The 57671-nt window shown below is 71.1% G+C and carries 42 protein-coding genes and 4 pseudogenes (2 of these 46 cut by a window edge); 22 read left to right on the top strand and 24 right to left on the bottom strand.

The window, feature by feature from the left end:
- A protein-coding gene (locus ACN28F_RS30440) for a M23 family metallopeptidase (RefSeq protein WP_353850449.1) crosses the window boundary here: on the bottom strand, window positions 1-418 show its 5' portion. 218 nt of this gene lie to the left of the window's left edge; the window shows 418 of its 636 coding nt (coding positions 1-418); its start codon is at window positions 416-418; its stop codon lies off the left edge, out of view.
- Between the two features lie 149 nt (window positions 419-567).
- Between ACN28F_RS30440 and ACN28F_RS30445 the strand changes: the two genes are divergently transcribed.
- Entirely contained in the window at window positions 568-783 is a 216-nt protein-coding gene (locus ACN28F_RS30445; protein WP_289205877.1) for a hypothetical protein, read from the top strand.
- 54 nt (window positions 784-837) lie between these two features.
- Here the strand turns inward: ACN28F_RS30445 and ACN28F_RS30450 are convergent, their stop codons facing one another.
- Window positions 838-3291, bottom strand: a complete 2454-nt coding sequence (locus tag ACN28F_RS30450; protein ID WP_289205878.1) for a M14 family metallopeptidase — start codon at window positions 3289-3291, stop codon at window positions 838-840.
- Window positions 3292-3488: 197 nt separating this feature from the next.
- Complete coding sequence (locus ACN28F_RS30455; protein ID WP_289205879.1) at window positions 3489-4625, bottom strand: hypothetical protein; 1137 nt, start codon at window positions 4623-4625, stop codon at window positions 3489-3491.
- A gap of 193 nt (window positions 4626-4818) precedes the next feature.
- Here ACN28F_RS30455 and ACN28F_RS30460 point away from each other — a divergent pair, with 193 nt between their 5' ends.
- Window positions 4819-7035, top strand: coding sequence for a glycoside hydrolase domain-containing protein (locus ACN28F_RS30460; protein ID WP_289210950.1), 2217 nt, complete (start codon window positions 4819-4821; stop codon window positions 7033-7035).
- Entirely contained in the window at window positions 7032-8306 is a 1275-nt protein-coding gene (locus ACN28F_RS30465) for a glycosyltransferase (protein ID WP_289205880.1), read from the top strand. Before ACN28F_RS30460 ends, ACN28F_RS30465 begins: the two co-directional genes overlap by 4 nt.
- Before the next feature lie 74 nt (window positions 8307-8380).
- Here the strand turns inward: ACN28F_RS30465 and ACN28F_RS30470 are convergent, their stop codons facing one another.
- The 8 genes and pseudogenes from ACN28F_RS30470 to ACN28F_RS30505 form a co-directional block, all read right to left on the bottom strand.
- The gene (locus tag ACN28F_RS30470; RefSeq protein ID WP_289205881.1) at window positions 8381-8635 is read right to left on the bottom strand and encodes a superoxide dismutase; all 255 of its coding nucleotides are present in this window, start codon (window positions 8633-8635) and stop codon (window positions 8381-8383) included.
- A 12-nt stretch (window positions 8636-8647) separates the two neighbouring features.
- Window positions 8648-9262: a superoxide dismutase gene (locus ACN28F_RS30475; protein WP_289205882.1), complete on the bottom strand. Its 615-nt coding sequence runs from the start codon at window positions 9260-9262 to the stop codon at window positions 8648-8650.
- 133 nt (window positions 9263-9395) lie between these two features.
- Window positions 9396-13406: a ThuA domain-containing protein gene (locus ACN28F_RS30480; RefSeq protein WP_421360938.1), complete on the bottom strand. Its 4011-nt coding sequence runs from the start codon at window positions 13404-13406 to the stop codon at window positions 9396-9398.
- A 49-nt stretch (window positions 13407-13455) separates the two neighbouring features.
- The gene (locus tag ACN28F_RS30485) at window positions 13456-14751 is read right to left on the bottom strand and encodes a multicopper oxidase domain-containing protein (protein WP_421360940.1); all 1296 of its coding nucleotides are present in this window, start codon (window positions 14749-14751) and stop codon (window positions 13456-13458) included.
- A pseudogene (locus tag ACN28F_RS30490) lies at window positions 14748-16214 on the bottom strand (OmpL47-type beta-barrel domain-containing protein); the annotation flags it as partial. The pseudogene ACN28F_RS30490 and the gene ACN28F_RS30485, both read right to left, overlap by 4 nt.
- A gap of 1011 nt (window positions 16215-17225) precedes the next feature.
- Entirely contained in the window at window positions 17226-19343 is a 2118-nt protein-coding gene (locus ACN28F_RS30495) for an iron ABC transporter permease (RefSeq protein ID WP_289205886.1), read from the bottom strand.
- A gap of 5 nt (window positions 19344-19348) precedes the next feature.
- Entirely contained in the window at window positions 19349-20380 is a 1032-nt protein-coding gene (locus ACN28F_RS30500) for an iron-siderophore ABC transporter substrate-binding protein (protein ID WP_289205887.1), read from the bottom strand.
- A gap of 26 nt (window positions 20381-20406) precedes the next feature.
- Entirely contained in the window at window positions 20407-21225 is an 819-nt protein-coding gene (locus tag ACN28F_RS30505; RefSeq protein ID WP_289205888.1) for an ABC transporter ATP-binding protein, read from the bottom strand.
- Between the two features lie 223 nt (window positions 21226-21448).
- On the opposite strand from ACN28F_RS30505, the gene wecB reads away from it, so the two are divergent.
- The 3 genes from wecB (at window position 21449) to ACN28F_RS30520 (ending at window position 24492) form a co-directional block, all read left to right on the top strand.
- A complete protein-coding gene (wecB, locus tag ACN28F_RS30510) occupies window positions 21449-22573 on the top strand; it encodes a non-hydrolyzing UDP-N-acetylglucosamine 2-epimerase (RefSeq protein WP_289205889.1) in 1125 nt (374 codons plus the stop codon).
- Window positions 22574-22632: 59 nt separating this feature from the next.
- Window positions 22633-23826 (top strand): glycosyltransferase family 4 protein, encoded by a 1194-nt coding sequence (locus tag ACN28F_RS30515; protein WP_289205890.1) that lies wholly within the window; start codon window positions 22633-22635, stop codon window positions 23824-23826.
- A 126-nt stretch (window positions 23827-23952) separates the two neighbouring features.
- The gene (locus ACN28F_RS30520; RefSeq protein WP_289205891.1) at window positions 23953-24492 is read left to right on the top strand and encodes an acyltransferase; all 540 of its coding nucleotides are present in this window, start codon (window positions 23953-23955) and stop codon (window positions 24490-24492) included.
- 32 nt (window positions 24493-24524) lie between these two features.
- Here ACN28F_RS30520 and ACN28F_RS30525 read toward each other — a convergent pair whose 3' ends face one another.
- Window positions 24525-26549 (bottom strand): hypothetical protein, encoded by a 2025-nt coding sequence (locus tag ACN28F_RS30525; protein ID WP_421360943.1) that lies wholly within the window; start codon window positions 26547-26549, stop codon window positions 24525-24527.
- A gap of 303 nt (window positions 26550-26852) precedes the next feature.
- Here ACN28F_RS30525 and ACN28F_RS30530 point away from each other — a divergent pair, with 303 nt between their 5' ends.
- From ACN28F_RS30530 to ACN28F_RS30545, 4 genes are read left to right on the top strand one after another with little or no spacing between them, the layout of a single operon-like run.
- Window positions 26853-27809: an NAD-dependent epimerase/dehydratase family protein gene (locus ACN28F_RS30530; RefSeq protein ID WP_289205893.1), complete on the top strand. Its 957-nt coding sequence runs from the start codon at window positions 26853-26855 to the stop codon at window positions 27807-27809.
- A complete protein-coding gene (locus ACN28F_RS30535; RefSeq protein WP_289205894.1) occupies window positions 27806-29275 on the top strand; it encodes a lipopolysaccharide biosynthesis protein in 1470 nt (489 codons plus the stop codon). The genes ACN28F_RS30530 and ACN28F_RS30535 overlap by 4 nt, the downstream gene beginning before the upstream one ends.
- On the top strand, window positions 29256-30497 hold the full coding sequence (locus ACN28F_RS30540; RefSeq protein WP_421360946.1) for a glycosyltransferase: 1242 nt from the start codon (window positions 29256-29258) through the stop codon (window positions 30495-30497). The genes ACN28F_RS30535 and ACN28F_RS30540 overlap by 20 nt, the downstream gene beginning before the upstream one ends.
- A gap of 5 nt (window positions 30498-30502) precedes the next feature.
- Window positions 30503-31771: a glycosyltransferase gene (locus ACN28F_RS30545; RefSeq protein WP_289205896.1), complete on the top strand. Its 1269-nt coding sequence runs from the start codon at window positions 30503-30505 to the stop codon at window positions 31769-31771.
- 85 nt (window positions 31772-31856) lie between these two features.
- Here the strand turns inward: ACN28F_RS30545 and ACN28F_RS30550 are convergent, their stop codons facing one another.
- The 3 genes from ACN28F_RS30550 to ACN28F_RS30560 are packed head-to-tail and all read right to left on the bottom strand — an operon-like array spanning window position 31857 to window position 35444.
- On the bottom strand, window positions 31857-33353 hold the full coding sequence (locus tag ACN28F_RS30550; protein ID WP_421360948.1) for an O-antigen ligase family protein: 1497 nt from the start codon (window positions 33351-33353) through the stop codon (window positions 31857-31859).
- A gap of 58 nt (window positions 33354-33411) precedes the next feature.
- Window positions 33412-34404 carry a dTDP-4-dehydrorhamnose reductase family protein gene (locus ACN28F_RS30555; protein WP_421360949.1) on the bottom strand — a complete coding sequence of 331 codons (993 nt, stop codon included), beginning with the start codon at window positions 34402-34404 and terminating at the stop codon, window positions 33412-33414.
- Window positions 34401-35444, bottom strand: coding sequence for a polysaccharide biosynthesis protein (locus ACN28F_RS30560; RefSeq protein ID WP_289205899.1), 1044 nt, complete (start codon window positions 35442-35444; stop codon window positions 34401-34403). The genes ACN28F_RS30555 and ACN28F_RS30560 overlap by 4 nt, the downstream gene beginning before the upstream one ends.
- A gap of 251 nt (window positions 35445-35695) precedes the next feature.
- On the opposite strand from ACN28F_RS30560, the gene ACN28F_RS30565 reads away from it, so the two are divergent.
- The 4 genes and pseudogenes from ACN28F_RS30565 to ACN28F_RS30580 form a co-directional block, all read left to right on the top strand.
- Entirely contained in the window at window positions 35696-36973 is a 1278-nt protein-coding gene (locus ACN28F_RS30565; RefSeq protein WP_289205900.1) for a glycosyltransferase family 4 protein, read from the top strand.
- Entirely contained in the window at window positions 36948-37532 is a 585-nt protein-coding gene (locus tag ACN28F_RS30570; RefSeq protein WP_289205901.1) for a sugar O-acetyltransferase, read from the top strand. The genes ACN28F_RS30565 and ACN28F_RS30570 overlap by 26 nt, the downstream gene beginning before the upstream one ends.
- Window positions 37533-37641: 109 nt before the next feature.
- A pseudogene (locus tag ACN28F_RS30575) lies at window positions 37642-38343 on the top strand (helix-turn-helix transcriptional regulator); the annotation flags it as partial.
- 80 nt (window positions 38344-38423) lie between these two features.
- Window positions 38424-38606: pseudogene (locus ACN28F_RS30580) on the top strand (YwiC-like family protein); the annotation flags it as partial.
- Window positions 38607-38632: 26 nt separating this feature from the next.
- On the opposite strand, the gene tnpA reads toward ACN28F_RS30580, so the two are convergent.
- The gene (gene tnpA, locus ACN28F_RS30585; RefSeq protein WP_289205902.1) at window positions 38633-39103 is read right to left on the bottom strand and encodes an IS200/IS605 family transposase; all 471 of its coding nucleotides are present in this window, start codon (window positions 39101-39103) and stop codon (window positions 38633-38635) included.
- Between tnpA and ACN28F_RS30590 the strand changes: the two genes are divergently transcribed.
- Together ACN28F_RS30590 and ACN28F_RS30595 are read left to right on the top strand one after the other, a co-directional pair.
- A complete protein-coding gene (locus tag ACN28F_RS30590) occupies window positions 39015-40382 on the top strand; it encodes an RNA-guided endonuclease InsQ/TnpB family protein (protein ID WP_421360953.1) in 1368 nt (455 codons plus the stop codon). The genes tnpA and ACN28F_RS30590 overlap by 89 nt on opposite strands.
- Window positions 40379-40956: pseudogene (locus tag ACN28F_RS30595) on the top strand (YwiC-like family protein); the annotation flags it as partial. The gene ACN28F_RS30590 and the pseudogene ACN28F_RS30595, both read left to right, overlap by 4 nt.
- A 157-nt stretch (window positions 40957-41113) precedes the next feature.
- Here the strand turns inward: ACN28F_RS30595 and ACN28F_RS30600 are convergent.
- Window positions 41114-42328, bottom strand: a complete 1215-nt coding sequence (locus ACN28F_RS30600) for a globin domain-containing protein (protein ID WP_289205904.1) — start codon at window positions 42326-42328, stop codon at window positions 41114-41116.
- Window positions 42329-42600: 272 nt separating this feature from the next.
- On the opposite strand from ACN28F_RS30600, the gene ACN28F_RS30605 reads away from it, so the two are divergent.
- Window positions 42601-42990 carry a YciI family protein gene (locus ACN28F_RS30605; protein ID WP_289205905.1) on the top strand — a complete coding sequence of 130 codons (390 nt, stop codon included), beginning with the start codon at window positions 42601-42603 and terminating at the stop codon, window positions 42988-42990.
- A 14-nt stretch (window positions 42991-43004) separates the two neighbouring features.
- Entirely contained in the window at window positions 43005-44234 is a 1230-nt protein-coding gene (locus tag ACN28F_RS30610; protein ID WP_289210952.1) for an RNA polymerase sigma factor, read from the top strand.
- Window positions 44235-44265: 31 nt separating this feature from the next.
- Here the strand turns inward: ACN28F_RS30610 and ACN28F_RS30615 are convergent, their stop codons facing one another.
- On the bottom strand, window positions 44266-45510 hold the full coding sequence (locus ACN28F_RS30615; protein ID WP_289205906.1) for a cytochrome P450 family protein: 1245 nt from the start codon (window positions 45508-45510) through the stop codon (window positions 44266-44268).
- A 274-nt stretch (window positions 45511-45784) separates the two neighbouring features.
- Between ACN28F_RS30615 and ACN28F_RS30620 the strand changes: the two genes are divergently transcribed.
- A complete protein-coding gene (locus ACN28F_RS30620) occupies window positions 45785-46933 on the top strand; it encodes an epoxide hydrolase family protein (RefSeq protein ID WP_421360956.1) in 1149 nt (382 codons plus the stop codon).
- 6 nt (window positions 46934-46939) lie between these two features.
- On the opposite strand, the gene ACN28F_RS30625 is transcribed toward ACN28F_RS30620, so the two are convergent.
- Window positions 46940-48271 carry an FAD-dependent oxidoreductase gene (locus ACN28F_RS30625; RefSeq protein WP_421360958.1) on the bottom strand — a complete coding sequence of 444 codons (1332 nt, stop codon included), beginning with the start codon at window positions 48269-48271 and terminating at the stop codon, window positions 46940-46942.
- Window positions 48272-48474: 203 nt separating this feature from the next.
- Here ACN28F_RS30625 and ACN28F_RS30630 point away from each other — a divergent pair, with 203 nt between their 5' ends.
- Window positions 48475-49635 carry an epoxide hydrolase family protein gene (locus ACN28F_RS30630; RefSeq protein ID WP_421360960.1) on the top strand — a complete coding sequence of 387 codons (1161 nt, stop codon included), beginning with the start codon at window positions 48475-48477 and terminating at the stop codon, window positions 49633-49635.
- Between the two features lie 76 nt (window positions 49636-49711).
- Here the strand turns inward: ACN28F_RS30630 and ACN28F_RS30635 are convergent, their stop codons facing one another.
- Together ACN28F_RS30635 and ACN28F_RS30640 are read right to left on the bottom strand one after the other, a co-directional pair.
- Window positions 49712-50896: an acyl-CoA dehydrogenase family protein gene (locus ACN28F_RS30635; RefSeq protein ID WP_289205910.1), complete on the bottom strand. Its 1185-nt coding sequence runs from the start codon at window positions 50894-50896 to the stop codon at window positions 49712-49714.
- A gap of 170 nt (window positions 50897-51066) precedes the next feature.
- Window positions 51067-51372: a hypothetical protein gene (locus tag ACN28F_RS30640; protein WP_289205911.1), complete on the bottom strand. Its 306-nt coding sequence runs from the start codon at window positions 51370-51372 to the stop codon at window positions 51067-51069.
- A 221-nt stretch (window positions 51373-51593) separates the two neighbouring features.
- Between ACN28F_RS30640 and ACN28F_RS30645 the strand changes: the two genes are divergently transcribed.
- On the top strand, window positions 51594-52451 hold the full coding sequence (locus ACN28F_RS30645; RefSeq protein ID WP_289205912.1) for an NAD-dependent epimerase/dehydratase family protein: 858 nt from the start codon (window positions 51594-51596) through the stop codon (window positions 52449-52451).
- 44 nt (window positions 52452-52495) lie between these two features.
- Window positions 52496-53755 carry a glycosyltransferase gene (locus ACN28F_RS30650; protein WP_421360962.1) on the top strand — a complete coding sequence of 420 codons (1260 nt, stop codon included), beginning with the start codon at window positions 52496-52498 and terminating at the stop codon, window positions 53753-53755.
- Between the two features lie 61 nt (window positions 53756-53816).
- Here the strand turns inward: ACN28F_RS30650 and ACN28F_RS30655 are convergent, their stop codons facing one another.
- The 3 genes in view from ACN28F_RS30655 to ACN28F_RS30665 are tightly spaced (each overlapping or abutting the next) and all read right to left on the bottom strand, a layout consistent with a single transcriptional unit that may run on beyond the window.
- Complete coding sequence (locus ACN28F_RS30655) at window positions 53817-55667, bottom strand: ABC transporter ATP-binding protein (protein ID WP_289205914.1); 1851 nt, start codon at window positions 55665-55667, stop codon at window positions 53817-53819.
- Window positions 55664-57556, bottom strand: a complete 1893-nt coding sequence (locus tag ACN28F_RS30660) for an ABC transporter ATP-binding protein (protein WP_289205915.1) — start codon at window positions 57554-57556, stop codon at window positions 55664-55666. Before ACN28F_RS30660 ends, ACN28F_RS30655 begins: the two co-directional genes overlap by 4 nt.
- Window positions 57553-57671, bottom strand: partial view of a glycosyltransferase gene (locus ACN28F_RS30665; RefSeq protein ID WP_289205916.1) — the final stretch only. 778 nt of this gene lie beyond the right edge of the window; the window shows 119 of its 897 coding nt (coding positions 779-897); its start codon lies beyond the right edge, outside the window; its stop codon occupies window positions 57553-57555. The genes ACN28F_RS30660 and ACN28F_RS30665 overlap by 4 nt, the downstream gene beginning before the upstream one ends.

Below are 57671 nucleotides of genomic sequence, written 5' to 3' on the forward strand. Positions count from 1 at the left end.
GCAGGTACTGGGTCTCCCAGCGGCCACCGTGATCGATCTTCACCCAGTAGCCGCCGCCCCGACCCCGGGGACCCTGCGGGTTCTGCTCGGTCCGTCCACCCAGCGAACCGTTGATCCCGGCGACGGTCACGGTGCCGGCGTACGAAGCGAGCACCGGCCGGCCCCACGACTGCCCGTCGGTCGGGTACAGATCGACGTCGTAGTCGTCGTGGCCGGGGTAGGTGCCGAGCTGCCAGGTCTCCCCGCAGGTGACGGGCAGCTGGAACAACGGTCGGGGACCCGGCTCACGCAGCAGCGGTACGACGAACGTCACGGCGGCGCCGACCGCCGCGATCGCGACGACCGCCAGCGCGAACCGCAGGGTGTGGCGGCGCCGCCTGGTGCGGGCGGGGCGGTGGTACGAGGGGCCGGTACTCACCCTTCCCAGCATGGCAGACCGTTACCGCCGCACCGGGTCGGCGCTGCCCGCCCCACGGGATCCACAGCTGATCGACAGCTGACGCACAGCTGGCGGGTGGACGGGGCGACGTACCGTGGAAGCCTCGCGACGGCCTGGAGGAGCCCACGGTGAGTAGCTTCGTCAAACGTTTCCTGCTGCCGATGGTCCTGTCGAAGCTGAGCCGGTACACCCGGGGGCGTGGCCACAATCGGGCGGTCACCGGCCTGCTGCGCGAGGTCGAGCGCCGGCTCGGCCGCCGCCACGGCCACGGCGGCCCGTACGGGCACTACGGTCACGGCCACCACGGCTACCACGGTCACTACCGGCGCAAGCGGCGGTGGTGACCGGCGCCGGTCAGCCGGCGACGGTGCCATTCGGGCACCGTCGCCGACCGACGATCAGGTATCGGAGATGATGGCGAATCCCCGGTTCCAGTTCTTCGCGTCGGTGTCCGGGCGGTAGTTGTTCTCGATGTTGCCGGCGGCGTCCACCGAGAACCAGAAGACCTTCGTCCCGTACGGCACGGTGATCGTCTCAGCGCCTTCCCGGATGCCGGCCGAGGCGTAGAGGGTGGACTCGTACGTCGGTTTGCTGCCGTCGAGGGTGTAGAACACCGCCGCGGGCTCGCTGACCTCGAACCGGATGTCGACCGTGCCGTCGGTGGCACCCGGCGCGGTGACCAGAGTGCTGGTCGGGCGTTTACGGTCCTTGTCGTAGTCGCGGGCGACCCGCATCAACTCGGTCAGCCCGTTGGCGTACTCCATGGTCTGCTGGTGCGCCTCGTCCCAGGCCGGCTGGAACGACGTGCCCACCTCGAAGTTCCAGGCGTAGATTCCGTACCTGTACCAGAGCATGTCGCCCGAGTTGCCGGCCGCCGAGTAGAGCACGTCGGAGATCGGACCGGTCCGGGCCGGCGTGACCGCAAGGTTGCGGTGCCGCTTGATGGCGGTCAGGATCCGCGCCGACGCGCCCCAGAAGAAGGACTCCTCGGCCAGGGTCGGCCGGGGCGCGGAGACCCGACCCGGCGTGGCGTACGAGCCCGGTGACCACATGAAGTAGTTGCCGGACGAGTGCAGGTTCATCGAGAACTTCATGTTCGGCCGGCTGGCCAGCCAGTCCAGGTTCCGGTTCTCCGGCTCCGACAACTCGCTCGGCCCGGCGAACACGTCGCTGGTGCAACTGTTCGACGCCCCCGAGTAGCCGTCGAACAGGCTGTACTCGGTGTAGTTGCGGTTGTTGTCCACACCCCAGGAATTGCGGGCCAGGGCGTCGGTGGCACCACCGGCCGTGCAGTGGTTGGTCATGTTGCGCCGCTGCGAGGCGAAATCGTAGAACGAGTAGTGCCCGCCGTCGGGGTTGATCGACGGCGCGATCCAGATGTCCAGCGTCCGCAGCAACTGCTGGGTGTTCTCGTCGGTACGGTGGTTGCGCAGCAGCCGCTCGGCGGTCTCGATGGCGACCAGCGGCGGCACCCATTCCCGGGCGTGCTCCTGGGCGTAGGCGAGCACCCCGGTGCGGGAACCGTCCCGGTACTTGCCGATCCGCAGCGCGTACACCGGATGCGGGTCGCGGGAGACGCTCGCCGGCGCCGACAGGTTGTCCGACAGCGGTGTCACCGCGACCGGCGCGACCACCCCGTCGCCGACGCTGCCGCGATAGGTGTACGCCGTGACCAGGTCGCCGGCCGTGGTGGTGATCGCGGCGGCGACCTGCGCCGCCGTGCTGACGACCGCGCCGGCACCGTCGGTGGCCAGCGTGACCTGGATGGCCGAACCGGTCACCGCGACGGCGAGCCCCGCCCCGGCGGTGCCCGGGTCGACCAGCTCGACGGTGATGTCGTTGCCGCCCTCGTGACCCCAGGCGTGCGAGTCGACGGCGATCCGGTTCGCGGTGCTGGTGCCGATCACCACCTGTGCCTTGCGGCGGTACCCGTTGGTCCGGTACGGCAGCTCGACGACCTCGGCGAGGTGGGGAAACTCCTGGGCCAACCGGGAGATCCGGTCGTACAGCTCGGTGGGGGTCAGGTAACTGGTGACGAAGTCCTTCTGGTAGCCGGGTCCCTCCGGGGACTCCCCGGGGATCGGCAGCCACTCCTTGACCTGGGCGACGGCGACGTCGCCGGTCGGGCTGACGATCTGAATCCGGTCCGGCCGGGCGGCGACCGTGGCGGCCCCACGGTGGTAGAGGTAGACCCCGGCATCGACGAACCGGGAGATCGTCTGGGTGCCGCCGGAGCCGAGCTCGGTGCCCGGCCCGCTGTCACGGCTGACCGTCAGGCTGCTGCCGGAGGTCTGCCCGTCGGCCCACTTGGCCTCCACCGACAGCACCTGGCTGGTGCCGGAGGTGTAGTAGTCGGCGCGGATGATCCTGACGTCGGCGACGTCGGCGTCCTGCTGGACTTCGGCGGTGAACGCCTGGTTGTCCGCCCGGTGCCCGGAGATCGTCGTCGCCCGTTCGGCGATGCGGGCCTCGGTGTCGTCGGCGTCGTGCAGGGTGGCGCCGATGTGGTAGCCGAGTTCGCGCAGCCCAGCGAGCTCGGTGGGGGTCACCACGGCGTGCACGACGATGCCCGCCGGGGTCTGCGAGACGTGGTGGTCCAGGTCGACCCCGGTGGCGACCAGCTGGTCCAACTCGTCGCGGTCGGCGACCACGACTTCCACGACGTCGGCCTGCTCACCGGCGAACCGTTCGAGGACGGGCGGGTTGCCGTCGGCACCGGTCTCGGCCGTGGACGGTTGGGCGGCGGCGGTGGGCACGGCGGTAGCCGGTCCGGCAAGAAGGAGGGCGGCGGCAGCGGCGGCGGTGACCGCGGCTGACCGCCGCCGCCACTGCGGCGGGTGCGATGGATACATGGGCAACCTTTCACTGACGGCGATGCCACTGACCGGGGTGGGATCCAGGGGCGGTACCGGAACATCGGGAATGGGATGGCCCGACGGTCCGGCCTCGACGTGACAGGGCGGGAAAGATCGACAAGTACGGTTGGCCCATCCTGGACGGCGGGCCCGTACCGTGTCAACGGCGTCCTGTGGGCCCCGCCGGTCGCTGGTCAGCTGGGTCCGGTGCCGCCGGCTATCGCCGCGCGTAGCTGCGTACCCGCCTGGTCGGCGGCCTGTCGGAGCCGATCCGTGGCGTCCTCGGGAAGTCCACGCTGCACGGCTGTCCAATCGATCCAGGCCGCCGCGACGGTCGGCAGCAGCTCGCCGACGGCCGGGTCGGCGCCGGCCCGTTCCGCGAACGCGGGCAGACCCAGGACCGCGACGACCTGCCGTGGACCCAACCGCAACGGGTCGCAGGCGGCCTGCTCCACGAACTCGTCGACGAGCAGGTCGACCGCGCGGGTCGTCGCGTCACCCGTCGGTAGTGCGGCCGCCTGCGGCGAGGCCAGGAAGGACCGCTTCTGCAGTTCGATCTCCACGGTGGTGGGGAAGGGCTCCTTGGCGGCCGGGGCAGCGCTGAGCCGCCGGGCCCGGGCCAGGGTCAGCGCCCGCATCTTCCGGTACGCCACCGGCAGTGGGCTCAGTTCGTACTCCGGCCGCTCGGACAATTCGTCGGTGGTGTCGATCGCGTCCTCGAACAGCCGACGCGCCACCGCCGGATCGAGCGGCTCACTGACCAGGCCGTCGGGAGTGCCGTGCGCCTCCTCGACGATCCTGCGCAGCGGGTCGATCCGCAGACTGAGGGTGAGTTCGCGAAACCGCCCGCCGCCGATCGCCCGGTCGATCACCGCCATGATGCCGTGCTCGTCGTCGCCGTCGTAGGAGAAGCCACAGACCACCACGGCGACCTCGCCGTAGTGGTCGTGTGCCCACCAGCAGCCGTCCACCCGGACCCGGCCGATGGTCGACACCCAGGGCGGGTCCGGCAGGCCGCGCGCGACCAGCCGGTCGGCGTGCAGCCGGGCGAGGTCACGTTGGGTGTCGACCGTACTCATCGCGGCGAAGCCGCGCAGCGCCGCGAGCGCGGTCGGGGTCGCCCGTCGCGCCAGTTCCTGGATGATCCTCGCGTCGTCCTGCGCCGCGTCGGACAGCCGCGGGCCGAATCCCTCGGCGTTCTCGTGGGCGAGCAGCTGGGTCATGCCCTGCTCCACCGACCACGGTGAGTCCTCGGACATCAGTGAGAAGTTCCATTCGAGGAAATCCGCCCCGGACGTGGCACGGTGCAGCTGGCGCTCACTGTCATCCATGGCCGCGATTGTCGCAGTCGATATCGGCCGTTGCGACCATGCGCCGGCTGGCGCGCCGCAGCGGTCCGAGTGCTCACGCCGCCCCGTGCCGGGTCGAGCAGCGACGCCGGCCAGCCGGAATTCATCTCGCGGAAACCCGTCGGGGCCGGCGCGTTGGTAGCGTCCGGTCATTCTCGACGACATCGACCCGTTCATCGGTACCGGAGCGACCGACCTGCCCCGGTCGTACGGTCCGGCCGCCACGTGGTGGTGGCCGAAGCCGCAGGTGGGCAACACCCATCCGGGCGCGACCTCGCCGTTGGGCATGGTGTCGGCCTGTGCCTACTCCGGTGCCTACCCGACCGGGTACGGCCGGTACTCGAAGAACACCGAGGGCGTGCCCGAGGAGATGTTCGACCGGCTGCAGGCGTCCGGGTTCACCCACTTCCAGCAGTCCGGCACCGGGGCGATCCGCAAGTACTACAACTACGTCCGGGTGACTCCGATGATCGAGCCGCTGGACGGGCTCGGTCAGGCCTGGGCGCTGCACGACGAGACCGCCGAGGCCGGCTACTACGCCGCGACGTTGGACACCGGGGTGCGCTGCGAGATCACCGTCGGGGCGAAGGTCGCCGTGCACCGGTACACGTTCCCCGCGCACCGCAGCGCCCGGGTGGTGGTCGACCTGTCCTGCGGCGGTCTGGGCATCGAGCTGGGCCGCACGGTGCCGCTGCGAGCCCAGGTCGAGGCCATGGGCCACGGCCGGGCCCAGGCGACCGTGGTGATGGAGGGCGTGCCGCTGTCGGTCTACCTGGAGGTGGACAGCCCCGGCTGGCGGCAGATGCTCTGGTACGACCGGCGGCTCATCGACGGCGGCACCCGGCTGGACTTCGACAGCATCCGACACACCACGCTGCGGCCGTTCGGGATGCTGATGATGGGACCGGCCGCCGCCGGGCAGACCGTCGAGGTGCGGCTCGGCTTCTCGCTGCGCGGCTGTGAGCAGGCCCGGCGCAACCTGGAGCAGGAATGCTGGCCGGCGCAGCCGGGTTTCGACCAGGTCCGGGTGGCGACCCGGACCCGGTGGGCCGAGCACCTGGACCGCGTCCAGGTCGACGGCGGTACGCCGGCCCGCCGCACCGTTCTGGCCACCGCCGTCTACCACTCCCTGATCAAACCCTGCTTCGCCGACGACGAGAGCCCGTTCTGGCCGACCTCGGGGCCGTACGCCTTCGACATCTGCACGATGTGGGACATCTACAAGACGCAGCTGCCGCTGCTCGCCGCGATCGTGCCGCAGCGGGCCACCGACCTGCTGGAGTCGCTCATCCGGGTGTGCGAGGAGGAGGGCAACTTCCCGATCGGCTACCGGATGGCCCGTGGCGCCGACCGGTTCTTCCGCCAGGCGAGTGCGCTGGCGCACACCGCCCTGGCCGACGCTCACGCCCTCGGTTCGCCCGGGCTGGACTGGAACTGGGCACTGGTGCACATGGTCGACGACCTGCGCCGGCTCTACGGCGAGGACTTCTTCGAGCACGGCCTCGTGCATCCGATCACCCACACTCTCGATCTCGCCTACGCCCACCACTGCACCGCCAAGGTCGCCCGGGCGCTCAACGACCGGCGGCTCGCCGACGACCTGGAACGGCGCAGCCGGCAGTGGGTGAACGCGTTCGACCCGGCCACCGGGCTGCTGCGGGACTCGGAGTTCTACGAAGGCGGCAAGTGGAACTACTCGTTCCGGCTGCTGCACGACATGGCCGCGCGGATCGCGCTCGCCGGCGGTGACGACGCGTTCGTCGCCAAGCTCGACCGCTTCTTCGGCTTCGGCGCGGACCCGGTGACCCAGCCCGGCCGGCGACCGTCGCCGGCGGAGATGGCCGCCGGGTACGCGCTGAACCGGTTCGAAGGGCTCAACAACGAACCGGACATGGAAGCGCCCTGGGCGTACCACTACGCGGGCCGGCCCGATCGGACCGCGCGGGTCGTCCAGGCGGCGCTGACCTGGCAGTTCGGCACCGGACCAGGAGGGCTGCCCGGCAACGACGACTCCGGGGCGCTCAGCTCCTGGTACGTGTGGGCCTCGCTGGGGCTGTTCCCGGTCGCCGGACAGAGTCTGTTCCTGGTCAACACGCCCGCGTTCGCCCGGGCCGCGCTGCGGGTCGGCGACGCGGAGTTCGTGGTCGAGACCAGCGGGCACCGGGAGACCCCGATCGGGTCCGACGGCCTGGACCACGACCCGGCACCGCAGTACGTCCAGTCGGCCACCCTCAACGGCGAGCCGCTGCACACCACCTTCCTCACCGCCGCCGACGTGCACCGGGGTGGCCGGCTGCACCTGCGGCTCGGCCCGCAACCGTCGCGCTGGGGATGCGAGAGCCGCCCACCGTCGCTGTCCACGTTCCACCCCGCCGTAGAGGATGCCCGTTGACCAGACCCTCCCGCCGCCTCGTCATCGTGGTCCGGGCCGACCCGGTGATCTGCGGCCATTCCGGCGAGGCACGTAACCTCGCCGAGGTCGCGCTGACCCGTGGCTTCACCGACGTCCGACTGTTGACCTGGCCGATCGCGACGCTGCAGGCGGCCGGGTTGCCGCTCAAGCCGCTGGACCGGCTGCTGCCGTACAGCCCGGGGATCACGGTGGAACGGCCGGAGCCGGTCGGGGACTACCGGGTGCCCGACGGCAGGCACCTCGCCGGGCTCACCGGCCGCCTGGTCGAACTGCTCGCCGACGGCGTGCCCACCACCTGTCTGTCGATGTACCTCGTGCCGCACACGACCGTGGTCAACGACGCGGTGACGGCCGCACGGGCCGCCGGGTTCACCACGGACGTGCGTACCGTCGCGAAAGCGGTCGGCTCCGACGTCACCAACGTGATCGCGTCCTGTCTGCGCGAGGGCCGGTTCGGTGCCGCCACCGTGCTGTTCACGACCTTCCTGGCCAGCGACGAGCTGGTCGCCGTGTCGGAGTACACCCGGGACGAGATCGTGGCGTCGGCGGAGCAGGTCGACGCGCACTGCGGCACCAACTTCGCCGATCAGTGCCGTGAGCGGGTGACGGTGAGCTACCCGCCGATCGACACCTCGGCGTACCTCGACCTTGACCCGGCGGCGGTGGACGAAGCGCTCGCCCGGCGTGGGCTGCGGCGGGGCGGCTACCTGCTCTTCCTGTCCCGGGTGGCACGGGCCAAAGGGATCTACGACCTGGTCATCGCGTACGGCCAGATGCGCTGCCGGGACGAGGTCGAGCTGGTCGTGGCCGGCACCGGCCCAGCGCTGGAGCACGTCCAGGCAATGTCCAAGGAGGACGACAGGATCACGTTCCTCACCGACGTGGACGACGACGAGAAGCCGCTGTTGATGGCCGGCTGTGCGGCGTACGTCCTGCCGACCAAGCCGGAGCCCGACTTCGTCGAGACCTTCGGCATCGCCCTGGCGGAGAAGGCGCTCGCCGGTGGCGGGCCGATCGTGACCACCCTGACCGGTGGCACCGGCGAGGCGGTCGGTGACACCGCCGTCATCGTCGAGGCCGGTGACATCGCCGCGTTGGCCGAGACGGTGGACCGGGTCGTGCTGGAGATGTCCGCCGCCGAGAAGCTCGACCGCGAAGTGCGGGCCAGGGCGTACGCCATGTCGTTCGATCGGGGTGTGGTCTTCGACGGACTGTTCCCCGCGCCGGAGCCCGCCGTCATGGCCGACTGATCAACGGCCCGGCTGCCCGCCCCGGGTCCGCAACTGCGACCCGGGGCGGTGGTCCGCCGTTACGGTTGCCGTGGTCAACCTCGCGTCGGTGGCTGGTCGGCACCGTTGGCCAGGTGCAGGGAGAGCTCCTGCACGAGATCGTCCATGCTCTGCCCGGTCTGGGCTCGGACCAGACCGAGCGCCAGGTCGGCCAGCAGGTAGAAGCCGAGGGTCTTGGCCTGTTCGGTCGGGAACGCCGCCAGCAGCTGCTCGGCACCGTCGGTGTCGCCGCGACGGTGCGCGGCGATGACGCCGGCGGCCCGTTGCACCACTTCGGCACTACTGGGCACGGGGTCCACGCGTCAGATCGCGGGCTTGGTGGCGCGGGCGGCGTCGAACCGGGCGGCGACGTCGGCCCAGTTCACCAGGCTCCAGAGCCGGTCGACGTAGTCCGGGCGGACGTTGCGGTACTGCAGGTAGTAGGCGTGCTCCCAGGCGTCGAAGACCAGGATCGGCGTGCTGCCCTGCCCGACGTTGCCGTGGTGGTCGTAGACCTGCTCGATGATGAGCCGCTGGCCGAGCGGCTCCCAGGCGAGGACACCCCAGCCGGAGCCCTGCACGCCCTTGGTGGCTGCCGACAGTTGTCCGGCGAACGCCTCGAACGAGCCGAGGTGCTCGTCGATCGCGGCGGCCAACTCGCCGTCGGGGCGGTCTCCGCCGTCGGGGGAGAGGTTGTTCCAGAAGATCGAGTGCAGGACGTGGCCGGAGAGGTTGAACGCGAACGTCTTCTCCAGGCCGACCAGGGTGGTGTAGTCGCCCTTCTCCCGCGCCTCGGCGAGCTGGTCGAGCGCGTCGTTGCTGCCCTTGACGTACGCGGCGTGGTGCTTGCTGTGGTGCAGTTCCAGGATCTCGCCGGACATGGCCGGTTCGAGCGCGCCGTAGTCGTAGGGCATGTCGGGCAGGGTGTAAACGGCCATCGGGCAGCTTCCTCCGGTCTTGGTGCACATGATCTGTTGTTGCCACTCTGTGGCAATACTGCCAGACGATTGTGCCGCCCGGAACGGAGTGCGCGCCGGGCACGGACGCTGAGCCCGTGCCCGGCGCCGCCGGTCAGAGCGTCCGCAGCCGCACGTTGCGGAACTCCATCACGTCGTTGCCACCGTGGTTCTGCAGCCCGACGAAGCCGCTGACGAACTGGCGCAGGTCCGTCGGCGGGTCACCGGCGCGCGACGACTGCTTGCCGGGTACGTTGTCGAACTCGCTGATCGTCACCCCGTTGCGGATGATCGTGTAGCGCTGGCCGACGACCCTGATCTCGTAGTCGTTCCATTCGTCCTTCGGCGTCGGTCGTGCCTGCTCCAGGTTGTTGGGCTGGAAGTTGTAGACCGAGCCGGTCTTCTGCGTCTCCCCGGCGGTCCCGTCGTAGAGCTGGATCTCGTGACCGCAGTAGATCGCCACCCAGGCCTGCGAGCTGCGGGCCGAGCCGACGGTGCCGCAGCTGCCCGCCGGCCGGTCGTCGACCGGCACCGTCGGGTCGGGGAACCGGACGAACACCCCGCTGTTGGCCCGGACGTCCCCGGGTGAGACGTCCTTGAACTGCAGCCGCAGCGAGTAGTCGGCGAACTCCTCGGCCCCGTACCAGAGCATCCCCAGCCCACCCGAGGTGCTGATCCCACCGTCGGGCAGCAGCCGGAACGTGCCCCCGGGCGCCTGCCGCCAGTCGGCCAACGAGTGTCCGGTGCCGTCGAACAGCGGCCGGTATCCGGCCGTCCGCCCGATCAGCGATGCTTCTCCGGCCGCCCGCAGCGTCGCCATTTCGGCGGCGTCGAGCACCTCGTCGTCGTCCAGCTGCGCCAGCACCTCGTCGAGGTGGCTGATGAACGAGCCCTGGTTCGGCCACTGCCGTTCGTCGTCGATGAGGTCGTTGACCGTGCATCCGGCCGCAGCGTCGCGGTTCGGTACGCCGGTGTCGGTGTCGAGCAGCCACACCGTCTGGCGGGCGTCCGGGGCGTCGCAGCCGGTGTCGACCACGACGGTGTGCGTGGCGACCTCACCGTCGGCGTAGGTGACCTTCACCGTCGCCTCGAATCTGCCGTGACCGCGGTAGGTGTGCGTCGGGTGCGGCTGGTTCGAGACCCGGTTGCCCTCGCCGAAGGTCCACTCCCAGGCGACGCCACCCGCCCGGTGGCTGGAGAAGGCCACCGTCCGCGGGTTGCTCGGGTCCGGGACCCGGGCCGAGGCGTACTCCGGACCGGGGGTCGGCGCGCCGCCCTCGTAGACGATCCGGATCAGCTTCTGGTTGCTGTGCAGGGTGAAGAAGCCGCCGCCGTAGTCCAGCAGGTACAGCGCACCGTCCGGGCCGAACTTGGCGTCCATCCAGTGCTGCAACTGGGTGCCGCCGTTCCCACCGGGAATGATCCTCCGTAGATCCTCCGCGTAGGCGGGGGCACCCTGGTCGGGCACCACCGCCGGGTCCACGGTGACCGCCACTCGGTTGTCCGCGTTGGACTGATCGCCGATGAACCACTTGCCGTCCCAGTGCGCCGGCCAGGCCACCCCGCTGTCGGTGTCGACCTGTGACCGGTGGTACGTCGGCCCGTTCATCACCGCCTGGCCGCCACCGCGCAGGTACGGCCGGGTGAAGGTCTCCTCGCCGGGCACGTACGTCGGTAGTCCGCTGCCGTCGGTGCGGGTCGGGAAGACCGGCCCGCCGCCCTGCGGCGAGTACCAGATCATGCTGTCACGCACCGGCGGCAGCTCCACCAGGCCGGTGTTGCGCGGCGAGGTGTTGCGCGGGTTGGCGCAGTCGTACCAGCCGGTCAGCACCGACGCGTCGGTGCTGCTGCGGTCCCGGTACGGCTGGCGGTTGCCCATGCAGTACGGCCAGCCCTGGTTACCGGCCGACGTGATGATCGTGGCGTGCTCGTACTTCGCCGGCCCCAGCTCGGGGTCCGGGTTGGTGGCGTCCGGGCCGACCCAGGCGGCGGTCAGCCAGTCGTTGACCGGGTCCCAGGCGATCCGCGACGGGTTGCGGACTCCCATCACGTAGATCTCCGTTCGGGTCTTACCGCCCCCTTCCTCCTCGCCGGTGAACAGGTTGCCCTCCGGGATGCTGTACGTGCCGTCCGGTTCCGGCCGGATCCGCAGGATCTTGCCGTCGAGGCTGTTCGTGTTGCCGGCGGTCCGGCGGGCGTCCTGGAACGAGATCCCGGCGTACTCCTGGGTCCAGTTGTTGCCGGAGTAGCCGCTGGATCCGCCGGAGGAGTTGGCGTCGCCGGTGCTGACGTACAGGTTGCCCGCGTCGTCGAAGGTCATCCCGCCGCCCGCGTGGCAGCAGCTGTGGATCTGGGTCTCCCAGTCCAGCAGGTCGACGCGGGTGGCCTGGTCGATGCTGGCGGTGTCGTGGTCGTAGGTGAACCGGGAGATGGTCCGCCGGCCGACCCGTTTGTCGCGGTCGATCGTGGCGTGCGGCATCCAGTACACGTAGAACCAGCCGTTGTCGGTGAACGCCGGATCCAGGGTCATCCCCAGCAGACCCTCCTCGCTCTTGACCAGTTCGCTGCCGCTGCCCCGGTTGCCCATCACCTCCAACGTGGTGAGCAGCGTGACCTGTTTGGTCCGAGGGTTCCACTGGTGGATGGTGCCGCAGCCCTTGCCGACGTTCGGGTTCGACCAGTCCGGGACGGCGCCGGTGGCGCAGGCGGCGCGGCCGAGATAGAACACGGTGCCGTCCGGGGCGATGGTCAGCCCGTGCGGCTCGCCGATCTGGTCCATCTGACCCTGCTGGTTGGCGCCGGTGAGCCGTTCCACCCGGTAGTTGGCGGCGATCGTCGCCTGGCAGTCGCCCCGGACCGTACCGGCGGTCCAGCTGATCGCGCCGAGGATGTGGTCGCGGAACAGCTCGTCCTGCGCCCAGCTGGCCTCCGTACGGCCCATGCCGGTGTAGAAGGACCGACCGCCGTCGTAGTCGTGACACCAGGCGACCGGGTGGAACGGCCCGTTGCCGCTGAGCCCCGCGTCGTAGCTGGCCTCGTCGACCTGGGCGACGACGTGCACCCGGCCGACCGGGTTCGGGTCCCAGCTGATCCACTGGTCGTCGCGGGTCCAGTTCATTGGCAGGTCGTGGGTCGCCGGATGGTTGCGGTCGGTGACGTCGACCTCTGCCTGCTGGACCTGGGTCTCCGGCGCCGCACCGGCGTCGGCGCCGATCAGCCAGAGCTCGGCGAGCTGGGTCAGCGGCTCGCCGCTGTTCGCGGTGATGTTCAGCCGGTAGTGCCGGTAGGGGTCGGTGTTGTCGAACGCGAACTGCCGGGTGAGGAACCGCTGTGGGAAGCTCTGCCCGGTCCGGCGGTCCAGATCGGTCCAGTTCTCGCCGTCGTTGGATCCCTGCAGAGTCCAGTCCCGTGGGTCCCGGCCGGGGAAGTCGTTGGCCGAGGTGAGCGCGTACCGGTTGACCACGGTCGGCTCGGCCAGCTCACCGGCGAGCCAGCCGGTCGGGGAGCGGGTCAGCCACTTGGTGCCGGTGGCGCGGTCGAAGGCGTGGCTGGCGGTCTCGTTCGGCGGGTTGTTGCCGCTGGCACTCGCCTCGGTAACCGTCTCCGCCGGTGGCAGGGTCGGGGCCGGTCGGGTGCCGAGCAGGCCGGTGAACCACTCCGACCCGGACTGGGCGTACGCGGCGTCGTGGACGCCGACGAACCCGCCACCACCTTTGACGTACGCCTGCAGGGCCGCCTCCTGCGCGCTGTCGAGGGTGACGCCGTGCGCGGACAGGAACACGACGCTGCGGTAGCGGGCCAGGTTGTCCGCGTTGAACACCGCCGGATCGTCGGCGGAGTGCACGTAGAACCCGTGCTCGTTGCCGAGCCGGCGGATGACGTTGGTGGCGCGGCGCACCGGATCGTCCTGCTCGGCCTCGGGGCCGTGGAAGACCAGTACGTTGACCACGCGGTTACCCCAGGTCGGCGGCGCGGTGTAGGCCTGAGCGGCGGAGACCGGGGCGGTCAGCAGGCCGGCCAGCAGGGTCACGGTCGCGGCCAGCGCGGTGCGGCGCCGGCGGGTGGTGCCCGGTCGGGCAGGTCGGTGGCGCAGTCGGGGGAAGGTGAAATGGCGTCGGTGGGCCATTCCTGCTCCTTACGGCGGCCCGGCGGGGTGTGCCGGGGTGGGGGAGGGGTCAGCGGTGCGCGGCGTGCGCCGCCGCGGCGTCGGCCGGCACACCGGTGTCGGCGGTCTGCTCGTCGGTCGAGGCGGGGTGCAGGACCTGGCGGTGGTGGTGGCCGCCGGGCGGCATCTGTCCGTTCTCGTCGAGCACGTGCAGCGTGGTCGCCATGCCCAGATCGGAGTGGAACTGCATGTGGCAGTGCAGCATCCAGTGGCCCGGTCCGACCGAGTCACCTGCGACGATGGTGACGCCGAACGAGTCGCCCGGCCCGAGGGTCTTGTTGTCGATCACCGGGATCGAGTCGACGATGGCCTTGTTGTCGCCGGCCACCACGCCGGTACGGGTGTCGGCCCAGGAATGGCCGTGGACGTGCCAGGTGTGCATGTCGTCGCCGAGGCCGATGACGATGAACTCGACCCGTTCGCCGACCCGGGCGACGAAGCAGGCCGGGCCGGGCACCGGGTCGTCCAGGTCGCAGTCGTCGGCAGCCGCGCCGCGCCGCAGGTTGATCGACTGCCGGTCACCGAAGGCGGTGACGTAGGTGCGGTCCGGTCGGGGGTCGCCCTGGCGGCGGACCACCAGGCCGCCGAAGAGCCCCGAGCTGAGGCCCTGGGTGCCGTGCGGTCCACCGACGACGTGGTCGTGGTACCACCAGTAGCCGGCGGTGCCGGGAGATCCCGTCCGTGAGCTGCGCGGTTTCGCGTACCAGGTGTAGGTCCGGGACTCGCCCGGTGCCACGTACGAGCCACTGTGCACGGTGCCATCGGAGTCCTGGGTGTACTTGACCCCGTGCACGTGCAGCGACACGCCCAGCGGATGCGCCGGGTTGGTCCGTAGCTGGGCCAGGGTCTCGGCGGTCACCTGGTTGTGCAGCGTGATCGCGAGACACTCTCCCTCGATCATCTCCATCGTCGGCCCCGGGTAGGAGGCCGTCTGCGGGGTCAGGCCGTAACCCAGCCGGATCTGGTTGGTGACCGGGTCGCGGGGCAGCTCCACCGCGTACAGCTGCAGTTCGCGGTCGGGCGCGACGCAGCCGTCAGGTGCCGCGCCGCCCGCCGGCGCGGCCACGTCCTGGGCGACGGCTTCGGTGCGTACGGCGTACGCGGCGCCGGCGCTGGCGAAGGTGGCGGCCAGTACGGCCAGGACCAGCAGCGCCCGGCCGGTGCCGGCGCGCAGTCGGGCGGTGGGTGTGGCCGGTGCGCCGACCGGGACGGTGCCGGTGTCTGTCTTGTGGTTCAACGTCTGTTCCTGTTCGCAGAGCCGGTGGGGGTCGGGGCAGGCGGGAGCGTCCCGCCGGTCGCTGGTCACGGCGCCAGCGGGGCGACGCGGACGTTGCGGAAGCTGACGATGTCGTCGACGCCGTGCACCTGCAGGCCGAGGTAGCCGTCGGCGCGGTGGCGGCCCGCGCCGCCCGGGTCGCCGTCGCGAGGCGGGTCGAAGACGAGGTCGGGCGTGTTGACGAAGTCGTTGATCAGCTCGCCGTTGCGGAAGATCGAGTAGTGTTGCCCGACGACCCGGATCTCGTAGTCGTTCCAGGTGCCCTTCGCGGTGACGCCGGCGGTGTCGAGGTCGACGCCGTCGAAGCCGTACACCGAGCCGGTCTTGTAGCGATCGCCGGCCGGGTCGTCGAGGATCTGCACCTCGTGGCCGTACTCGATCGCCACCCATTCCGGCCGGGGCTGGGTCGGGTGCTGGTGCACGGCGGGGAAGCGGACGAAGACGCCGCTGTTGGCCCGGGCGTCGCCCGGGGCGTCGTCGCGCCACTGCAGTTTCAGCGAGAAGTCACCGTAGGCGCGGATCGGGAACCAGAGCAGCCCGAGCCCGTCGACGGGCCTGCTGGTGATCGACCCGTCGGCGTTGCGGGTGAAGCCGCCCGCCCCGACCTGCTCCCACTGGGCGAAGGAGGCACCCGACCGGCCGAGGATCGACTGGTAGCCGGTCTGCGCGTCGGACTTGCCGACCGCCGACGCCGTGGCCGCCTCGATCAGTGTCGCCCGTTCGGCCGGGCTGATGACGCCGCGCGCCAGCAGGTCCTTCGCCACCGCGCGGACATGCTGCATGAACTCGTTGTGGTTGCGCCAGTTCCGTTCGCTGGCGATCAGGTTGTTGACCGTGCAGCCGGTGACGACCTGCCGGTTCGGCACCCGGCTGTTCACCGTGCCCAGCCACACCGTCGCCCGGGTGTCGAGCACCGGGCACTGCGGATCGACGCCGCCGGTGACGATGGTGAAGGCGACCGACGCGGGGTCGGAGACGTTGCCGGCGACGTCGGTGGCCCTGTAGCTCACCAGGTGATCTCCGGGGCGGCTGACGGTCACCGGCGCCGTGTAGGTGGTGTACGGGCCCTCGTCGACGGCGTACTCGACGCTGGCGACACCGGAGTCGTCGTCGACGGCGGTCAGCACGACCGTCGCCGTACCCAGGTACGCGCCGTTGTCGTCGCGCGCGCCGGACACGGTGGCGGTCACCGTGGGCGCGGTGGTGTCCGGATCCGGGGGTGCGACCACCGTGAAGGTCACCGACCCGGGGTCGGAGGTGTTGCCGGCGACGTCGGTGGCCCGGTAACGCACCGTGTGTGGGCCGGGTTCGTTGACGGTGACCGGTGCGTCGTACGGTTGGAACCCGCCGTCACCGATGGCGTACTCGATGCTGTCGACGCCGGAGCCACTGTCGGTCGCGGTCAGGCTGACGGTGGCGGCGCCGAGGTAGGCGCCGTCGTCGTCGCGCGGCCCGGACAACGCGGCGGTCACCGTCGGCGGCGTGGTGTCCTCGGTGGTGCCGTCGCTGACCACCAGGATGCCGTTCATCAGGCCGTGCCCGGGGATGGCGCAGAAGTACCGGTAGGTGCCGGCGGTCAGCACCACGTCGACGCTCCACCGGCCACCGTTGGTGTCGAAGGGGTCGGCCAGGATGTTGACGGCGACGTCCTGGTTGTACGTCGGGTCGCCGGTCTCGAACGTGAGGGTGTGCTGCATGCCGCTGGTGTTGCCGGTCGCGGCGCTGTTCTCGAAGACCAGCGTTGCCGGGCCGGGGACCGCGGTCGCCGGGGCCTCGGTGTAGGCGGTGACGTCGTTGCCGGCGGTCCAGGTGAGTACCTGGGTGTCGCGGGCCGGGGCGGGTCCGCCGTCGGTGGGTCGGGCGCTGACCGGTAGCGCGGTCAGCGTCGCGGTGAGCACCATGCCGACGAGGGCGGCCAGCGCGGTGCCAACCCGTCTGCCGCTGATCGGTGGTCGGATGTGACGATCGGGTTCGCCGTACCTGGCGTGGGCAGCTGACATTGCCGGCACACCTTTCGCAAGTGTCCGTTGTGGTATGACAGAGGACGTCGTGGGTGCGGTGCGATGAGTGGATCAGGGCATGCGGTGGCCAGGGTCCGGTGAACGAGGGTGGACGGTAGCGGGACCTGGCCTGCCGTGGTGAAGGGGCGGGTGGGCGACGTCAGGGTGCTGGCGCGCGCCGCCGCGCCGATCGGATACGCATTGTCCCGGGGGGTGCCACGGCCCCGGCGGGACGATCTCGCGAAGACCGGCCCTTCCAGAGTGTTCGGTCGAGTGGGCCTCGCCGTCGGTTTCCCCGCCGTCGCACGCTGGTGAGACAGACCTTAGCTGACTTGATGTCGATGTGTCTATGTCTTTCGGTTGACCGCACTAGACTTTCATTAGCTTCGACAGAAGCTCTTGCTGTGTGGTCATTACTTCTGTCGGTGACGTCGGGCAAAGTCGGGCGCTGGAGAGAAGAGCATGGTGGACTCGACTGTTCGGCGGCGCCTCGCCGGACCGGGCTCAGGCGCGGGACCGGGCCAGCAGATAGATGAAGTACGGCGCGCCGACCAGCGCCACCACCAGCCCGGCCGGCAACTGGGCCGGTGCCAGCACGGTACGCCCGATGGTGTCGGCCACCCCGAGCCCGACCACGCCGAGCCCGGCCGCCACCGGGATGATCCGGGCGTGCCGGCCGCCGACCAGCGCCCGTGCGGCGTGCGGCGCGACCAGGCCGACGAAACCGACGACTCCAACCGCCGTGACGCTCATCGCGGCGAGGACGGCGGCGACGGCCAGCACCAGCAGGCGCAGGCGCTCCAGACCGACACCGACGAGCCGGGGGGTGTCCTCGTCGAGGGCGAGCAGGTCGAGTTCACGGCGAGCGGCGAGCGCCACCGGCAGGGCGACCAGCAGGGCGATCACCGCCGGCACCACCTGCGCCCAGCTGCGGCCGTACGTGGTGCCCGACAACCAGGTGTAGATCCTCGGGGTGTCCCAGGGGTTCGACCGCACCAGCAGGTACGTCGTCAGGGCCGTCGTGGCGTACCAGACACCGATGCCCACCAGGACCAACCGGTCGGTGTGCAGCCCGCCCCGCCAGGCGATCGCATAGACCAGGCCGAAGGCGGCCAGCGCGCCGACGGTCGCGGCCACGGCCAGCGTCGTGGTCCCACCGCCGCCGGCAGCGGTCACGACGATCACGGCGGCCAGCCCGGCGCCACCGGTGATGCCGAGGATTCCCGGCTCGGCCAGCGGGTTGCGACAGGTGGCCTGGACCAGGCAGCCGGACAGCGCCAACGCACCGCCGGCGACGAGCGCGGCCGCCACCCGGGGGGCCCGTTCGTCGAGGGCGAACCGGACCATCGGTGGTCCCTCACCGGACGCCCACAGCGCGATGTCGCCGGTGAGCAGCCAGGTGTTGCCGGCGAGCAGCCCGAGCAGCGCCGTACCCCCGGTGGCGACGCCGACGGCGGCCAGCACGAGCCAGAACCGTCGCCGCGAACGTGGCCCCATCCCGCTGCCCGGCGGCTGCCGGGTCGGCCCGGAGTCGCGGACCCGCCGGGCGAGCAGGACGAGTACGACGGCACCGGCGAGGGTGGTGGTGACGCCGGTCGGCACCTGACCGGCCCGGTCGGCGCCGAGCAGGGCCCGGATCGCCAGGTCCGCGCCGACCACGGTCAGCGCCCCGACGAGGCCGGCCGCCGGGATGCCGACCGCGTGTCGATGCAGCGCCGGCACGGCCCGCGCCAGCAGCCGGGTGATCGCCGGTGCGCAGAGCCCGACGAAACCGATCGGCCCGGCCAGGGTCACCGCCGCCGCGGTCAGCAGGACCGCGAGGACGGTGCCGGCCGCGCGGGTCGATCGCACCGGTACGCCGAGCGCGGCGGCGGTGTCGTCCCCGACGCCGAGCACGTCGAGCCGCCGGGCCAGCAGCAACGCGCCGACGGTAGCCGCCGCCACGACCGGCGCGGCGTACTGGAAGGTGGTGAGTCCGAGTTGGCTCAGCGACCCGCTGCCCCAGGCGAACAACCCGGTGGTCTCCTCCTGAAAGCTGATCAGCAGCGCGGCCGTGGCCGCCTGCAACGCCATCGCCACCACGGAACCGGCCAGGACGAGCCGGGTGGTCGAGCTGCCCGCGCCGCCGGCGAGGCCGAGCACGGCGGCGGCGGCGAGCAATCCGCCGACGAAGGCGACGGTGCCCGAGGCCCACAGCGGCACCGCGAGCCCGAACGCCGCGACGGCGCTGACCGCGAAGTAGGCGCCGCCGGTGACCGCGAGGGTGTCCGGTGAAGCGAGCGTGTTGCGGGACAGGGACTGGAACATCGCCCCGGCGACGCCGAGGGCGAAACCGACGGCGACCCCGGCGGCCAGCCGGGGCAGCCGGGAGCCGACGAGGATGTCGCGGGCCGGTCCGCTGTCGTCGCCGAACGCGCCGAGCAGTTCGCCGGGGCCGAGACCGGCGGTGCCCTGAGTGAGGTGCCAGCCGGCCGCGACGATCAGGGCGAGCGCGAGTGACAGCAGGGCGGCGACCCCGCCGAGGACGGTCCGACCGGTCGGGCCGGGTACCGCCACCGGGGAACTGGTGGCGGTACCCGGTGCCGGGCGGGTCCTCGTCGTCGGTGGACCGTCGGTGCGCACGGAACTCAGTTGGTCAGCAGGTCGACGTACGCGTCCAGCACCTGCTGTGACGAGCGCGGCCCGCCGAAGGTCCAGATGCCGGGCGGGAAGCTGTGGGCCCGACCCTGCGTGACGGCGGGCAGCGACGACCAGATCTCGTTCTTCTGCAGCTCGGCGATGACGTCGCTGGCCGGATCGGTGGTGCCGGTGTGGAAGAAGGTGGCATCACCGACGGTGCTGATCCCCTCGACGTCGGTCTGCCCGAGACCGTACGCCGGGTCCACCTCGCCGGTCCAGGCGTTGGTCAGACCGATCGCCTCGCCGAGTTCGCCGACCAGGGAGCCCTGACCGAACGGCCGCAGCGCGACGTTTCCACCCTGGATCCAGCCGTCGAAGTAGACGAACTCGGTGGTCGACGGCCCGGCGGCGGCGACGTCCTGTTTCGCCTGATCGAGGCCCGCCTGGAACTGCTCGACGACCACGTCGGCGCGTTCGGTACGGCCGAGCGCCTCCGCGATCAGGGTGAACGTGTCCAGCATGTTCTGGACCGGGTCGGCGGTGTCGGCGCCCCGGGTGGCGAGCACGGGGACGTCGTACTCGGCGAGCTGGGTGATGATCGGGTCGTCGGCGGTGGTGGCTTCGACGATCACCAGATCGGGGTTGGCGGCGAACAGGGCGTCCAGGTTGGGTTCGCCCCGGCCGCCGACGTCGGCGACCCCGTCGGGCAGTTCCTCGGCGGTGACCCAGGTGCGGTAGCCCTCGGCGTCGGCGACCGCGACCGGCGTGCGGCACAGGGTGAGGACGTCCTCGATCTGCTGCCATTCCAGGACGGCGACCCGTTCGGCCGGGGCGTCCAGGCTGACGGTGCGTCCGAGCACGTCGGTGACCTCGACCGGCCCGGTCGAGGTCGTCGTGGTGTCGTCGGCGCATTCACCGGAGGCGGTCGGCGGCGGCGTACGGTCCGTGGTGGCCTGCGGGTCGCTGGTGCCGCAGCCGGCCAGCAGGGTGGGAACCAGCGCGGCGGCCGCGAGGGCAGCCGTGATCGATCGGGTTTTCATCAGATCCTCACTGTGAGTGGTGGCGCCTATCGGCGCCGGTGGTGGTGCCTACCCCGGGGCTCGACCCGTACCAGGCCGGTGTCGGGGTCCATCGTGGTGTCGATCGGCAGTCCGTAGACCTCGCCGAGGTGCTCTGCGGTCAGCACCTCGGCGGCGGTGCCGACGGCCCGGACCCGGCCCTGGTGCAGCAGGACGACCTGGTCGGCGACGCTCGCCGCCTGGTTCAGGTCGTGCAGGACGACGCCGAGCGCCGTGGTGTGCTGGTCCGCCAGGTCGCGGACCAGGTCGAGGGTCTCGACCTGGTAGCGCAGATCGAGATGGTTGGTCGGTTCGTCGAGCAGCAGGACGCCGGTGTCCTGGGCCAGGCAGGTGGCCAGCCAGACCCGCTGCAACTCGCCACCGGAGAGCTGGTCGATCGCCCGTGTCGCCATCGCGGTGATTCCGGTCAGCCGCATCGCGTGGTCGATCATGGTGTGGTCGGCCTCGGTGAGGGCACCGAACCGGCGTCGGTGCGGGTGTCGTCCGAACGCCACGACGTCGCGGATCCGCAGGCCGGACGGGTGCGGCAGGGACTGCGACAGCAGGGTGACCCGGCGGGCGAAATCCCGGGCGGACAGTGGCGCGGTGTCCTGCTCGACGCCGTCGTCGTGGCGCAGCAGGACCCGGCCGGATTCGGCCCGGTGCAGTCGGGCGAGCGACCGCAGCACGGTGGACTTGCCACTGCCGTTCGGGCCGATCAGGGCGGTCACCGTGCCGGGGCGGATGGCGACCGACACCCCGTGGACGACGGTGGTGCGGTGGTAGCCGAGCACCAGGTCGTCGCCGTGCAACGCGGTCGCGATCATGTTAGGTGAGGCTACCCTAAAGCGTTTCGTTGGCAAGATCCGGGTGATCGTGACCTCGCGATGTGCGGATGCGGGCAGCTGGCCGGTCCCGGAACGACGCGTCTCGGGGAACCATAACTTTTCCGGGCAAAAGCTCGTTTATCAGACGGGCGCCGTCGTAGGTCGACGACCTGGTGCCCGCCCGCACCTGTTCTCCCGACGGACGGCAGCGAGAAGGAGCGCGATGACCCGCGTGATGACGGTGGTCGGCACCCGGCCGGAGATCATCCGACTGTCCCGGGTGATGGACCGGTTGGACCGTACGGTCGAGCACGTGCTGGTGCACACCGGCCAGAACTGGGATCCGTTCCTGTCCGAGGTCTTCTTCACCGAGCTGCGGCTACGCCCGCCGGACCGGTCCCTCGGCGTCGACACCACCTCGCTGGGCCGGGTGCTCGGTGGGGTGCTGGTCGGCGTCGAGGAGGCGATCGCCGACCATCGGCCCGACGCTCTGCTGGTGCTGGGCGACACCAACAGCGCCATCGCCGCCCTGATGGCCCGCCGGATGCGGGTGCCCGTCTACCACATGGAGGCGGGCAACCGCTGCTTCGACATCAACGTGCCCGAGGAGACCAACCGGCGGCTGGTCGACCATGTCAGCGACTTCAACCTGGTCTACAGCGAGCACGCCCGGCGCAACCTGACCGCCGAGGGCCTGCACCCGCGCCGGATCCTGCACACCGGCTCGCCGATGCGCGAGGTCCTGGACCACTACCGGGCCGACATCGCGGCCTCGACGGTGCTCGACCAGCTCGGCCTGACCCCCGGTGGGTACGTGGTGGTCAGCGCGCACCGGGAGGAGAACGTGGACCGGCCGGACCGGCTGCACCGGCTGCTCGACTGCCTGCGGGCGGTCCGTGACGAGTGGGCGCTGCCGGTGCTGGTCAGCACCCATCCGCGAACCCGTAAGCGGTTGGAGGCGCTGGCGAGCGACCCGACCAGCCTCGACCGGATCACCTTCCATGAGCCGTTCGGCCTGTTCGACTACGTGAGCCTGCAGCGGGCCGCCCACTGCACGTTGTCCGACAGCGGCACGATCAGCGAGGAGGCCGCGATCCTCGGCTTCCCGGCGGTGACCCTGCGCGAGTCGATCGAGCGGCCGGAGGCGTTGGACGCCGGCGGCATCATCATGACCGGCCTGGACCCGGCCGGGGTGGTCGAAGCGGTCCGGGCCACGGTCGGGCAGGTCGCCGCCGACGGCGTGCCCTGCCCGGCGGACTACCAGGTGCCGGACACCTCCCGACGGGTGGTCGACTTCATCCTGTCGACAGTCCGGCGGCACCACGAGTGGGCCGGGCTGCGGCGCTGACCGGTGCCGGCACAGTCGTGGACAGCCGAACCGACCGACGAGCCGAAGGTGAGTCGACCGTGCACGACGTGACGACCGCCCGCGCCGCCGACGGCACCGCCCCCGTCACCACCTTGCGGATTCTCGCCACGGCCGGGGTGTTCGAACCCGGCTACCGGGGCGGCGGGCCCATCCGTTCACTGCGGTTCATCCTGGACACCCTCCCGGCCGACATCGACGTCACACTGGTCACCCGGGACCGGGACCTGGGGGCCGCCGCGCCGTACCCGGGTCTGTCTGGTCGCCTGGTCCGCCGCGACGCCCGGTCGTCGGTGTTCTACCTGGACCCGACGAACCCGCGCCAGTGGATCAGGCTGCTGCGTCACCTGCGGTCCCACCCGGTCGACCTGCTCTACGTCAACAGTCTCTGGTCGATGTTCTCGGTGCTCGCGATCGCGGCGGCGGCACTGCGGTTGCTGCGCGTACCGGCGATTCTGCTCGCTCCCCGCGGCGAGCTCGCCCCGGCGGCGCTGGCGATCAGGCGGCGTAAGAAGCGGCTGTTCCTGGCGGCATGGGCGCCGGTGCTGCGCCGCCTCGACGTACGGTGGCAGGCGTGCAGCTGGCGGGAACAGCGGCAGATCCTGGCGGCGCTGCCGTGGGCGCGGGTGATGGTCAACGGCAACGAGTGCCCTGTCCCGGACCGCGACCCGCCACCGGTGACCCCGCACGACGGCCCGCTGCGGCTGGTCTTCATCGGTCGCATCTCTCCCATGAAGAACCTCGTCACGGCGTTGGCGGCCGTCGCCCGCGTGAGCCGACCGGTCCACTTCGACATCCACGGACCACGGGAGGACGAGGCGTACTGGGCGCGGTGCCGCGAGCTGATCGCCGCGATGCCGACCCACGTCAAGGTCCGCTACCTGGGCGAGCTCGCCGCAGACGAGGTCCTGACGACCTTCAGCGGCTACGACGCCTTCCTGTTCCCCACGCTCGGCGAGAACTACGGCCACGTGATCCTGGAGAGTCTCGCCGCCGGCTGCCCGGTCGTCTGTTCCGGCGAGACCCCGTTCAGCGACCTGATCGCCAGCGCCGGTGGGGCGGTGGTCGACCCGGCGACCGCATCCGCCGTCGCGGCCGTGCTGGACTCGTTGGCGGACCGGTCGGCCAGTGAGCGGGCGGCGGCCAAGGAGGCGGCGGGCCGGCGGTACCGACTCTGGCGCCGGCAGACCCGGGAACTGCACGTTCTCGATCACGCCCGCCGGTTCTGCCGCTGACCTGCCCTGCGGTGGCGGCCGTGACCGGCGGCGGGAGCGGATCGTTGTCTGTCGTGACCGGACCGGCTCGGGCCCGGCCACCCGACCGCCGGCCGCAGCCACACCCGCCGGGAGTAAGGACAGCACGTGCCCAGTCGCATCCGTCCGCTCATCCAGCGGGTCCGGGACCACCTCGCGGCGTCCCGGAACCCAGAGGCGTTCGTCAGGTCGCTCGGGGTCAATCTCACCGGCCGGGTCCGGTTCTACGGCGTCAACCGTGCGATGTTCGGCTCGGAACCCTGGCTGATCACCATCGGCGACAACGTGTACGTCACCTCCGAGGTGCAGTTCGTCACCCACGACGGCGGCACGTTGATCCTGCGTAAGGATTATCCCGACCTCGACTGGACGGCGCCGATCACCATCGGCGACGACGTCTACATCGGGATGCGGGCGATGATCCTGGCCGGCGTCACCATCGGAAACCGGTGCGTCATCGGCGCGGGCGCGGTCGTCACCCGGGACGTCCCGGACAACACGGTGGCGGCCGGGGTGCCGGCCCGGCCGATCCGCACCACCGACGAGTACCTCGAACGGCTGCGCGCCAAGTCGCTGGGCATCGGGCATCTGCCGGTGCCGGCCAAGCACGAGGCGATGAAGCGGATCTACCGGGTCGGCACCGGCTGAGCCAGGGCGGTGGTGCTGCTGCGTCCGGACGGCTAGGCCCGGCGGTAGGCGAGCCGGGGCGGCGGGTGCTGGTGCACGCCGGCGAGGGTCACCGGCCCGAGCGGGCCGCTCACCCCGACCATGTCGTAGCCGTACCGGTCACCGGACATGGCCGCCGCGACCGTCCCCAGGGCCAGCGTCGTCGCGCTGCCGGCGTCACTGGTCCGCAGCGCGGGCGGCGTGACCCCGTTGGCCTGCCACACCACGGCGTACCAGTGCCAGCCGGCCGGTAGCGTCACCGGGGTGGCCAGCACCGACTCCCTGACCCCGACGGGGGCGACGGCGACGGTGCCGAAATCGGCGATCGGGCTGCGCAGCGCGGGTCGCCCGGTCACCGGGTCGTGGGCGTACACCCCGTGCCGCAGCACCCCGCTGCCGGCGGCGGTCACCTCGACGCAGACCCGGTCGACCGGGGTCGCCTCGGCCAGGTGGACCGGGTAGAGCAGCAGCCGTTGAAAGGCCCCGGCCCAGCCGGTGCTGCGCGTCGCACCGGCCAGCGGCAGGAAGTAGCTGCCGACGGTGTCCGTCGACCCGGGCAGCGGCTCGCGGCCCGGCTGCCCGACCGCCTGCCACATCCCGTACCCGGGGGAGACCGGCACGCTGTAGGTGACCCCGTCGGCGGCGACCCGGTCGGCCACGGCGAGGTTCGTCGGCCCGGCGGGCACCAGCAGCCGGTGGTACAGCTGCGGCACCGCCATCCGGGCCTGGGTGACGGTGCCGACCCGCTCGATCATGACGAAGTCCCGACCGCCGGCGGAGACGACGATCTCGGTGGCCGCCGAGTACGGGGCCAGGTAACGGCGGTACGCCGTACCGGTCACCGACTCGCCCGCCGCCATGGTCCGCCCCCAGACCAGCTGCGGGTAGTTCTTCTTCAGGCTGGAGCTGATGAACCAGCCCTTCACGGTGGTGTGGCGCGACCGGACGCCGGGGTGGCCGTCGTCGATCGGCAGCAGGCCGACGGCGATGCCCCACTGCTGGATGTTGCCGCTGCTCAGTGCCCACTGGGTCATGCTGGCCGCTGGCGTCGCCGGCTCCCGCAGGGTCGCCGGGGTGAAGTCGGTGAGCGCGGTGAGGGTGTCGATCGCGGCCCAGGCCGACCAGCTCAGGCCGCCGGTGTAGCCGACGTTCGGCATGAACTGCCGGCGGTTGCCGCCGGCCGGTGCGGTCAACGGCGCGCACTGGGTCACCCCGGCGTTGAGCGTGAACCGGCTCAGCGCGGTCACCGTCTGGCTGACCACCAGGCCACCGGTCACCCATCGGTAGACGTTGTGGACGCGGCACAGCGACGGAATCCGGTTCATGATGGTGGCGATCGGGGTGCCGACGTTCGCCTGCGCGGTGTCGATCATTCCCCGGTAGCTGGGGATGACGTACGACTCGCGGATCTGCAGTTTCTGACCGGTGGAGCGGCCGTCGCGCACCGGCCGACCGTCGAGTTCGACGGCGACGGTGTGCGAGTGGGTGGCCGGCCGGATCTGGACGTCGGGGGTGACGGCGGTGACCGGGACCGTGGTCCGGTTGGTGGCACCGGCGACGTGGGTCAGTGGCGCCGCCGGCCGGACCCGGATGCCCTGGGCGATGCCGTCGACCACCGTGTACGGGTTGCCGAACAGCAGGCTGCCGGGGCTGGTGACGGCGAGCAGGGTGAAGATCCGTACGCCGTCGGTCCACCGCGACCCCACGTCGGCGGTGGTCTTGCCGTGGTTGGTCACGGCGATCTGGGTGCCGACGTTGTATCCGTGGTTGCCGCCGACGTACGACCAGCCGGTGTTGATCGGGCAGTTGTCGTCGGAGGTGTCGTGGATCCGGGTGCCGACGGCGGACATGACCGGCCACACCTGGGCGTCGGTCGCGGTCGACGCGACGATGCTGACCTGGGGGAGTCCGGAGTGCCACATGCCGACCATGGCCTCGGCGTACGCCAGGTTCGCCGGCATCACCAGGTCCCTGGTGGCGTCGAACCTCGACCGGATGGACATCAGGGCGTTGGACCGGTAGACGATCAGTTCCGGCATGGTGACACCTCCACGCGAACGGTGCGACGCTGCTGTCAGCGTGCGCCTGTGCGCAGGTCACGGCGGTTCTCGGTCGCCTGGGTGACAGTGGGACGAACCGTTCGGCCGCGCCCGGAGCCGGATGATCGGCCGCCGGCACGCCGCATGACCGGCGCGCGCCGGGACCGCACGATCGGCCGACCGGTCCGGCCGGTCGGGCGACCGGCGGGACGGCGTACTGGACAATTAACACAATTGCCCCGTAACGGATGGCGGCCGCCGCTCGATGAACAGGTGATCGGGCCACACACCGAGGGGTTGACCATGCGCATACTGATCACCGGCGGCGCCGGTTTCATCGGCAGCCACCTGGCCCGCGCCGCCCTGGGCGAACCCGCCGTCAAGGAGGTCACCGTCCTGGACGACCTGTCGGTCGGACTGCGCGGCAACCTCGACGGCCTCGACGTCGAATTCGTCGAGGGGTCGATCCTGGACCCGGCGGCACTGGCCACCGCGATGGTCGGCCGCGAGGCGGTGGTCCACCTGGCCGCGCTGCCCAGCGTGCCCCGGTCGCTACGCGACCCGGTCGCCTCCCACCATGCGAACGCCACCGGCACGCTGATGGTGCTCGAAGCGGCCCGACGCCACGACGTCGAGCACGTGCTGGTCGCCTCCTCCTCGTCGGTGTACGGGCTGAACCCGGCCCTGCCGAAACCGGAGCTGACCTGGACCCGACCGATGAGCCCCTACGCCGCGAGCAAGCTCGCCACCGAGGCGTACGCCCTGGCCCACCAGGCGTCGTTCGGGCTGCCCACGCTGGCCCTGCGGTTCTTCAACGTGTTCGGCCCCGGGCAGCGCCACGACCACGCCTACGCCGCCGTCATTCCCCGGTTCGTGCACGCTGCGCTGCGTGGCGAACCGGCCGTGGTCCACGGCGACGGCACCCAGTCGCGCGACTTCACCTACGTCGGCACCGTCTGCGACGTCATCCTCGACGCGCTGCGCCGCCGGGTGCACCACCCGCACCCGGTCAACCTCGCCTTCGGTGCCCGGGCGAACCTGCTGCAGCTGCTCGACGAGATCGGCACACTGCTCGGTCGCGAGGTGGCCCGTGAACACCAGGCACCGCGTACCGGTGACGTGCCGCACTCGCTGGCCGACAACACCACCCTGCGGCGACTGTTCCCCGACCTGGTGCCGGTGGCCCGGCTCGACGGGCTGCGCGCCACCATCGACTGGATGGCCCGACGGCGCGACGCCGGCACCGCCACCACCCGGTGACGACGACAGCGCCCGGCCGCACCACCGCCGGGCCGGTCGCCGCCCCCGACCGCCCGTCGGGGCCCGCCGGGCCCGGTCGGGACCGCGCGGTCACCGTCGGCATCGTCACGGCGATGGCGGCCCGCGCGGTCGGGATGGCCGCGCCGCTGGTGATCACCCCGGTCTGCTTCCGCTACCTCGGCGATCAGCGGTACGGACTGTGGATGGCCGTGACCGCGCTGACCGGGATGGCCTGGTTCGCCGATCTCGGCCTGGGCAACGGCCTGCTCACCCGGCTCAGCCACCTCGGTGCCGACGTACGACAGCAGGCCCGGGAGATCTCCAGCGCATTCGCCACCGTCGGCGCGGTGGCCCTGGCCCTGCTCGGTGGCCTGGCCGTGGTCGTCGGACTCGTGCCGTGGGACCGGCTGTTCGGGGTCACCGACCCGGCTGTCGCCGCCGAGGCCGCGGCCGTCGTCGGGCTCTGCTTCGCGGCGTTCGCGATCAACATCCCGTTCGCCCTCGTCCAGCGGGTCCAGTACGCCGCCGGCCAGGTCGCCCAGAGCAGCGCCTGGCAGTCGGCCGGCTCCCTGACCAGCATGGTGGCGGTGCTCGTCGCCGTCGCTGCCGGGTGGCCGCCGGTGGTGGTCATCGCCTACGCGGTGTTCGCCGTCCCTACGGTCAACCTGCTCAACACGATGGTCTACTTCGGCGTCCAGCGGCCGGTGACACGACCCTCGCCGCGGCTGGTGCACCGGACGACCGCCGCCGGACTGCTCCGACTGGGCCTGCGGTTCTTCGTTCTCACCACGATCTCGTCGATCGCGCTCAACGTGGACAGCCCGCTGGTCGCCAACGTCCTGGGGTTGACGGTGGCGGCACACTACGCCGTCGTCGCCAAGCTGTTCGGCGTCCTGTCGGTGTTCGTCGGACTCGTCGGGATGACGGTCTGGCCGGTCAACGGCGCGGCGCTGAGCAACGGCGAGGTGGCCTGGGTCCGCCGGCACACCCGCCGGATGATGCTGCTCTACGGCACGGTCGTGGGCGGGGCCGGACTGGCGCTGGTCGGCTGGGGCCACCGGGTGGTCGACCTGTGGGTCGGCGGTGTCGACCGCGCCATCGTTCCGGTGACCGTGCTCGCCGCGCTGGCCTGCTGGTCGTTCGTGGTGGCGGTGACCTCTCCGCTGATGCTCGTGCAGAACAGCGTCGGCCTGCTCCGGCCGCAGTTCGTCGGTTGGGCGGCGTTCCTGCTGCTGGCCACCGGGCTGAAGGTGTGGGGCGTGCACCGCTTCGGGCTGGTCGCCGTGCCGGTGGCCGCCTGCGTGGCCTACCTGGTGACGCTCTGCCCGGCCGCCGTGGTCGGCTACCGGCGCGCTCTGACCGCAGCCGGCACCGTCGCCGCTGCCGACACCGGTGGCGTCCCTGGCCCCGTCGGTTCCCGTACCGCCGTCGACGAGGAGGAACCCGATGTCCGGGTCCGTGGCTGACCGCACGATCATCGGTTCCGGTGTCGGGGGCAGCGGCCCCGACGGTGCCCGCCGGGTGCTGCGGGTGGTCGGTGAACTGAACTTCGGCGGCACCGAGACGCGCACCGCCGAACTGCTGCCCCTTCTGGCCGCCGGTGGCATCGAGGTGCACCTGGTGACGCTGGCCGACCAGGTCGGCCCCGGTCCACTGTCCGGGGCGATCACCCGCTACGGCGGTTCGGTCACCGCCGTACCACTCGACGCCCGGTTCCCGGCCCGGTTCCACCGCCTGCTGCGCCGGCTACGGCCGGACGCCGTGCACGTCGACTGCGCCAACTTCTCCGGGGTCCCGCTCGCCCTGGCCGGGCTCGCCGGGGTGCCGGTGCGCGTCGGGCACTTCCGGGGCGACGACGACCAGCGTCGCGGCCTGCCCCGCCGGGTGTCCCGGTGGATCTGCGGCCGGCTCCTGCGCGGTTGCGCCACCGACATCCTCGGCGTCTCACCCGGATCGCTCGGGGTCGGCTACCGCAGCGACTGGCACACCGACCCCCGCTGTCAGGTGGTGCTCAACGGACTCGACGTCGAGCGGCTGCGCCGGCCGAGTCCGCTGGACCTGCGGGCGGCGATCGGTGCCCGCCCCGGGGACCTGGTCTGTGTGAGCGTGGGTCGGGCCTCGGCCGAGAAACGGCGATGGCTGCTCCCGCCGATCCTCGCGGCGCTGCGGACCCGGGGGGTGTCCGCGCACGCCGTGCTGGTCGGCCCCGGCGACGCCGCCGACGACGCCCGGGTCGCGGCGGCGGCGTCCGCCGCCGACGTCGCCGAGCGGGTGCACCTGCTGGGTGCCCGCGACGACGTCGGTGGTCTGCTGCGCCAGGCCGACGTGGTGATCCATCCGTCCTGCCTGGAGGGGCTGCCCGGCGGGGTGTTGGAACCGGTCGCGCTCGGGATCGGCACGGTGGCGGCGGATCTGCCCGGCGTTCGGTTCATCAGCGGGCACCTGCCCGGCGTCTCCGTCGTCGACATCGACGCGCCGCCGTCGCAGTGGGCGGCGGCGGCCCAGGCCGCTGCGGCGTACACGGCGGCGACCGACACCGCGACGGCCGTCGCACGTTTCGCCGACAGCGTCTTCGCCATCGACACGGCGGCCGCCACCCACCTGGCGATCTACCGGCGGCGGCCGGCCCGCCGGCACCCTGCGTCCCCCGGCGGCCGGCTGCGGCCGCCGGCCGATTCGAAATGGTGAGACAGATGCACGACCAGACCATCGCGCCCGGCCGAGAGGCGCCGGCGTCAGTGCCCGAGGCCGACGCCGACGCCGTCGTACCGGGCCGGCCGCGTCCACTGCTGATCGGTGCGTACGCCTTCCCGCACGGCGACGCCACCTCGAACCGCCTGTTGCAGTTGGCCCGCTGCGCGGCCCCGGCCGGGGTGCGTACCCTGGTGGTCAACGACTGGCCCTGTGAGCTGCCCTTTCCGGCCGCGTGCGGTGAGGTGGCCGGTATCGATCTGGTCACCCTGCGGGTGCGGGGACGGACCCGTCTCAGCCGGATGTCGGCCCGACTGGCCCGCCCGGTGCGGGTGCTGCGGGTCCTGCGGGCCCGCCAGGTGCGGCGCGGCGACGTCTCGGTGGTGCTGCTGCCGATGGCGATGCTGACCCTGGGCAACTGGGCGGTGCTGCGGCTGGCGTTGGGCGCCCCGGTGGTGGTCGACGCCAGCGAACGTCACGACCGCCGTCAGTTCCGTCGCGGTTGGCGGGACCCGTACTTCGTCCGCCACCGCTGGTCGACGTTCCTGGCGACGCGGCTCGTCCGCCGCGCCACCGTGGTCTCCACCACTCTCGGCGGCTACCTGCGGCGGCACGGCCTGCAGGTGCTGGTGGTGCCGCCGCAGGTCGACTGCGCGGAGTTCACGCCACCACGGCCGCCGTCGCTGGCCGCCGGGCTGCGTCTGCTGTACGCCGGCACGCCTGGCCGCAAGGACATGCTCCACGTGATTCTCTGTGGGATCAGCCGGCTCACCCCGGCGCAGCAGCGTCGGGTGCACCTGACCATCGCCGGGATCACCCGCTCCGACGCCGCCCGGCTGTCCGACCTGGATCCGGCGGTGCTGGACGGACTCTGCGCCGAGGTGACCTTCCTCGGCCGGGTACCCCGGCAGTCGGTGCTGGACCTGCTGGCCGGGTCGCACTTTTCGATGCTCGTTCGCCCGACTGGCGGATACGCGGCCAACGGGTTCCCGTCGAAGGTGCCGGAGAGCCTCGCCGCCGGTTGCCCGGTGCTGCTCAACTACACCAGCGACCTGGCCGACTACATCCACGACGGGGTCGAGGGGCTGGTGCTGGCGGGCAACGGCCCGGACGACGTACGCCGGGGGGTCGAGCGGGCCCTGGGACTGGACGACACGGACTGGGCGACGATGAGTCGTGCCGCCCGGTCCAGGGCCCGTCGCTCCTTCGACCACCGCGCCTGGCGGGACCGGGTCGCTCCCTTCGTGACCGGCGGCGACGCGCGGCCCTGAGCCGCTGAGCCGGCGGCCCTGAGCCGCTGAGCCGGCGGCCCAGGGCGCGTCGGCCACAGTGGCGCGTCGGCCACCGGGGCGGCGGTCAGCGCAGGGCGGGCAGGTGCCGTCGGGACCCTCCGGCGGGAGCGTCCCCGCCGGTGCGGGCCGGGCGCGGCCGGTGATCGACCGGCCCGGTGCCGACCCGGACGTGCGTCGGCCGCCGTCGCGGTGTCGGCGCCCCGGTGTCGTCGTCGGTCCGCCGGTCGGTCGGCAGGTGCAGTAGCACCGCCGCGACGGCGAGCCAGAACACGTACGGATAGGTCTGCCCGGTGCCGAACATGGCCGATTCGGTGATCTGGATCAGTAGTCCGGTGACGATGAGCCAGATCAGGCCCGAGTTGATCCGGGTGACCGGGGCCCGTACGGCGGCGCGGAACACGGCCAGCAGCAGCATCAGCAGCGGTACGACCGCGACCAGACCCAGCTCCAGCAGCAGCTGCAGGTAACTGTTGTGCACGACGCCGATGTCCAGTCCGAGGAACCTCTCGTAGCTGGTCAGCTGGGTCAGGTGGTCGCGGGAGGCGTACCCGAACCCCAGCGCCGGCCGGTTCTGCCACCACAGGTCGACGGTCGCCTGCCACATGGCGATCCGGCCGTTGGACAGATCCTCCTGGGCGGTGAACCGCGCGACGATCTGCTGCATCCACGGCGTGGCGGCCACGGCGGGCAGCAGGTTGAACAGGTAGGCGGTGAGCAGCCCGGCGGCCGCGGCGGTGACCAGTCGCGTCACCGGGCCGATACCGTGGCGCAGCACCACCCAGAGGGCCCCGACGGCGACGGCGACCAGCGCGGTGCGGGACTGGGACAGCACGAGCGCGCCCGCGGCCGGCACCATGCCGAGCAGGTCGACCGGCCGGCGGGTCTGCCGGTGGACCGCCCAGCCGAGCGGGATCGTCAACGCGCAGACCATGCCGAGCATGTTGGGGTTGTTGTACAGCCCCTGGAACCGTTGGCTGCCGGACAGCGCGGCCGCCAACGTGCCGTCGGTGAGCCCGTAGCCGAGACTGACCACGGCGGACAGGCTCAGCACCAGGTAGATGACGCGCAGGTCGGCCAGCATGACCGTGCGGTCGGGCCAGCGGCGACGGATCAGCAGGTGCACGAGCGCGGCCAGCAGCAGCAGCGCGACGCCGCGTTGGAAGGTCTCCAGCGCGACGATCGACCAGGTCGCGCTCACCGTGGCGAGCCCGGCGACCAGCCACAGGGCACCGGCGAACGTCGCGGTCCACGGGGTGAACCGGGCCGACGGCGGGCGTCGTACACACAGTAGCCAGACGACCAGCATGCCGACTGCGACGTACCGTGGATAGAAGCTGGCGTCGACGAGCGCCTGTACGTCCGACGAGGCGGCGACCAGCAGGCCTATCGTCAGGGCCAGCATCGCCCGCCAGCCGTCCATCCGGCAGGCACAGCCGACCAGCAGCAGCAGTGCCGCCACGGCACACGCGATCAACAGGTCGTGCATGGCGAGAATGATCGTGACCACCACGAGGCACGCCGCGCCGACGAGACTCGCCAGTTGGCTCACACGGTCTACCACTTGTCGTCCTTCGGCTTGCGGCCGGCCGGCTCGTCGCCAGCGGTCTGTCGGTGCGTGGTCAGGCCGGGATCTGCTGCCTGTCCGTCGGCAGCGGTGCGCCGGACCAGCGGGCGCGGGCGGCGTGCAGCGTCCGGATCATGTCCGGCCAGTCCGGCGGGCGGTATCCGGTCGCCTCGGCCAGCGCGTCGGCCCGCATCGACCGGTCGCAGACGAACTCGGTCTCCGCCACCAGATCGCCCTGCCATTCGTAGACCTCGGCGACCAGTCGCAGCAGGTCGTACTTGGTGATCGGCGTGGCGGCCACGTGGTAGAGCCCGGTCAGGTCCGGGCGGGGCAGCACGACGGTACGCAACAGCCGGGCGAGCTCGACCGTCGTCACTCCGCTGTAGACCGCCCGGGTGTAGCCACGCACCTGACCGGACTGGCCGAGAAACCAGTCCACCAGCGACCGTCGGGTGGTCAGTTCGTGACCGACGATCGAGGTACGCAGCGTGAGCGCGCTGCCGGTGGTCACTTCGCCGAGCAGCTTCGACCGGCCGTACAGGTCCGGCGGGTCCGGCAGGTCGTGCTCGACGTAGGCGCCCCGGCTGCCGGAGAAGACGCAGTCGGTGCTGACCTGGATCAGCCGGCCGCCGTGTCGGGCAGCGGCGTCGGCGAGCAGGTGCGGCAGCAGCGCGTTGAGGGTCACGGTGGGGACCGCGTCCTGCACGTCCGGCCGTTGTTTGATCACGCCGACGCAGTTGACCACGACGTCCGGCCGGAGCTCGTCGATGACGGCGCGGACCTGGTCGAACCGGGTGGCGTCGACGCCGCTGGTGATCCGGTGCAGCAGTTCGGTCGGGTAGTGGTGCTCCCGACCGTCGAGGCTCCTGACGACCCCGTGCACCTCCAGCTCGGGTGCGTCGGCGAGTTCACGCAGCAGCGTGTGGCCGAGCATCCCGGTGGCGCCGACGATCAGTACCCGACGGACGGCCGGTGCGGTGGCGGTCGCCACGGTACGTCGCCGGGGGACCAGGTCGGGTCGGGTCCGGTCGCCGCCCGCCCCGCTCACGCGGGCACCGCTGTCAGGGCGAGGGCGTCGACCTGCGCCCGGACCTCCGGCAGGGTCAACAGCAGGGACTCGATCTCCGGTACGGTCAACCGCCGGGCGTTGTGTGAGTTGTAGTCGGCCAGGCCGCCGCTGTCGAGGTCGCCCTCGTCGACGTACAGGGCGTAGTTGAGGTCGCGGCTGTCGACCGGCACCCGCAGGAAGTCGCCCAGGTCCTCGGCGTGGGACAGCTCCTCGCGACTGGCGAGTGTCTCGTAGAGCTTCTCGCCGTGCCGGATGCCGAGGACGTGGAACTTCGCCGGCACGCCGAACAGGTTGCAGAGCGCCTCGGCCAGGTCGCCGATCGTGCAGGCGTCCGCCTTGCGGATGAAGACGTCGCCCGACTGGCCGTGCCGGAACGCGTGTTCGACCAGCTCCACCGACTGCGGCAGGGACATCAGGAACCGGGTCATCGTCGGCTCGGTCACCGTCGGCAGCCCGCCCCGGCGGATCTGGTCGATGAACAGTGGGATGACCGAACCACGGGAGTACATGACGTTGCCGTAGCGCACGCAGCAGACCCGGGTCCGGGCGGCCGGGCTGTTGCGGCTGTGTGCCTGGGCGACCTTTTCCATGATCGCTTTGGTCATGCCCATCGCGTTGACCGGGTAGACGGCCTTGTCCGTGCTCAGCAGCACCAACGCCTCGACGCCGACCCGCTCGCAGGCCTCGACGACGTGGGCGCTGCCCAGGACGTTGGTGCGCACCGCCTCGAGGGGGAAGAACTCGCAGGAGGGCACCTGTTTGAGCGCGGCGGCGTGGAAGACGAACTCGGTGCCCCGGGCGGCCTTGAGTACGCTGTCGTAGTCCCGTACGTCGCCGACGTAGTAGCGGATCCGCTCGTCGCCGAGCCGATGGCGCATTGCGTCCTGCTTGGACTCGTCCCGGCTGAGCACCCGGATCTCGGCGGCGCCCGCGTCGAGCAGCCGGGAGACCATAATCTGCCCGAACGATCCGGTGCCTCCGGTGATCAGGAAGCGTCTGTCCGATAGTGAGGGAAGCACCACTGCCCCTTAGTCCTGTCACTCCCGTCGGACCAGCCGCAGGGAACCTGGGATCACGTCGAACGCGACCATATCGCCTAAAAGGTGGCGTAGCGGGTTTTTCGTCAATAGCGAATCCTGGTCATGTCCTCTGCTGCATCAGAGCAGCTTTGACCTCAGTTAAACCTATATGCCGGTCTTAATGACATAAGCGGTGATATGCGTACTACATGCAGAACACCGTGGGACTCCGGACAGGCCTTCGGTCGAGCGTGCCGGCTGCCGGGGCCGCCCAGCTGCGCATCGGCCTGCTCACTCAGTGGTTCGACCCCGAACCGGGCCCGGCCGCCCTGCCCGGCATGCTCGCCCGCGCCCTGGCCCGTCGCGGCCACGACGTCCGGGTACTCACCGGATTCCCCAACTATCCGACCGGTCAGCTGGCACCCGGCTTCCGGATGGCCCGCCGGCACGACGAGGACGACGGCGAAGTCCACATCCGCCGGGTCGCGCTCTACCCCAGCCACGACCACCACGCGGTACGCCGGCTCGCGAACTACGGGTCGTTCGCCGCCTCCGCGCTGTTGTCCGGCACCGACGCGCTGCGCGGCCTCGACGTCCTCTGGGTGGGCAACTCGCCGATCACCGTGGCGCTGCCGATGTGGTTCATCCGCTACGTCCACCGGGTGCCGGTCCTGCTCCACGTCCTGGACATGTGGCCGGACAGCGCCGTGGCCAGCGGTTTCATCGGCACCGGTCCGGGTTTGCGGCTGGTCGAGCGGGGGATGGCCCGCTGGTGCGCCGCGATGTACCGCAGCGCCGCCCGGATCGGGTACGTCTCACCCAGCGCCGGCGACCTGCTCGCCCGCAGGGGGGTGCCGGCGGACAAGCTCGTGCACCTGCCGATGTGGGCGGACGAGACCGGCCGGGCCCGACCCGGGGACCTGCGCGCCGAACTCGGGCTCCGCACCGACCAGCTGGTCTGCGTGTACGCGGGGGCGCTCGGCGAGGCGCAGGGCCTCGACTCGCTGATCGAGGCCTGCGCCCGGGTCGACGATCCCCGCTTCGTGTGCCTGATCGCCGGCTGCGGCACCACCGAGCGCCGGCTGCGCGAACTCGCCGCCACCACCGGCGCCCGCAACGTCCGCTTCCTCGGCCAGCTGCCCCGGCACCGGATGCCCGCGCTGATGGCGACCGGGGACGTGCACTACGTGAGCCTGCGGCCGGGGGGCATGTCGGCGTACACCATGCCGAGCAAGGTGCCGGCCATCCTCGCCGCCGGGCGGGCGATCCTGGTCGCGGTCGATGGTGACGCCGCAAGAGTGGCCCACGACAGCGGCGCGGGGATCACCGCGCGACCCGGTGATCCGGACTCGATCGCCGCTGCCCTGCGCGAGGCCTGCGACCTCGGCCGGGACAAGCTCGACCTGCTCGGCCAGGCCGCCCGCGGCTACTACGACCGGGTCTTCTCGCTGGCCGCCGGGGCTGAGCGGATCGAGCGGGCACTCGGTGAGGCGGTGACGGCCCATGGCGGCCGGGTACTTCGCCGGTGACCCGCGCACCAGCCGGGAGCGGATGCTCGCCGGCGACCTGTACGTCGCCGACGATCCGCACAGCGCCCGGATCGCGGCCCGGGCGGTCGCGCTGACACATGCCTACCACCGGGCGAGCGTCGACGGTCCGCCGGCGGCTGCCCGCGCCATCCTGGCCCGGTTGCTCGGCAGCCTCGGCGAGGACGTGGTCGTGCGGCCGCCACTGTACGTCGACTACGGCGAGCACCTGCACATCGGTGCCCGCACCTTCGTCAACTACCACCTGACGGCGCTGGACGTGGCACCGATCCACATCGGTGCCGACTGCCAACTCGGACCGAACGTGCAACTGCTCACCGCGACACACCCGCTCGAGCCGCAGCCGCGCCGAGACAAGTTGGAATCGGCCCGGCCGATCACCATCGCCGACAACGTCTGGCTCGCCGGGGGCGTGATCGTCTGCCCGGGCGTGACCATCGGCGAGAACAGCGTCGTCGGTGCCGGCGCGGTCGTCACCCGGGACATCCCGCCGGACGTCCTGGCTGTCGGCAACCCCGCGCGGGTGCTGCGGCAGATCTGAGGCGGCATCCTGCCATCGGGAAACGGGCCGTGACCGGGCCGAAGGTCCCGGATCCCGGGTCCGGGACGCCCCGGTTTTCACGGCGTTCGCCGTTGTAACGTCGGTCAGTGTGAGCGACCACCACGGGCCCGGTCCGGCCGGCGAGATCGTCGACACCACCCGACACCGGGCGTTGGGCACCGCGAGCCGGGCGTCGATGCTGGAGCTGGTCCGCGCCGCCGCCGGCGGTGTCACCATCGCCGAGGTCGGCGCCCGAACCGGCCTGCACCCCTCCACCGTGCGCGACCATCTCGACCGACTCGTCGCCGCCGGCCTGCTGGTCAAGGCACGGGCCACGGGCGGTCAGCCCGGTCGGCCCGCCTGGCGTTACCGGACAACGGCTGCACCGGCACCGGCACCGGCACCGGCACCGTACCGGGAGCTTGCCGCCGCGCTGCTGGACCAGTTGGGCCGCCGCCGCACGGACGCCCGCGCTGCGGCCGCCCGCGCCGGCCACGACTGGGGACGCCGTCTCGCCGCGGCGGCTCCGCCCGGCGGCAGCCCGCTCGACACGCTGCTCGCGGTCCTGCACCGGCTGGGGTTCGCCCCCGTCGCACGATCCACCGGTGCCGACCGCACCGAGATCCACCTGACGGTCTGCCCGTTCCTCGAACTTGTCCACCGCAACCCGGACGCCATCTGTTGGCTGCACCTCGGCGTCGTACGCGGTGCTCTGGAGCAGGCCGGTGCGGCACCCGGCAACGCGGTCCTGGAACCGTTCGGCGCGCCCACCGCCTGCGTGGTCCGGCTCTGTCCGGCAGCGTCGGCCACCGTCGAACCGGCCGCCACGGCCACCGAGCCGACCGCGCCCACGATGGCCACCACGGGCGCGGTCGACCGGAGGAGACGACCATGACCGCCGCCGTCGCCGCCAGCACGGGCCCAGCTCCCGCGTACCGCCGGATGCTGCGGCAGTACCTGCCGCCACAGCACGGTGCCTGGGCGATGCTGCTCCTGCCGTACCTCGTCGGGGTCGCCCTGGTCGGACCGCACTGGCCGCACCTGCCGTTGCTCGGCGCCTGGCTGGACGGCTACCGGAGTGCGGGCGAGTGTTCCGGCCTTCAGGTCGGGGGTGAAGGCCTGTACTGGGCGGGCCGCCGGGCCCGAGCAGTGTCTTGACCGGGACGGTTCTGCTGGTCGATGTACTGCTTGATGACGCTCGACGGTGCGCCGCCGACAGAGCCGGCGAAGTACGAGCCGGACCAGAGTTTGTTGGCCCGGTAGTAGTGGGGCGCCAGGTCGGGGAACTCCTGCCGGAGGCGGCGCGAGGAGACCCCTTTGAGGCTGTTGACCAGCCTGGCCACGGCGACCTTGGGCGGGAAGTTGACCAGCAGGTGGACGTGGTTGTGGCCGCCGTTGAACTCGACCAGTTCGGCCTCGAAGTCGGCGCACACGTCTCGCATGATCGCCTCCATCCGGGTCAGGTGCCGGTCGGCGAACACGTTGTGCCGGAACTTCGTTACGAAAACCAAGTGGACATGCATCGCGAAAGTGCAGTGCCTGCCGGTGCGGATGCCTTGCGATTCGACCATAGACCAACATGATACGGTGATGGCCGTGCAGCTCCGTTACAACTACCGGATCACCCCGGACACCGCCCAGCGCACCGCGCTGGCGCAGGCGTTCGGGTGTGCCCGGGTGGTTTTCAACGACGGACTCAGGCTGCGTCAGCAGGCCCGCGAGGCGGGCGAGAAGTACATCTCCGACGGCGACCTGTCGAAGTTGGTCATCACAGCGGCCAAGGCCACCGAAAGCCGCAGCTGGCTGGGTGAGGTGTCGGCCGTGGTGTTGCAGCAGGCCCTCGCCGATCTGAACACCGCGTACCGCAACTTCTTCAACTCGCTGTCCGGCGAACGCCGGGGCCGCACGGTGGCCCCGCCCCGGTACCGGTCCCGTAAGGACAACCGGCAGGCGATCCGGTTCACGCAGAACTCCCGGTTCAAGGTCTGTGACAACGGCCGCCTGCGGCTGCCGAAGATCGGCGACGTCGCGGTGCGCTGGTCGCGCGGCCTGCCGTCGGATCCCACCTCGGTCACCGTGGTCAAGGACACGGCAGGCCGGTACTTCGCCTCGTTCGTCGTGACCATCGGCGAGGACGAGACGCTGCCGCCGGTCGACTCCGAGATCGGCATCGATCTGGGCCTGACCCACTTCGCGGTCATGTCCGACGGCACGAAGGTGACCGCACCGAAGTTCCTGCGCCGCGCGGCCCGCAAGCTCAAGCGGTTGCAGCAGGCACTCTCACGCAAGCAGCGGGGCAGCAACCGCCGCAGGAAAGCCGTGATCGAGGTGGCCCGCGCTCACGCGTGGGTAGCCGACGCCCGGCGGGACTGGCAGCACAAGCTGTCCACGGCGATCATCCGCGACAACCAAGCGGTGTACGTCGAGGACCTGTGCGTTGTTGGTCTCGGCCGGACTCGGCTGGCGAAGTCCGTGCACGATGCGGGCTGGGCCGCCTTCACCGGCATGCTGGAGTACAAGGCGCAGCGGTACGGGCGCGTGTTCGCCCGGGTGGACCGGTGGCTCCCGTCCACCCGGATGTGCTGCGACTGCGGCCGGATCAACGAGAAGATCGCGTTGCACGTCCGGGAGTGGGACTGCCCGTGTGGCAGTCACCACGACCGGGACATCAACGCCGCCATCAACATCAAGGCCGCCGGACAGGCGGACTTCAACGACCGTCGAGCGCACGTAAGACCGGGACTTGTCCCGGCGGCGCGCAGTGAAGCGGTAACCCACCCGGACGCTGCGTGTTCCACGCGCAGCGTGGAGGGAATCTCCGTCCTCCAGGGCGGAGAGGATGTCAACTGACCTCCTACTACGTCCTGCAGGCCGTCAAGAGCGCCGGCCACGTCGGTTCGCCGCCCAGATCCGGCTGTACGCCCTGATCACCGTGCCACTGGCGGCGACGGTGCTGGTCGCCCGGCCGGCGGTGCTCTGGTACGCCCCGGTCTACGCCGCCCTGCTGCTGGTCAACGGCGCCTATGCCGGCCGTCGCGCCGAACGCGCCCTGGCCAACGATCTCGCCTCGGTGCTGCAGAGCTGCCTGCTGGTCCTCGTGGTGGCCACCGTCGCCGCCGTACCACCGGTCCGGGTCCTGCCCGCCTTCGTGGCCCTGCTGCTGTACCTGACCGGGACGGTCCTGTTCGTCAAGACCATGATCCGCAACCGGGACGACGCCCGGTACCGACACCTGTCGGTCGGCTACCATCTCGCCGCGCTCGCCGCGGCCGGGTGGATCGACGCGCGGCTCATCCCGGTTTTCCTGGTCCTGCTGATCCGCGCCTGGCTGCTGCCGTCCTGGCGGCTGCGGCCCGCGCAGGTCGGCGTCGTCGAGATCGTCTGCTCGGTGCTGATTCTCGTCGTCGTACCGGTCGTGTCGTGACCGGACCGTCGCCATCACATGGTCGTGCCGTGACCGGAGCGTCGCGACCACATCGATCACCCGGAAGGTGTCCCATGTCGCCGTCCTGCCTGACCACCGTCGCCGAGCAACAGCTGCGCCTGGCCCGTGCCGCCGCGCACGGCCGGCACGCTGGCCGTCAGCCGCGTAGCATCCCCGGGCCGAACACCTCGTAGGCGATCCGGTCGCTGGACACGCCCCGACGCAGCAGCCCACTGCGGATCCGGTTCATGAACGGCAGCGGCCCGCACAGGTGCACGTAGGCCCCGGCCGGCAGCGGAATCCGGGCCGGATCCACCCGTCCGGCGGAAACTTCGGCACCGAATTCCGGCACCGGGCCGCCGGCCGGGTCCTCGTACCACAGGCGCACCGACAGGTTCGGCAGCTGCTCCCGCAGATGGGAAAGCTCGCCGCGCCGGGCATGGGCGGCGACCCGCCGGTCGGCGTGCACCAGCACCACCTCCCGCTTGGGGTCGGCCACCGACAGGTGCTCCAACGCCGACATCGCCGGGGTCACCCCGATGCCGGCGCTGACCAGCAGCAGCGGCTCCCCGTCGGCACCGACCGCGCTGACCTCGCCGAACGGTGGGCTCAGCCGCAGCGTGTCGCCGACCCGGACCCGGTCGTGCAGGTACGTCGACACCATCCCGTCCGGTGTGTCACCGGTCGCCCGGATCCGTTTGACGGTGATCCGCAGGTCGGCAGTGCCGGGGCGGCCGGAGAGGCTGTACTGGCGGATCTGCTGCCCCCGGTCGCCGTCGAGGTCGACGGCGACCGACACGTACTGCCCGGGAACGAAGGCGGGCACCGGGTCGTCGTCCGCCGGTACGAGCCGTAACGACACCACGTCGGCGGTCTCGGGCACCACCTGCGCGACCCGCCAGTCGCGCCAGACGGGCGCGTCCTCGGCGATGCCCGCCACCGTGTACAGCCGGGCCTCGCGGGCGATCAGTTCGCAGGCCAGCAGCCAGTACACCTCGTTCCAGGCGACGGCGACCTCTGCAGTGACGGCGTCACCGAGGACCTCGCCGACGGCCGCGAGCAGATGTCGTCCGACGATCGGGTACTGGGTGGCGGTGATGCCGAGCGAGGCGTGCTTGTGGGCGATCCGGTCCAGCACCGGACCCCAGGGCACGGCACTGTCGCCGGTGAGGTGCCCGGCGTAGGCGGCGACCGCGGTGGCGAGGGCGGCCTGTTGCGCGCCGGTGGCCTGGTTGCCCCGGTTGAACAGCTGCAACAGTTCCGGGTGGGCACCGAACATCCGCTGGTAGAACCGGGTGGTGATGGCCGTACCGTTGGCCTGGACGGCGGGCAGCGTCGCGGTGACCACCGCGGCTGAGGACTCCGACAGCACACCTGCTCCTTGTCGCTACGTCGACGGGACTCCTGCACACGCAACAGACGCGCAACGTCGCACGTCAGGGCCGAAGGTCCCGCGTCGACGGTGGTGTGGTCAGGGTGACACCACGACGGGCGCGCCGGCTGGACGCCACGCGGGCGCGAAGGTGGGTGTCGGTGGACCGGGCCGCAGCGGTCAGGCGAGCATTCCGCCGGAAGTCGTCGGGCCGTCGTGCCAGGCTGGTGGGACTATCATCGGCAGCGGCGACCGTCAAGCGAGGAGTGAGTGTGAAGTACCTGGTGCTGATCTACAGTAACCCGGTCAACTGGGAGCACCCGATGTTCCTGCATCAGCAGGAGACCCTCGCCCCGGACGAGCGGGACGCCCAGCTGGCGGAGTTCTCCGCCCTGCTCACCGAGATCGCCGAGTCCGGTGAGCTGGTCGGCTCCGGCGCCCTGGGCGATCCGGCCAGCGCCCGGACCCTGCGGAACCGCGACGGTGTCCTGACCGCCACCGACGGTCCCTTCATCGACGCCAAGGAGCACCTCGCCGGCTACTTCCTGCTCGACTGTGCCAGCGGGGACCGGGCCGCCGAGATCGCCGCCCGGTTCCCGGACACCCGCCACGGTGCGGTCGAGGTCCGGCCGGTCCTGGAGTTCGCGGACCACCTGCTGTGAACGCTCCGGCGGAGATGGAGCAACTGCTCCGCCGGCTCGTGCCCCCACTGATCAGGATCCTGGTCCACCGTCACGGCAACTTCGACTCCTGCGAGGACGCGGTCCAGGAGGCACTGCTCGCCGCCGCCGTGCAGTGGCCCGAGCAGGGCCTGCCCGACAACCCGATGAGCTGGCTGTTGACCGTCGCGACCAGACGGCTCATCGACGCCCACCGCAGCGAGGTGTCCCGCCAGCGCCGTGAGACGACGGTCGCCGTACTGACCCGGCCGGAGGATCTCGTCGTGTCCAGTCCGGACGTATCCGACCGGGTCGACCGCGACGACACCCTGCTACTGCTGTTCCTGTGCTGCCATCCGCAGTTGTCCACCGCGTCCCAGATAGCGCTGACGCTGCGGGCCGTCGGTGGGCTGTCGACCGCGCAGATCGCCCGGGCCTTCCTGGTCCCGGAGGCCACGATGGCGCAGCGCATCAGCCGTGCCAAGCAGCGGATGAAGGCCGACGAGGTCAGTTTCAGCCTGCCCCCGCGGCACGAGTGGGCGCAGCGTCTCGGCGCCGTCCTGCACGTGCTGTACCTGGTCTTCAACGAGGGCTACTCGTTGGCCACCGAGGACGATCCGCAGCCCGCGCTGCTGACCCGGGAGGCGATGCGGCTCACCGAGGAGCTGTACCGCAGACTCCCCGACGATGGAGAAGTCGCCGGACTGCTGGCGCTGATGCTGCTGACCGAGGCTCGGCGACCGGCCCGGACCGGTCCCGACGGGGTCCTGGTGCCCCTGGCCGACCAGGACCGCAGCCGATGGAACCAGGAGTACCTGACCCGAGGGCGCCGGATCGTCACCCGGGTCCTGTCGACCGCGCCGATCGGCCCCTACCAGCTGCAGGCGGCGATCGCTGCGGTGCACGCGGACGCGGCCCGGTCGCAGGACACCGACTGGCGGCAGATCGTGCTGCTCTACCAGCTGCTCGTGGCCATCTGGCCGAACCCGGTGGTCCGGCTCAACCAGGCGATCGCGGTGGCGATGGTACGCGGCCCACAGGCCGGCCTCGACGTACTGGCCGCTGTGGAGGCGGACCGGCGGATGACCGCCAACCACCGGATCGACGCGGTTCGGGCCCACCTGTTGGAAATGGCCGGCGACCGGGCCGCAGCACGGTCGGCGTACCTCGTGGCGGCGCAGCGTACCGGCAACGCCGCCGAACGCCGCTACCTGCAGGAATGCGCGGCGCGGCTCACCGGTCGGTGAGCCGCGCCGCGCCACGGCGGGTCCGGGGCGGTCAGCCGGCGGCGGCCGGCACCGGCGCGGTGAGAAGGACCGGCAGCTCGCGGTGGCCGTTCATGATGAAGGTCCCCTGCGGGGCGAGCTCCTCCCGAGGCACAGCGAGCCGCAGGTCGGGAAAGCGCTCGAACAGGGCGGGCAGCGCGATCGACGCCTCCAGCCGGGCCAGCGGCGCGCCGAGGCAGTAGTGCACCCCGTACCCGAAGGAGAGGTGGGACTTGTCGGCCCGGGTGATGTCGAAGCTGTCGGCGGTCTCGCCGTGCACCTCGGGATCGCGGCCGACACCGGCGAAACCGATCAGCACCGGGTCGCCCTTGCGGACCGTCACGCCCGCGAGTTCGACGTCCTCGACGGCGAACCGGAACGGCAGCATCGCCGCCGGTGACTCGGCTCGCAGCGTCTCCTCGATCACCTCGGACCAGTCCACCGCGCCGGAGCGGACCAGCTCGTACTGGTCCGGGTTGGTGACCAGGTTCAGCACGGCGTGGCTGAGCAGGTTCATCAGTGTCTCGGAACCGGCGCCGAGCATGAGGTGCAGGGTGCCGACCATCTCCTCGTCGGTCAGCCGGGACCCGTCCTCCTCCTTGGCGGCGATGAGCAGACTGGTCAGGTCGTTTCCCGGCTCGCGTCGGCGCAGTTCCACCAGGTCCTGCATGGCCTGGTGCCACTGGTCGACGTTGGCGGCGGCCTCCTCCGGTGTGATCGACGTACTGACGTTGACCTCGCCGCCGCGCAGCGCGTCGGCCCGTGACTCCTCGGGCACGCCGAACAGTTCGCAGACGACCTGCGCGGGCAGCGGGTAGGCGAAGGCCTTCTTGAGGTCGACGATGGTCCCCGGCGGTATCGCAGCCATCTTGTCGAGCAGGTCGTGGGTGATCCGTTCGATGAGCGGCCGGGCCTCCTCGACCCGACGGGCGGTGAAACCCCGCGCGATCAGCTTGCGCAGTCGCACGTGGTCGGCGCCGTCATGGGTGGTCATGTTGTCCATCACCACCCACGTGATCATCGGCCAGCCGGGCGGGATCTCGCCGTTGCGCAGCGCTGGCCAGTGCTCGCGAGGATCCTTGAGGAACCGTGGGTCGCTCAGCACCTGCTTGGCCAGCTCGTAGCTGGTGATCGACCAGGCGGACACACCGCCGGGCAGCTCGACTGCGGCGATCGGGCCCTGTGCCCGCAGGCGCGCGGCTTCGGCATGGATGTCCGTACCGCTGGTGTCGAGAACAATTGGGCATCGCTCTGTCATGGACGGGCTCCTGAGCTCGACGAACAATAGAACGTCAACAGCGGGATAAGGGGCGGGATCGTGATGATCTGCGGGCAGCAGAGAACAGTTCCACAGCCCGTCGGCTACCGGCTGCACAACGTGCTTCAGATCGTACGGCCGGGTCCACCCTCGTGTTTTCTTCCAACGTGCCGAATCGATCTGCCATCCCACCCGCAGGCCTGTGCGGCACCTGGCGATGCCAGTACCGTCGGCTGCTACGGCATTGACGCGGGCGAACACCGGGGAGTGTGTGATGGAGCCGTTCCGTATCGAGATTCCGCAGGAGAGTCTGGATGATCTGGCTGCGCGGTTGGCGGGGGTGCGGTGGCCGGTGCAGCCGGTGGGTACGGGGTGGGAGCGGGGGGTGCCGGTGGGGTATCTGCGGGATTTGGTGGGGTATTGGCGGTCGGGGTACGACTGGCGTGCGGCGGAGGCGCGGTTGAACAAGTTTCCGCAGTTCGTGGCGGAGGTTGATGGGGCGCGGGTGCATTTTTTGCATGTGCGGTCGCCGGAGCCGGGTGCGGTGCCGTTGGTGGTGACGCATGGGTGGCCGGGGTCGTTTGTGGAGTTTTTGGAGGTGGTGGGTCCGTTGGCGGATCCGCGGGGGTTCGGTGGGGATCCGGGGGTGGCGTTCGATGTGGTGGTGCCGACGATTCCGGGGTTCGGGTTTTCGGGTCCGGTGTCGGGTACGGGGTGGACGTTGCCGCGGGTGGCGGGGGTGTGGGCGGAGTTGATGCGGCGGCTGGGCTACGACCGCTACGCCCTGCACGGTGGCGACTTCGGCTCGTTGATCTCGCTGGAGGTCGCCCGCCAGCACCCGGCGCGGGTGCTGGGCGTGCACGTCAACTTCCTGGTCACCGGGGTGGACACGGCCGCCGACCCGGACCTCAGCGACGCCGAGCGGGGCCGGCTGGCGACGATGGCCCGGTTCCACACCGACCCGGCCGGCTACGTCAAGGTGCAGGCGACCCGGCCGCACACCCTGGCCTTCGGCCTGACCGATTCGCCGGTCGGGCAGCTGGCCTGGATCGTGGAGAAGTTCCGCGAGTGGACCGACCCGACGTCGGCGCTGCCCGACGCGGTCGACCGGGACACGCTGCTGACCAACGTGATGCTGTACTGGCTGACCGGTACGGCCGGGTCGTCGGCGGCGCTCTACTACGAGATCGGCGCGCAGTTGCGCGCCGGGGCCCCGCCGGTGGCACCCTGGCCGACCGAGGTGCCGGTGGCGGTGGCGGTGTTCCCGCACGACTTCCTGCTCCCGGTGCGCCGGCAGGCGATGGCCGAGTTGCCGACCATCACCCGCTGGACCGAGTTCGCCCACGGTGGGCATTTCCCGGCGCTGGAGCAGCCGGAGCTGCTGGTCACGGATCTGCGGGCGTTCTTCGCCGACCGACGGTGAGTCGGCTCACTCCCCGACGGCGGGCCGCCGCCGCAGGACCCGTCGGACGATGTTGGGCCGCATCAGCGCGCTCAGCGGGTCGACCAGACCGGCGGCGCGCAGGAAGGCGCCGGACAGCGCCGGGTCGTGTACGGCGGCCGCCTGCAGCCGCGGCACGTACGAGTTGCCGATGCGGACCTTCAGCGTCCGCCGTCCCTGTACCCCGGCGAAACCGAGGTCCGGCCCGGCCGACATGTCCCAGGGCGCGTCGATGGCCCGGGCGACGTCGCGGAAGTAGCCGTCGGCGGCTGGTGCGCCCTGCTGCAGGTGTCGGCCGAGGATCTGGGCCTGTAGCGCGGCGGCCGTCATGCCCTGGCCGTAGACCGGGTTGAAGGTGCAGACCGCGTCCCCGAGCATCAGCAGGCCCTCCGGGAAGCTGTCCATGCGTTCGTAGCGGCGGCGAACGCTCGCCGGGAAGTGGAACGACTTCGGCTCGCTCATCGGCTCGGCGTCGCGCAGCGCCCGGTAGATCTCCGGGACCGGCAACGACCGGACATAGGCCAGCAGCCCGTCCCGGTCGGTCGGTGGGCGGTCGCCGAGCAGACCGGTCAGCGATATCGAGTAGCGGTCCGGCAGACGGGCGAAGATCGCCCCACGGGGCATCTGTGGGGTGGCCACCGGAATGATCGCGATCTGTTCACCGATCGGGTCGAACGGCAGTGGCGGGCGGTAGTGGCAGGTGGTGTAGGTCAGATCCATCTTGACCTTCTCCTCCGCGACCTGCGGATAGCCCAGCTCGACCAGCCAGCGGTGGGTCCGCGAGCCCCGGCCGGTCGCGTCGACCAGCAGGTCCGCGTCGAGGACCTCGGCCTGCCCGTCGGGGTCGCGCAGGTGCACCCCGGTGACCCGGCGGCGGTCCGTCGTGGTGGCCAGGTGCATGACGTCGCACCTGTCGCGGAAGGTGACGTTGCCCAGGTCCTTGACACGCTGGCGGATCCGGGCCTCCAGCAGGGGGCGCCCGGCCGCCACACAGATCAGCCCGGTCTCGGTCTTCCGGATCATCTCGCCGTTGAAGTACCAGCTCAAACTGGTGCCGAAGTCTCCCACCGGCACGCCAATGCCGACCAGTTCGTCGGTGAGCCCGGGAAACAGTTCCTCGAGGATCCGCTGGCCACGGGCCAGGAGCGCGTGAATGTGATGGCCCTGTGGCACGGCCCGGCGGGGGTCGTCCCGCTCGGTCAACTGGTCCCGGTCGATCACCGTGACCTCACGGTAGGCCGGGGCGAGGACCCGGGCGGCCAGACAACCGGCGATGCTGCCACCGAGCACGACGGCCCGGTCGCCGACAATGTGGGCCATGAGTTGACTCCTCGATGGGAGGTGGCATTCGAACGAATATCATGCTAACGCTGTTCTTCGTCAACATTTTCTTCCGGACTGCTCGGTTTCCTCCGGACTCCTCAGGCCATCTACCCGTGCTATCTGTCAGTGGCTACCATGAATGGCGGCCCGTGCCGATATTCTGGCTTTCGTGGCCTCCGACAAGTATTGAGGAGTGTGTGATGGAGCCGTTCCGTATCGAGATTCCGCAGGAGAGTCTGGATGATCTGGCTGCGCGGTTGGCGGGGGTGCGGTGGCCGGTGCAGCCGGTGGGTACGGGGTGGGAGCGGGGGGTGCCGGTGGGGTATCTGCGGGATTTGGTGGGGTATTGGCGGTCGGGGTACGACTGGCGTGCGGCGGAGGCGCGGTTGAACAAGTTTCCGCAGTTCGTGGCGGAGGTTGATGGGGCGCGGGTGCATATTTTGCATGTGCGGTCGCCGGAGCCAGGTGCGGTGCCGTTGGTGGTGACGCATGGGTGGCCGGGGTCGTTTGTGGAGTTTTTGGAGGTGGTGGGTCCGTTGGCGGATCCGCGGGGGTTCGGTGGGGATCCGGGGGTGGCGTTCGATGTGGTGGTGCCGACGATTCCGGGGTTCGGGTTTTCGGGTCCGGTGTCGGGTACGGGGTGGACGTTGCCGCGGGTGGCGGGGGTGTGGGCGGAGTTGATGCGGCGGCTGGGCTACGACCGCTTCGTCGTGCAGGGCGGTGACCTCGGTGCCTGGATCAGCCTGACCCTCGCCGGCATGTTTCCCGACAAGGTCCTCGGCGCTCATGTGAACTTCCTGGTCACCCCGCCGAGCGGAGACCCGGCCGACCTCGCCGGCCTGTCCGGGACCGAGTTGTCGCGGCTGGGGTTGCTGACCACCTACGCCAACGAGCTGTCGGGCTACATGAAACTGCAGACCACCCGGCCGCAGACCCTCGCGTACAGCTTGACGGACTCGCCGGTCGGCCAGCTGGCCTGGATCGTGGAGAAGTTCAAGGACTGGACCGACTCGGCATCGGTGCCGGAGGACGCGGTCGACCGGGACACCCTGCTGACCAACGTGATGCTCTACTGGCTGACCGGCACCGGTGCGACCTCTGCGCACTTCTACTTCGACAACGCCGACGTGATGCCGACCGCACCCACCCCGCCGCCCCCGCCCCCGCCGCTGCAGGTGCCTCTGGGGGTGGCGGTCTACCCGCGCGATCCCGCCCAGCCGATCAGGCGGTTCGCGGACCAGGGGTTCCCGAACATCGTCCACTGGGCGGAGTACGACCGAGGGGGGCATTTCCCGGCCCTGGAGGTGCCGGACCTGTTCGTCGAGGACCTGCGGCAGTTCGCCCGCGCCCTGCCGCGCTGATCGGAGCAGGCTGTCGCCGAGGAGGCCGGCGTGGACCGTCAGGTCCACGCCGGCCTCCTCGGCGACAGCCGCCGGCCTACACGAACGGCGAGTTCGGCTCCAGTCCGCACAACACTCGTCCGTAGAGTTCGAGGTTGTTGCTCGGCAGATTCAACGCGTGCAACGCCATCGCCTGGATATCGCGTTGCAACCGCTGGATCGGCACCTGTGAATAGATGGAGGATCCGCCGCTTGCCAGGGCGACGATGTCGGTCGCCTCCTTCGCCAGCTGGCACACCCGACCCACCGCCACCCGGGCGTAGGCGCGTTCCTGCAACGTCCAGGGCTCGTCGGCATCGGACTTGCCATCCACCATGTCGGCGAGCCGGTAGGCGTGGTACTCCGCCTCGTCGATCTTCAAGCTCGCCTCGGCCACCTGAAGGTGGGTGTACGGTGCCTCACGCTGGCTGTCGTAGCTGGTGTAGGTGATCGCCCGTCCCGGCAGGCGCTCGAAGAAGCCCTCCAGGGCGCCCTTGGCCACCCCGACCATCTTGCCGACCGTCGCCGCCGAGATCGCCGCGATCATCGGTGCACGGTACAGCCGCAGGTCGGCGTTGAGTGTGGAGTAGTACTGCTGACCGAGCAGCGGACCGATCCGGACGTAGCGGTGTGCGGGAATGAACAGGTCCTGGGCGAGGGCCGTGACGCTGCCCGTGCCGCGCAACCCGCCCACCTGCCAGTCGTCGACGAGTTCGACGTCGCCGACCGGCACCACCGCCATGATCGGCTCCATCCCGCCGTCGGCGGTGGGCAGCAGGGCCGACAGCAGCTTCCACTGACTGTGCGCGGCTCCGCTGTTGAAACCCCACCGTCCGGTCACCTGGATGCCACCGTCGACCGGCTGCGCGGTGCCGGTCGGGGCCAGTGTGCCGCAGACCCGTACGTCGGGGGTCGAGAACACCTCGTCCTGCGCCTCGTCGGGGAACAACCCGAGATTCCACGAGGTGATCCACCAGACCGCGACGGTGAAGGCGGTCGCCGAATCGCCACGGCCGAGGTGCATCGCGACCTCGACCATGGTCCGGGCGTCACACTCGTAGCCGCCGAACCGGCGGGGCAGCCGCATCCGGAAGATGCCGGCGTCGGCCATCGCCTCGACGACGTCGTCGGCCAGGCGCCGGTTCTCGTCCGCCCATTGCGCCCGCGAGCGCAACAACGGTACGAGATCCGCGGCACGCGTGACGAGTTCCGCTCGCGCCGGGATGGTGGAAGTAGTGGTCATCGTTCCTCCGTCTGGTGTCGGTGGTGCGGGTTCCCCACCCGACTGTGATGTTCGGCGATGCCCGGCGCATCTTTGATTGCGCCTTTCTGTGGCACCCCGCAGGGCGGTCGTGCGCGGGGACGGGCGCCCCACACGACCAGCGCCGGACGGGGCCGGGGCGGGCCCGGCCGTCAGCCGAAGTCGACCCCGTAGCTGCCGATGACGGTGGCACCTCCGGCCGTCGGCGGGCCGGCCGCCCGCGTCCCGAACTCACGCTGGAACTCCTGGAACGCGGCGAAGTCCGGCAACGAGGCGGCACCCGGCTCAGAGACACCGATATGGACGAACGTGACACCGTCGGCGAGTCGGAAGGCGGCGTACCGCAACCCTTGTGGACAGGCGACGGCCAGTTCGGCGAAGACGTTCTCGACCAGTTTCTGATTCTGGTCGGCCGTTTCGGGTCGCATCTGGTACCGGACGACGAAGGCCTCGCTCATGACGACTCCCGGGCAGGCAGGGTAGATCAGGACATGGGTCGGTGCCAGGATGGGCAGGCACCGGCGGGGAACGCATCTCGCAGATTGCTCACTTTGCTGCTTCTGGAATACGTCGAATTCGTCCCGCCGATGCCACGATGCAGGGGTGAGTGGGCGGCCACCTACGGCGGCGGGCAGGCGGTAGGCCCGCCGACCGATACGTCGGGAGAAGGGACATCGCCATGTCCGGGTCGAAAGTGCTCGTCATCGGGGCCGCCGGCTACATCGGCTCGGCCGTCGCGGCGGCGTTCGCCGCCGCCGGTCACCGGGTGTCCGGGTTGCAGCGACCCGGCGGTCGTCCGGTCCCACGCGCCTACCGCGCCGTACCTGGTGACCTCACCGACCCGCCTTCGCTGGTCGCGGCCGTCGACGGGTTCGACTTGGTGGTGCACGTGGGCGCGTTGCGTGACGACCGGTACGAGCAGCCCGGGTTGCGCGCCCTGCTCGGTACCGGGACACCGATGCTGTACACGTCGGGCGTCGACGTGCTCGGGCCCGGTGAGGTCACCGAGGACAGCCCGCCCGAGCCCCACCCGATCGTGGCCTGGCGGGCACCGAGCGAGATCGCCGTACGTGCCCACGGTGGCCGGTTGATCCGGCCCGGCCTCGTCTACGGCAACGGCGGCGGCGTCGTACACCACATGCTGGCACCGATGACCGCCCGGCTGGGCTGCGGCATCTTCCTCGGTGAGCCAGGCGTGCGGTGGGCGGCGGTGCATGTCGAGGACCTGGCCCGGCTGTTCGTCGCGGTCGCCGAGCGGGCGGCACCGGGCACCGCCTGGAACGCCGTCGCCGAGACCGTCCGGGTCGACGACATCGCCCGGGCGATCGGTGGCGGCGTGGCCAGGTCCCTGCCGGTCGACCAGGCGCCGCCGGAGATTCACGACATCGCCGGCCTGTTCCGCTACGACCAGGCGGTCTCGGCCGAGCGGACCCGCCGGGAGATGTCCTGGCAACCGGTGCACGAGTCGATCCTCGACGAACTCGGTCGCTGGTCGCCCGCCGCCCGGTCGGATCACGCGCTCGAAGGTCACCGCTAGTCCACGGTGCTCACGCTCGCCCGCGTCAAGATGGAGGACGTGCTGTGTCCGTACCCGTTTCCCGGTCGAGGATCTCGGTGGTCGTCCCGACCTACAACCGCAGTGCCTATGTCCGGCACACCTTGGCCAATCTGGCGCGCCAGACCCTGCCGCCGGACGAGTTCGACGTGATCGTCGCCGACGACGGCTCCACCGACGACACCCGCGAGGTGGTCGAGTCGTTCGCCGGCAAGCTGCAGGTCGCCTACCACTACCAGCCGGACGAGGGGTTCCGGGCACCGGCGGCGCGCAACGCCGGGGCCCGGCTGGCCCGGTCGCCGCTGCTGGTCTTCTTCGACGCCGGGGTGATCCCCGGCCCGGACTGTCTCCGCCAGCACCTGGCCCTGCACGCCGACCCGCAGGCACACCGGGCGGTCATCGGCTACGCCTACGCCTACAACCCGCCGTACCCGATGCCGGGCATCGCCGAGGCGCTGGCCGAACTTCCTCCGGAAGCGGTGGTCGAGCGGTTCCGGCGCAACCCGGCCTTCCTGGACATTCGCCATGTCGAGATGGCCGCCTGCGACTTCGACGTCAGCCGTCGGGCGCTGCCGTGGACGCTGTTCTTCAGCCTGAACTGCTCCGTGCGCGCCGACGACTACTGGCGGGCCGGCGGCTTCGCCGAAGCGTTCCGCAAGTGGGGCCTGGAGGACATGGAGGTCGCCTACCGGCTGCACCGCGACGGCGTGTCGTTCGTCGTGTCCCGCGACGCGTGGATCGTCGAATCCCCGCACGAGCGCAGCGAGGAAGCGAACTGGCTGGCGATCCAGGAGAACATCGACGTCTTCCTGGCCCGTCATCCCGAGCCGGTGATCGAGCTCGGCTGGGGCCTGATCAAGAACGAGCTGATCTGGGAATGGGACGACGAGTACCAGCGGCTGACCCGCTGGCTCGACCAGATCCGCGACCGTCAGGTCATCGACGAACTGGCCGGCGCGCTGGCGCGGATGGAGGACCCGGGGCGGATCGCCGTACTGGGCGCCGGAGCGGCGGTGCCGGCGACGATGCCCGACGCCGTCCTGCTCGAACCGGACGGTGAGCTGTGCCGGTCGGCCGCCGACGATCGGCAGCGTACCCATGCTCTCGGGTTGCGCACTCCGTTGGCCGACTCCGCCGTGGACACCGTCCTGATCACGTCCCGGCTGGCCGGGCTCTGGGACCGCTGGGGGCCGCAGTTGCTGGCCGAGGGGCGGCGAATCGGGCGTCGGGTCCACCTCACCGGCGACTTCGGTGACCCGGTGCTGGGGTTGCGGACCGACGCCTGACGGTGGTCGGCGGTCCGGTGGTCGGCCGCCCGCGTCCGGCGCGGGCGGCCGACCGGCCGCCCTACCGGTAGGCCTCGGCCTGCAGCGTGAACAGCTCCGCGTACAGTCCGCTGTCGGCCAGCAGTGCGCTGTGCGTGCCGACCTCGGCGACCCGGCCGTCACGCAGGACCACGATCAGGTCGGCCATCCGGACGGTCGAGAAGCGGTGCGAGACGAACACCGTGATCGCCCCCGACGCCTCCGCCACCCGGACCGCCTGATCGGCGTACCGTTCGAACAGCGCGTGTTCGGCGGCCGGGTCCATCGCCGACGCCGGCTCGTCGAGCACCAGCAGCAGGGGCTGCCGACGCATCATCGCCCGACCCAGCGCGAGCCGTTGCCACTGTCCGCCGGACAGTTCCGCGCCGTCGGCGTAGCTCTTGCCGAGCTGGGTACGCAGCCCGTCCGGCAGGTGCGTCAGTACGCTGCGGGCCTGTGCCCGGACCAGTGCGTCGTGCACCGCCTCGGGGGAGTCCGCCTGTGGCAGGTCCCCGAGGCCGACGGCATGCTGCAGGTCGAACTCGTAGCGGGCGAAGTCCTGGAAGCCGACCGAGATCCGCTCCCACCACTGCGGCGTGTCCATGGCCGCGAGGTCGACCCCGTCGACGAGGATCCGCCCACCGGTCGGCCGGTAGAAGCCGCACAGCAACTTGATGAGGCTGGTCTTGCCGGCACCGTTCTCGCCGACGATCGCCACCCGGGCACCCGCCGGCAGGGTCAGCCGCACGTCGCGCAGCACCGGCACGTCGGTGCCGGGGTAACTGAAACTGACGTCGGCGAACTCGATGCCACGCGTCAACCGTTGCGTCGGCGCGGGCTGCGTGACCAGCGCCGACTGCGCAGGCACCGGTGCCGGCAGGTCGTCGGTCGGAGCCGACCCGGACACGGGCCGGTGCCGGTCGGCGGCGTCGACGGTTGCCCGGAAGTCGGCCAGTCGCCGGTAGGCGCTGGCCATCCGTTGCAGATCCTGCAGCAGGGTCACCGCCATGGTGACCTGTTGGTTGACCGCGACCGCCAAGACGATCACCAGGACGATGTCACCGATGGCCCGTTGCCCGGTGATCGCGTCCCGCACCACCAGCAGCACCGCGCCGACGTAGCCGAGCGCGAAGATGAGCTGCCCGGCGGCCTGCACCGCCGTACCGGTCAAGTGGGCCCGCCACAACCGCCGGGTGGCGCTGTCCCACAGCCGGGCGTGCCGGTCCCGCAGCTCACCGGCGAGCCGGAACACCCGCAGCTCGCCCGCGTGGGTGGCGGACGTGGCCAGGTGGAACAGGTTGAGGGCGACCCGGGTGGGTTCGGCGGTCGCGGTCCGCGAGGCGTCCCGGATCCGTTCGGCGATCCGCCCGGCCACCAGCGGCGGGACCGCTGCCAGTGGCAGCAGCAGCAGGACCGGATTGACCCAGGCGAGCAGGATGCCGGTCAGTACGATCGCCAGACTCAGCCCCAGCCCGTTCATCAGTGACTCCAGGCTGGTGCGGAACTGCCGGCTCTCCTGCTGCAGTACGGTGAGCGCGTCGGCCTGGTCCGGCTGCTCGTGATGGTCGATCAGTACGGATCCGTTGGACAACCGGAGCAGTTGCTCGTCGAAGTCGAGCTCGGCCAGTTCGGACAGTTCGAAGTAGGCCACGTGCGCGAAGTGCGAAAAGGTCAGACTGGCGATGACCAGAGCGGCGGCGGCGACCCCGGCGACGGTCGCGTCCGCCGTCCGGCCGGTGACCACCGCGTTGGTCATCACTCCCAGCACCACCGCCAGCATCGGTGCCGCCGCGGCACCGGCGAGCATCAGTACCACCGAGACGAACGTCTTGCGGCGGTCCAGACGCCAGGAGGTGGCCAGGATCCGGGCACTGACCCGCAGTACGCCGATCATGCGACCACCTCCGCCGGATCCACGAACCGGTCGGCCTGCAACCGGAACAACCGCGCGTACTGCCCGCCCAGCGCCATGAGTTCGTCGTGTCCGCCCTGTTCGATGACGACGCCGTCGGCGATCACCACGATCCGGTCGGCCCGGCGCACGCTGGAGAACCGGTGTGAGATCAGCAGTGTCGTCGCCTGCTGGGTCAACCCGGCGAACTCGTCGAAGAAGCGGGCCTCGGCCCGTACGTCGAGACTGGCCGTCGGTTCGTCGAGCACGACGATCGACGCACCGTGGCGCAGGGCGAACAGCGCGCGGGCCAACGCGACCCGCTGCCATTGCCCGCCGGACAGGTCGACCCCGCCGGTGAGGTGCCGGGCCAGCGGCGTGTCCATTCCGGCGGGCAGGCCCTCCAGCGTCGATCCGAGGCCGACGGCCTCGGCGGCGGCCCGGACACCGGCGGTGTCGTGCCGGGCGTGGACCGCGCCGAAGACGATGTTGTCGGCGGCTGACGCCTCGTACCGGGCGAAGTCCTGGAAGATCACCCCAAGGCGGGCCCGCCACTGGTCGACCGGATAGTTCGCGATGTCGACCCCGTCGAGGTAGATCCGACCCGAGGTCGGCTCGTACAGCCGGGCGAGAAGCTTGACCAGGGTGGTCTTGCCGGCACCGTTGAGCCCGACGATGGCGGTGCACTGGCCGACCGGGATGGTCAGGTTCAGCCGGTTGAGCACCGGTCGGTCCTGACCCGGATAGTGGAAGCTGACGTCGTCGAACCAGATCTGCGACTCCGGTCGAGGCACGGCGGTGGCCGCCGTCGGCGCGGTGGAAGTCGTGCCCGGTCCACCGCGCGCGTCGCCGCGGTCGTCGGTGGATTCCCGGGTCACGCTGTCCGCGTGGGCCGCGAAGCGCCGGACCGCCTCGTAGGCGTGCATGCCGATCGCGGTGGCCGCGTCCGCCTCCGGGTAGTACTCGCTGAGCCGTAACATGCCCAGGATCGCCTGCATGACCAGCACGAACGTCGTCAGAGCGGCGGCTTCGGCGGTGCTGCCCAGGGCGGCGAACACCGCCGTGCTCACCAGCAGGCCCCAGGACGCGAAGCCGATGAACGGCCACAGGTAGATGCGTCGTCGGGCCGCCCACACCGGTCGCAACAGCCCGAGGTACGCCTCCCGCAGGGTCTGCTGCAGCCATCCGACCAGCCCGAAGATGCGGATCTCCTTGCCGGCCGCACTGCCGGTGGCCAACTGCCGGACGTAGTCGACCTTGCGCTCCGGGGTGGCCAGGTCGAACCGGACCTGCGCGTACTTGCGCAGTCCACCTCGCTGCCCGTACCGGAACAGCAGCACGGCGCTGCCCAGGCCGATCGCCGCCAGCCAGGAGAAGTGCATTCCGACCAGCACCGCGTAGCCGGTGAGCTGGGTGTAGCGGGCGATGAGCGCCAGCAGCCCGGGCACCGCCTGACCGGGACTCTGGAAGCCGAACTCCAACTCGCGCGCGGCGGTGCGCAGGTGGTTGAGCACCTGTTGGTTCTCGAGCGCGGCGACCCCGGTGCCGCGCAGTGACGCGGCCATCAACTCGTCGAAGACGTGGCCGTCGATGCGGCGCGACACCAACGTTCCCAGTGAGGTGGCCACCGGGGCGAGGATCTGCTGGCCCACGAAGGCCGCGGCGGCGATCAGGAACACCGTGACCAGCGCGTCCCAGGCCGGCGAACCCAGCCCGTCGGTGACCGCCTGCGGCACCCGGCCGATCACGACGCTGGTGGCGACGATGAACGCCACCGGCAGCAGGCCGAGTACCAGGTAGATCGCGGCGAGCAGCGTCACCGGGGCGATCCCGGCCCGCGGTGCCAGCCGGACGATGTTCCATCGCTCCGTGACCCGGTCCCGGCTGATCATCGGCGCTGCAATTCGTACTCGGCGCAGCTGGGCAGGCCGCGCTCCCGGATGATGTCGTTGATGTTGAGCGGGTGAACCTCCAGGGTGGAGAAACCGGGCATCAACGACATGATGG

Origin of the sequence: Solwaraspora sp. WMMA2101 (assembly GCF_049179175.1) — a bacterium.
Lineage (GTDB): Bacteria > Actinomycetota > Actinomycetes > Mycobacteriales > Micromonosporaceae > Micromonospora_E.

Excerpts from the sequence above, each read along its gene's own strand:
- ACN28F_RS30525 (WP_421360943.1), bottom strand. The coding sequence starts at position 26,549 with ATGCCGGAACTGATCGTCTACCGGTCCAACGCCCTGATGTCCATCCGG.
- ACN28F_RS30610 (WP_289210952.1), top strand. The coding sequence starts at position 43,005 with ATGGAGCAACTGCTCCGCCGGCTCGTGCCCCCACTGATCAGGATCCTG.
- ACN28F_RS30615 (WP_289205906.1), bottom strand. The coding sequence starts at position 45,510 with ATGACAGAGCGATGCCCAATTGTTCTCGACACCAGCGGTACGGACATC.
- ACN28F_RS30640 (WP_289205911.1), bottom strand. The coding sequence starts at position 51,372 with ATGAGCGAGGCCTTCGTCGTCCGGTACCAGATGCGACCCGAAACGGCC.
- ACN28F_RS30620 (WP_421360956.1), top strand. The coding sequence starts at position 45,785 with ATGGAGCCGTTCCGTATCGAGATTCCGCAGGAGAGTCTGGATGATCTG.
- ACN28F_RS30450 (WP_289205878.1), bottom strand. The coding sequence starts at position 3,291 with ATGTATCCATCGCACCCGCCGCAGTGGCGGCGGCGGTCAGCCGCGGTC.
- ACN28F_RS30500 (WP_289205887.1), bottom strand. The coding sequence starts at position 20,380 with ATGAAAACCCGATCGATCACGGCTGCCCTCGCGGCCGCCGCGCTGGTT.
- wecB (WP_289205889.1), top strand. The coding sequence starts at position 21,449 with ATGACCCGCGTGATGACGGTGGTCGGCACCCGGCCGGAGATCATCCGA.
- ACN28F_RS30655 (WP_289205914.1), bottom strand. The coding sequence starts at position 55,667 with ATGATCGGCGTACTGCGGGTCAGTGCCCGGATCCTGGCCACCTCCTGG.
- ACN28F_RS30480 (WP_421360938.1), bottom strand. The coding sequence starts at position 13,406 with ATGGCCCACCGACGCCATTTCACCTTCCCCCGACTGCGCCACCGACCT.
- ACN28F_RS30635 (WP_289205910.1), bottom strand. The coding sequence starts at position 50,896 with ATGACCACTACTTCCACCATCCCGGCGCGAGCGGAACTCGTCACGCGT.
- ACN28F_RS30545 (WP_289205896.1), top strand. The coding sequence starts at position 30,503 with ATGCACGACCAGACCATCGCGCCCGGCCGAGAGGCGCCGGCGTCAGTG.
- ACN28F_RS30645 (WP_289205912.1), top strand. The coding sequence starts at position 51,594 with ATGTCCGGGTCGAAAGTGCTCGTCATCGGGGCCGCCGGCTACATCGGC.
- ACN28F_RS30630 (WP_421360960.1), top strand. The coding sequence starts at position 48,475 with ATGGAGCCGTTCCGTATCGAGATTCCGCAGGAGAGTCTGGATGATCTG.
- ACN28F_RS30475 (WP_289205882.1), bottom strand. The coding sequence starts at position 9,262 with ATGGCCGTTTACACCCTGCCCGACATGCCCTACGACTACGGCGCGCTC.
- ACN28F_RS30660 (WP_289205915.1), bottom strand. The coding sequence starts at position 57,556 with ATGATCAGCCGGGACCGGGTCACGGAGCGATGGAACATCGTCCGGCTG.
- tnpA (WP_289205902.1), bottom strand. The coding sequence starts at position 39,103 with ATGGTCGAATCGCAAGGCATCCGCACCGGCAGGCACTGCACTTTCGCG.
- ACN28F_RS30455 (WP_289205879.1), bottom strand. The coding sequence starts at position 4,625 with ATGGATGACAGTGAGCGCCAGCTGCACCGTGCCACGTCCGGGGCGGAT.
- ACN28F_RS30530 (WP_289205893.1), top strand. The coding sequence starts at position 26,853 with ATGCGCATACTGATCACCGGCGGCGCCGGTTTCATCGGCAGCCACCTG.
- ACN28F_RS30540 (WP_421360946.1), top strand. The coding sequence starts at position 29,256 with ATGTCCGGGTCCGTGGCTGACCGCACGATCATCGGTTCCGGTGTCGGG.
- ACN28F_RS30570 (WP_289205901.1), top strand. The coding sequence starts at position 36,948 with ATGGCGGCCGGGTACTTCGCCGGTGACCCGCGCACCAGCCGGGAGCGG.
- ACN28F_RS30505 (WP_289205888.1), bottom strand. The coding sequence starts at position 21,225 with ATGATCGCGACCGCGTTGCACGGCGACGACCTGGTGCTCGGCTACCAC.
- ACN28F_RS30625 (WP_421360958.1), bottom strand. The coding sequence starts at position 48,271 with ATGGCCCACATTGTCGGCGACCGGGCCGTCGTGCTCGGTGGCAGCATC.